The sequence below is a fragment of the Aliiroseovarius sp. ABM4_368 genome (assembly GCF_056161205.1).
Map to the genome: position 1 here is coordinate 509,870 of NZ_JBSWYR010000002.1, position 57,671 is coordinate 567,540.

Here is a 57,671-nt window from a genome sequence, read left to right on the forward strand (position 1 = left end):
CTTCACCATCGGTGAACATGCCATAGCTTTCCGACCAGCCTTTGGTTACTGTCAGGATTTTAGGGTTCAGCTTGGCCCATGCCTCGTCCGCTTTGTCGCCATAGATTGATTTGACCCACAGAAGCAGCGCCAGCCCCGAGATCGAGCTGCGCGGGTCTTGGATGACGATCTTGGTGTCGTCGGGCATCGCCAGCAACGCATCAAAGCTGGTCGGCGCGTCCGTGATCTTGGTATTGTCATAGATGAAGGCGGTATAGCTGTAGTCGAACGGCACGAACACGTCGTCGGTCCACTCGACGGGCAGAGTCAGGCCGCTTACATCCAGACCGTGTGGGGCGAACAGACCCGTGGCGCGGGCTTTTGCAGTAACGTCGGTGTTCAGGCCGATCACAATGTCGGCTTCCGTGCGCTCGCCTTCCAGCATCAGGCGGGGCATCACGTCGCCGGTGACGAACTCCAAATCGCAGTCGCACTGGGCTTCAAAGCCTGCCTCGATTGACGGGCCAGGGCCCCATTCGGAAGCGAAGTAATCAGGAGCATAAACTTGCAGTACGGGTTTGTCTGCAGCGGCGGCTGCGGTTGTGGTCAAAGCAAGTCCTGCGACAAATGAAAGGGCTGTCTTCATAGGGTCCTCCATATGCGCCGAACGAAAGGGGGCATTTGGGACATCCAAATCACCTTCCCTCCGCCGGTGTTAGCCGGTTCAGGTTCTACGGGTCCGCGCAGTAGCGCATCTCAGCTGTGGGAACACAGCACCCCGAGGTGCCTTGTCTGTGCCGAATGTTGGACAGAATGGCAAGGAGTTTTGCTGGGACAACAAAAGTGGCTGCGGGGTGCGTTCATGCAAGGTTATGAAAAGAATAGCTATTTATCCTAAGGCCTGTTTCCCAAACTCGTAGAGCCAGCCCCATCGTGATTTAGTTCAAGACCCAATGCATAGCGGCATTGATCTTGACCCTGCCCGAACAATCGGCAATGTGAACGCTAACAAATACCCCCATACCGGAGCTGTCCATGTCGGGCGCAACACAATCTCCCCTTCGTGGGCTTGGCTTTGCCTTCGCGGCCTTCGCAGTTTTTGCAACGCACGATGCCATCATCAAGGCATTGGGCGCGAACTTCGCCGTATTCCAGATCATCTTTTTTGCGATGTTATTTGCCTTTGTGCCCATGTCGATCATGATGTTGGCTGACCGGCAGGTTGACAACTTTCGCCCACATCACCCGTGGCTGATTTTGATCCGTTCGCTGACGTCGGTGATTGCCATGTCCGCGGCGTTTCATGCGTTCACTGTGCTGCCTCTGGCCGAGGTCTATGCGCTTTTGTTTGCCACTCCGCTTCTTATCACCGCCATGTCGGCTTGGCTGTTGGGCGAGCCCGTGCGTGGACAGCGTTGGGCGGCGGTGATCGTCGGTTTGATCGGTGTTTTGATCGTTCTGCGTCCGGGTGTAACTGTCATCACTTTAGGCCACGTTAGTGCCTTGATTGCCGCCTTCTGTTCGGCTTTGGGATCTATCATCATGCGCAAGATTGGAGGCGAGGAACGGACCGCTGTCATGATCCTGTATCCCATGTTGTCATCGATCTTGGCGATGGGGCTGATCTTACCCTTCGTTTACGTCCCGATGGAGTTGACGGATTTTGGCCTTGCCGCAAGCGTTGGCGTCATGTCGGTCTTTGCCCAGATGATGATTATCGGAGCCTATCGTGCGGCCCCCGCTGCCGTTGTGGCGCCGACGCAATACAGCCAGATCTTGTGGGCAACCGCCTTTGGCGCGCTGTTCTTTGACGAACTTCCGGACATTTGGGTTGGTGTTGGTGCTGGCGTGATCATCGCTTCGGGCGTGTTCATCGTTTGGCGGGAAAGCCGTCCATCCGTATCGATCCGCAACCCGATCCTACGCAACCCGAACCCGCGTTATGACGCCGGGCCATCGCCGAAGCCAAAGCATCGCAGGCCCGAACAAAGCTAGACGTCGTCTACTCGGGCGCTTCCCTTTCGTTTCTCCCTTCGCTATCACGCTTGGGAATGAAGGAGCGCACCTATGTCGATGAACAGCTTTGGTCATATTTTCCGTGTCACCACTTGGGGTGAAAGCCACGGACCTGCCCTAGGTGCGACCGTGGACGGGTGCCCCCCCGGCGTGCCGCTTGAGGCCGAGATGTTGCAGGTCTGGCTGGACAAACGACGCCCCGGTCAGAACAAGAACACCACCGCCCGGAACGAGCCCGATCAGGTGCGCATCCTGTCGGGTGTATACGAGGGTCAAACCACTGGCACCCCGATCCAGTTGATGATCGAGAACACCGACCAACGGTCTAAGGACTATGGCGAGATCGAAAAGACCTTCCGCCCGGGTCACGCTGACATCACCTATTGGCAGAAATACGGGATCCGCGATCCGCGCGGCGGGGGCCGGTCTTCGGCCCGTGAAACGGCTGCGCGCGTGGCTGCTGGTGGCGTAGCGCGCGAGGCGCTGAAGGCGTTGGTGCCGGGGCTGGAAATCAAGGGCTATATGACCCAGATGGGCGAAAAGCATCTGGATCGGTCGAAGTTCGATTGGGATGCCATTGATGACAATCCATTCTGGTTGCCGGATGCCAGCGCAGTGCAGGAATGGGAAGACTATCTGCAGTTCCTGCGTGTAAAGGAAAATGACAGCGTCGGTGCTGCGATCGAGGTCGTCGTGCGCGGTGCGCCCGTTGGCCTTGGAGCGCCGGTTTATGCCAAGTTAGACACTGATTTGGCGGCTGCGATGATGTCTATCAACGCCGTAAAAGGCGTCGAGATTGGCGAAGGCATGGCCGCCGCTGGACTGCGCGGCACTGAAAATGCTGACGAGATTTTCCTTGGAAACGACGGCAAGCCCGTCTTTTCGTCTAACCACGCCGGTGGGATTCTGGGTGGAATCTCGTCGGGTCAGGACATTGTTGTGCGTTTCGCAGTGAAGCCGACCAGTTCGATCCTGACACCGCGCCAGTCGATCACTAAAACCGGTGAAGCGATCGAGGTGATCACCAAGGGGCGCCACGATCCTTGCGTGGGCATCCGCGCCGTTCCCGTGGGCGAGGCGATGGCCGCCTGCGTGATCCTTGATCACCTAATGCTGCACCGCGCGCAAATCGGGGAAGGCCCGCGCGGACAGATCGGCTAGGAAATGCCGGGCAAGGCTGCCCGGCAGATTTTGTGCCCCCGGCGGCGATATTTTTGCCAGAAGAGGCTTAGGATGTCGCAGCAGTTAGTGCCGTGTCCATAAGCGCTTGGATGTCAGATTTGGACGTGCCAGCCACGATGCGGCCCAACTCTTTGTCGCCCTTAAGGACAACCAAGGTCGAGCGGCGTGGGATACGCAGGGATTTGGTCAATTCAGATTTGCTGTGTTCATCCCAGTCGACGTCGATAAAGGTGATCGCGTCGTCATAAGCAGGGTTTTCGGCCTTCAGCGCGTTGATCACACGTTCCTGCGCCGCGCAGGTGCCACACCAGCTGGCTTTGAAGTCCAGAAACACCGTTTCCCCGTTTTCCAATGCCTTGCTGACAAGGCCGGGGGCATAGTCCATTGCTCCGGCGCGTGCCAAGGCGGGCACAAGGGATACGGCGGCGGTGAGGGACAGGAAGTCTCGGCGGTTCATAGTGGTCTCCTTTTTCAAAGGGATACAGAGAGGTCATTCAGCCAAGCAGGCAGGTTTTGCACAGCCCAGGCTTCTAAGACGTGGTGAAAGCGAAACAGGATCATCAGGCCGACTGCGACAAAGATCACGCCCATAATGGGCCGCGATTTTTGGGCAATCCGCCGCATTAGAGCCTGTCTGCGCATGATCGCAGCTCGTGCGCCATAGCCCAGCGCGATGATGATTGTGGAAACACCAAGGGCGAAAGCAATCATGATGGCGGCTGCCCATGGGATCGACTTGCCCTGCGACGCCAGAGAGATTGCGCCGCCCAACGTGGGGCCGATGCAGGGGCTCCAAACTGCGCCAAGCAGCATGCCACCAAGGAACTGGCCGGACAGCCCATTTCGATTCACGTCATCTAGCGTCGTGTCGGCTTGTGTAGATACGCCTGCAGTTGCGGTGGCGAAGCGTTCGGACAGCACCGGCGTCATCAAGACCAAGCCAAAGCCCACCATCAGAATGGCGCCTGCTTGCGCGACCATATCTTCGGTCAGGCCAATGGTGTAGCCAAGTACGGTGACCAGAAGGCCCAACGAGACGAAAGATACGCTCATCCCGGCCGCCACAGCCATGGGGCCGAACCGGCTGGCCTGCAACGCAGTCGCCAATACGATGGGCAAGACCGGCAAGACACAGGGGTTGATCAGCGTCAGCAGCCCGGCAAGGTATCCAAAGACAAGTTCCATGTTTGAAATGTTCCGGATATCGCGCGGAAAGTCATCTCACGAAGCGGGCGCGCGGCTTCACGTCTCTGTGGGTTTTTGTTTCGAAAGCTGCACGGCAAGGATGCCGACCGTGATGATGGCGACGCCGATGAAGTCCATCAGGCTAAGCGCTTCGCCCAGCAAAAGCCACGCAATGGCGACGCCGAAAAACGGGTTTAGAAAGTGGAACGTGGCGGCTTTGACAGCTCCGATCCGACCCACCAGCGCGAACCAGATCCATGTGGCCAGCAGACCAGGAACAATGACTGTATAGCTGAACGCCGCCCCAAGGCGCAGGCTGGGTGTGAAAGTCGGATCCTCTAGGAAAAGGGCTGTGATGAACAATGCGGCTGCGCCTACGAACATTTGTAGCCCAACGATCATTATCAGATTTCCACCAGAAGATGCGGTGCGCACCGACAAGGTGGCCACGGTCAAAGCAGCAGCAGCCACGAAGCAAAAGATAACGCCTGTGATGTCCACGCCACCCGACAGCCGGGACCCCATGATCAGAGCTACGCCGACGACGCCGGCAAACAAACCCGCTACAGCCAACGGGCGCAGGCGGTCGCCCAAAAGGATCCACCCGGCGAAGGCCACCATTAGCGGCATGGTGGACGCGATGATCGAGGCAAGCCCCGCCTCGACCCACTGCATTGCCACGAAATTCAGGCCCAAATACAGCGCGTTTTGGCAAAGACCGAAGATGATGACTGCACGCCACTGGTTCCGCGAAAGCTGCCAATTTTGCCCCAATGCACGCGCGATGATGACACCCAGCAAGCCCGAGATTAGGAACCTAAGCGCTAAGGAATAAAGCGGAGGCGCGTCGGACACGATAATCCGCGCCGACGTAAAGGCCGAGCTCCACATAAGGGCAAATGCCAGCCCCATAAAGATAGCGCGTAGATCCATGTCATCTCCAAAAGAAAAGGGCCGCCAATTTGGCGACCCTTTCCGAATTCTGGAAGCGGGGCAAGACCCCTTGTGACCAGATCAGCCGTTTACGCTGTCTTTCAGCGCTTTGGCGATGGTCATTTTCACAACCTTGTCGGCTTCTTTCTGGATCTGCTCGCCGGTGGCAGGGTTGCGCACCATGCGTGCCGGACGCTCGCGGCAATAGATTTTGCCAACGCCGGGCAGGGTCACAGCGCCACCACCCGACACTTCTTTGGTGATGATGTTGATGATACCTTCCAGGGCACCAGCAGCGGACTTCTTGTCCGAATCCATTTCTTCAGCCAGAGCGGCAACAAGTTGGGTCTTGGTCATCGGTTTCGACATGTATAACACTCCTCACAATAGCCCATTTGTTGGGCTTCATTGCGGGCATTTAACTGTATGTAGAGGGGCGACACAATCGTTTGTTGCCCCTATTTTCCTAGGAAATTGCGCTTTTTCGCCAAAAAATGGCATGACTTCCCCTGCGTCAGGTTGGAAATTGCCGACAAAGGTCGATTTGGCTCGGCTTTACAGGAATGCGGTTTCGTCGAAACTGCGCAACTTCCGGCTGTGAATCCGTTCGATCGGCATGTCGCGCAGGGTCTCCATCGCGTGGATCCCGATCTGCAAATGTCGTGCCACCTGCGTTTTGTAAAAGTCCGACGCCATGCCGGGCAGTTTTAGCTCTCCGTGCAGGGGTTTGTCAGACACACAAAGAAGCGTGCCATAGGGAACGCGGAAGCGGAAACCGTTTGCCGCGATGGTGGCGCTTTCCATGTCCAGTGCGATTGCGCGGGATTGCGACAGCCGCTGAACCGGTCCGCGCTGATCGCGCAGTTCCCAGTTGCGGTTATCCAAGGTCGCAACGGTGCCGGTCCGCATGATCCGTTTCAGCTCATAGCCTTCGTACTCGGTCACTTTTGCCACGGCCTGTTCCAACGCGATCTGGATTTCTGCCAATGGCGGGATCGGCACCCAAATCGGCAAGTCGTCATCCAACACCTTGTCTTCGCGCAGATAGGCATGGGCCAGCACAAAATCTCCAAGCCGCTGGCTGTTGCGCAGTCCTGCGCAGTGCCCGACCATCAGCCATGCATGAGGGCGCAAAACGGCGATGTGATCGGTGGCGGTTTTGGCATTTGACGGGCCAACTCCGATGTTAACCAACGTGATGCCAGATCCGTCCGCACGGGTCAGATGATAGCTGGGCATTTGCGGTAGTTTGGCCGGAACAGTTAGTTCTTCATCAGATTTCGTGATCCGATGGTATCCCGGGCCGACGAAGGCCTCGTACCCGCTGTCGGGATCGGCCAACATCTGGCGGGCATAGGCTTCGAACTCCTCGACATAGAACTGATAGTTGGTGAACAGAACGTGGTTCTGAAAATCCTCGGGCATGGTCGCGGTGTAATGCGACAAGCGGGCGAGCGAATAATCCACGCGCTGGGCGGTGAACGGCGCAAGGGGGGCGACATCTTCGTCATCCAGTTCGACCACACCGTTTACGATGTCATCATTCGTGGTCGACAGGTCCGGCACGTCAAAGACATCACGCAGCGGATAGGTCATCGCCCCTTCCTGAGGGACGGTGATGTCTGGGTTGCGCGACACGGCGAAATGCACGGGAATCGGCGTGTTCGAAAAGCCTACTTGCACCGGAACGCCGTGGTTCCGCATCAACAGCGTGATCTGCTGGACCAGATAGTTTTCAAACAGGTCGGGGCGCGTGATCGTGCTGGCATAAGTGCCGGGGGCCGAGACGTGGCCGAAACTTAACCGGCTATCGCCTTGCGCGTGGCTGGTCGTGGTCAGGCGGATCTCGGGGTAAAACGCACGGAACCGGCTGGGTGGCTGCGCACCGCTGGCGTTTTGCTCAAACGTCTCACACAGAAAAGTGCAGGCCTTTTCATAAAGCGATTTCAGCTCGTCCACCGCGGCTTTGGGGTCGGTAAAGACCTGATAGGCACCCCCTTCGGGGCTGACCACGGGAATAGAGGGTGCGCTAGGGGTCATTAATTTTCCTTCAACAAATCGGTCAGTTCGAATTTCGTCACATCCACCAATCCCAGATCAGAGATCCGTAACTCGGGTATGACGACTAAGGCCAAGAAACTGTGTTGGATCGAGGCATTATTCAAGGTGCAACCACAGGCCTCCATCGCGTCAATGATGCTTTTGGCCTTTATGGCGACCTCGGTTGCGGGGGCGTCAGACATCAGACCCGCGACGGGAAGTTCGACCAAAGCCAGCTCTTTTCCGTCTTGATAGACACACATACCGCCGCCTACCTCGGCCAGTCGGTTGGCGGCCAGCGCCATATCGTCATGCGAGGTTCCGACGACGATCATATGGTGACTGTCATGCGCAACGGTCGATGCCATCGCCATCTGGCCTGTGTAACCAAACCCGTTTACGAACCCATTGACCACGCCGCCGGTGCCTTTGTGGCGTTCGACCAAGGCAACCTGTGCCACGTCCTGTGTTTCGTCCGTCTGAACGATGCCGTCCGAAACCGAAAGGTCCCGTTTAAGAGCTTTCGTGGGGGCTTGGTTCTCAACAATGCCGATCACTTTCGCGGTAACCGAATTTGCCCCCTCGGGCGCTTCCACGATGAAGTCATCCGGCACGATGGTCTTGCCCATATGCATGGTTTTTTTCGCGTGTGCGGGCCATTCCAGATGGGGGCAATCGATAGTGATCTTCCCGCCCTCGGCGACGCTGATGCCACGGGCAAACACGTGGTTGATCGGCAGGGCGGTCAGATCATCGGTAAAGATCACATCGGCGCGTCTTCCGGGTGTAATAGAACCTAGTTCACGCTCTAATCCGAAATGCGTTGCCGTATTGATCGTCGCCATTTGCAACGCGACCAAGGGGTCACAGCCATAGCTAATCGCATAGCGCAGAGCGCGATTTACGTGGCCTTCCTCGACCAACGTACCCGAGTGGCAATCATCGGTGCAGATAATGAAATTGCGCGGATCCAGACCCTTTTCGGTCACAGCGGTGATCTGCTTTTCGACATCAAACCATGCGGATCCCAACCGCATCATCGACCGCATCCCCTGACGGACACGGGCAATGGCGTCGGCTTCGCATGTGCCTTCATGGTCATCCGCAGGTCCGCCAGCCGCATAGGCGTGGAAATTCGGGCCAAGATCGGGGCTGGCATAGTGCCCACCGATGGTTTTCCCAGCGTTCTGGGTCGCCGCCATTTCTGCCAGCATCTTGGGATCGCCATGGATCACGCCGGGGAAGTTCATCATTTCGCCCAACCCGATGATGCCGGGCCACGTCATCGCCTCGGCCACGTCTTCAGGGGTGATCTCGAAACCGGTCGTTTCCAACCCCGGTGCAGAAGGCGCGCAGGATGGCATCTGCGTATAGATGTTTATGGGCTGGATCAGAGCCTCATCATGCATCAACCGAACACCCTCCAACCCCAGCACATTCGCAATCTCATGCGGATCGGTGAACATGGTCGTGGTGCCGTGCGGAATGACCGCGCGGGCGAATTCGGCAGGTGTCAGCATCCCGCTTTCGATATGCATATGCCCGTCGCACAGGCCGGGGATCAGGTATTGCCCACCCGCGTCGATCACCTGTGTATCTGGGCCAATGCAATGGCCGACATCCGGGCCGACATAAGCAAATCGCCCATCGGCGATGGCGACCTGCCAGCCCAGAACCTCGCGCGTGTGCACATTCACCACACGTCCGCCTTGAATTACAGTGTCTGCTGCATCGCGCCCTGCGGCGACGGCAATCAACCGCGTCGCACTCTCGGGCCAAGATTTAAGAATTGGTCTTTCCATGGATCAATTGTTCCGAATTCCGCTGTTAGCGCAACCCCTTATCAGGCTCTGGCAACTTTGCGCTTTTAAATCGTGCGTGCGCAGCGATACTGCGCGCATGGAAAAGACACTGTTTGTATTCGGATACGGCTATTCGGCGCGCGCATTGGCAGCCGAATTGGCTGGAGATTTCACTGTAATTGGCACCTCGCGCGAGGCGGGGCCGGATGTGATCCAATGGCCGGGTGCGGATATTTCCGAGCCGCTATCTCAGGCGACGCATCTTCTGATCTCGGCCGGTCCGGACGGAGACGGTGACCCCGTACTGCGCCAGGTTAGAGACGAAATTGCAGCCCTTGCCCCGCAGCTTCAGTGGGTGGGCTATTTGTCGACAACTGGTGTTTACGGCGACCATCAGGGTGGTTGGGTCGATGAAGACACACCCCTTGCTCCGTCCACGCGACGTGGCAAGTTGCGTGTGCAGGCCGAAGCGGAATGGCAAGTATTGGCCGATGAGGTCGGATTGCCGCTGCACATCTTTCGACTGGCCGGAATCTATGGCCCCGGACGCGGTCCGTTCTCGAAGGTGCGCAAGGGGACCGCGCGGCGGATCATCAAGAAAGATCAGGTGTTTTCCCGCATCCATGTCGCGGATATCGCGCAGGTGTTGGCGGCCTCGATCGCACAGCCTAATCCGGGGCGCATCTATAACCTTTGCGACGACAACGCGGCCCCGCCTGAAGATGTTCTTGCCTATGCGGCCGAGCTTCTGGGTCTGCCGATCCCACCCGCCGAGGATTTCGAGACTGCCGAGATGACCCCAATGGCACGCAGCTTTTATGCGGAATCGAAACGGGTGCGGAACGACCGGATCAAGGACGAGCTGGGCGTGCAACTCCGCTTCCCGACCTATCAGGATGGGTTAAAGGCTTTGCTGAATGCCTAGGGTTAGACCCGTTTTTGTAGAACTATGTAACGCCAAGAACGTCTAAAACCTTGGCCTCGATGTCCTTGGCCGACAGCTTGGCTTCCTCGTACATTTTTGCAGGCGACGCGTGGTCGATGAACGTGTCGGGCAATACCATGGAACGGAACTTGAGGCCGGTGTCGAATACCCCTTCTTCGGCCAGAAGTTGCGCCACATGACTTCCGAACCCGCCAATTGCACCCTCTTCGATCGTGATCAGGGCTTCGTGGTTCTTTGCTAGTGAAAGGATCAGCTCGCGATCCAGCGGTTTGGCGAAACGGGCGTCGGCAACCGTGGGCGTGATACCGTGGGCGGCAAGCGCCTCGGCGGCGACCTCGACCTCGGACAAGCGGGTGCCGAAGGACAGGATTGCTACGCGCGCGCCTTCGCGGATCACGCGGCCCTTGCCGATCTCTAGCACCTCGCCCTTCGCTGGCAGCTCAACACCCACACCTTCACCGCGTGGATAGCGGAAAGCGGATGGCCGGTCGTTGATCGAATGGGCTGTCGCGATCATGTGCATCAGCTCGGCCTCGTTTGCAGCGGCCATCACCACGATATCGGGCAAGTTGGCCAGATAGGCGATGTCGAACGACCCCGCATGGGTCGCGCCATCGGCACCTACCAGACCGGCACGGTCGATGGCAAAGCGCACGGGCAGGCGTTGGACGACCACGTCATGTACGACCTGATCGTATCCGCGTTGCAAGAATGTCGAGTAGATTGCGCAGAAAGGCTTCATCCCACCAGCCGCCAGCGCCGCCGAAAAGGTCACGCCGTGCTGTTCCGCAATCCCTACGTCAAAGCAGCGCGAGGGATAGCGTTCCGCCATCAGGTTCAACCCTGTCCCATCTTGCATTGCCGCCGTGATCGCACAAACCTTGTCGTCTTCGGCAGCAAGGCGCACCAGCTCGTCTCCGAAAACAGTGGAATAGCTAGGCGCGTTGGGGTGCGACTTATGTTGCTTGCCGCTGGCCACATCGAATTTTGCGGTGGCGTGACCCCGGTCGCGGGCGGCTTCGGCGGGCGCATAGCCCTTACCCTTCTGGGTGAGCGCATGGATCAGCACCGGGCCCGTCGCATGATCATGAACCGAGCGCAGGACGGATAGCAGGCTGCCCATGTCATGACCATCAATAGGACCGATATAGGAGAAACCCAGTTCCTCAAACAAATTGCCGCCGCTGGTCATGGACTTGACCATTTCCTTGGCCCGCTGTGCGCCCTTTTGGACGGGTTCGGGCATCAAGCTCAGCGCGTCTATGGCGGCGGCCCTAAGGTCTGCCAGCGGCTCGGATGCGTACCTGCGGCTGAGATAGCTGGACAGGGCCCCAACCGGACGGTCAATCGACATTTCATTGTCGTTCAGGATCACAATCAAGCGGCGGTTCAAGTGGCCTGCATTGTTCATGGCTTCGAACGCCATGCCTGCCGACATGGCCCCATCGCCAATCACGGCCACGGCGTCGCCGATTTCGGCCTCGGGCGTGCCGCCTAAATCGCGCGCGACCGTAAAGCCAAGCGCAGCCGAGATCGAGGTCGAGCTATGTCCCGCCCCGAACGGATCAAACGGGCTTTCCGAGCGCTTGGTGAAGCCTGATAATCCGCCTTTGCGACGCAAAGTACGGATGCGGTCGCGGCGACCGGTCAGGATTTTATGCGGATAGCATTGGTGGCCCACGTCCCAGACGATCCGGTCCTTCGGGGCGTCGAATACGGCGTGCAGCGCCACGGTCAGTTCCACAACACCCAGACCCGCGCCCAGATGCCCGCCGGTTTCCGACACGGCCGAGATCGTCTCGGCCCGGACCTCGTGCGCCAGCTGAACCAGCTCGCGGTCCGACAGAGATTTCATGTCAGCGGGAACGGTTACGCGATCCAGAAGGGGTGTGAGGGGTCTGTCGGCCATATAAACCTCGGTTGCGGTGCGGCTACCTATCGCGTTGGATAACGAAGCGTGCGGCCTCTCGCAATGTTTCGGCATCCTGACAATAGGGGGAAAGCGCGTCGCAGGCTTCATCTACAAGGTCTTTCGCGCGGGTCTTTGCCGCCTCCAGCCCCAGAAGCGAAACGAAGGTCGCCTTGCCCGCATCCGCGTCTTTGCCCACGGCCTTACCGACAGCGGCGGCATCGCCTTCGATGTCCAGAATGTCATCGGCGATCTGGAAAGCCAGCCCAATTGCAGTGGAATAGAGCCGCAATGGCGTGACATCAGCACCAGCCAAAACGGCCCCCGCTTCACCCGACCAACGGATCAGTGCGCCAGTTTTTCCGGCCTGAAGCTCGGTGATCTGGTCCAAGGTCAGCGGTATCTCGGCGGTTTCTGCAGCGATATCCAGAGCCTGTCCATGCACCATGCCCGATTGCCCGGCGGCAATCGCCATGGAGCGGACCAGAGGCACGCGTGCGTCGCCCACATCGTCATGCGTTAGCAGTTCAAACGCCAGCGTTTGCAGCGCGTCGCCGACCAGAACGGCGGTTGCCTCGTCCCATTTCTTGTGCACGGTGGGCAGCCCGCGGCGCAGGTCGTCATTATCCATACAGGGCATGTCATCATGGACCAGCGAATAGGCGTGGATCGCCTCGATCGCGGCGGCGGGCCACAGTGCGCGGGCCTCAGACACGCCGTGAATCCGAGCACCTTCCATAACCAAAAATGCGCGCAATCCTTTGCCGCCAGCAGTGGCATAGCGCATGGGTTCAGCCAAGGCACCCTTGTCGGAAATCGCTGCGTGCAGATGCGCCCGCGCGGCGCGCGCGGTGTCTTCCAGACGTGTCTTGAACATTTACAGCCCTTCGACCGGGGCCGTCCCCGCAGGCGTGCCGTTCTGATCCAGAGTGATGGCGGCGACCTTTTCTTCGGCCTCTTTCAGTTTGGTTTCGCAGCGTGCCTTAAGTTCGGCCCCGCGTTCATACAGCTTGATTGAATCCTCAAGCGCCACGTCGCCGCGCTCTAGTTGGCCAACGACGGTTTCAAGTTCTCGCATGGCCTCTTCAAAGGACATTTCGTTTACCGGTTTGTCGCTCATGCGCCGCGCTCCATCATCACGTTGATATAGGCCCCGACGCTGTCGCCAAGGGCCTCCAGATCATAGCCGCCCTCAAGCGACGATACCACCCGCCCGTCACAGCATTTATCCGCCAGATCGCAAATGCGATGGGCAAGCCATGCGAAATCCTCGGTCTCCCAATGCAGATTTGCCAGCGGGTCGCGTCTGTGGGCATCAAATCCGGCGGACACCAGCACAAGTTGGGGGATATAGGGCTCGATCTCTTCGGTCAGTACGCGCTCCCAAACTTCGCGCATTTCGGACCCATCGGTTTCGGCGCGCAGGGGAAGATTGATCACCTGCCCAAATGCGCCCTTTTGGTGGATGCCGCCCGTGCCGGGGTAAAGGGGCATCTGATGCGACGATACGAACCGCACCCGGCTTTCATGCCACAGCACGTCCTGCGTGCCGTTGCCGTGGTGAACATCGAAATCCAGAACTGCGACACGGTCCAGCCCGTGAGTGTTGGCCGCATGAATGGCAGCAATTGCGACGGTCGAGAACAGGCAAAACCCCATCGGCGTGGCTTTCTCGGCGTGGTGGCCGGGGGGACGGCAGGCGATGAAGGCGTTCTGCGCTTCGCCGGATATCACGCGGTCCACGGCGTCGATGTTGCCTCCGATCGCACGCCGGGCGGCCTCGAACGAACCGGGGGCCATGAAGGTATCACCATCCAACTGCGCCCATCCCTCGGTCGGTTGTGCGTTTTCGATCCGTTCAAAATACGCACGCGAATGGCCAAGGCGCACTTGATCCAGCGTCGCAATGGGCGGATCACGGCGGACGAGAGACTGAAACTGAGGCGCGGATAGGGCGGTTTCAATCGCCTCTAGCCGGGCCACTTGCTCGGGATGGCCGGGTGGTGTGATGTGGTCGAAGCTGACCGGATGGGTGTAAAGCAGCGTTGTCATGGCGCGACGCTAGGGCAATACTGACCCAACAACAAGGAGGTTCCGATGCGCTGGATTATACCGTTTATGATGGCCGCATCTTCGGCGATTGCCGAAGGGTTTTCGACGCAAGTCAGTGGCGATTTCAACGCGGATGGGATTGCCGATCACGCGGCGCTGGTTGAATTCGGTGATAGTGGCGAGGCTGACTTGCTGCTGAAACTTGGCGATGGTGACCAAACCATCTGGGTGCAAAACATCGTCTGGGTCGGAGGGATCGGCCAACAACCGTCCTTGACCGTCACCCCGCGTGGATCGTTGCAGGTAATGTCCCATAACAGCGCGATTGGGCGCAATCGGTGGGAGCAGGTCCACACCCTTGCTTGGCGCAACGGCGCGATGCGCGTCGCGGGCTATACCTATCGTTGGTATGACACGCTGAACCTAGACGATAGCGGCAGTTGTGACCTAAACCTTCTGTCAGGGAAGGGTGAGGTGTCCAAAGGGCGAGAAGATGAGACACGGATGATCTCGGTCTCGATTCCGGCTTATGCGGTACAGGATTGGATCTATGACGTGCCGCCGGAATGTGCGGCGCTTTTCGATTAACCGAATATTAATCGGGCGCCAGCATATACCCAGCACCGCGTACCGTTTGCAGGTATCGCGGTTGTTTAGGGTCACTTTCCAGCTTGCGACGCAGGCGCGTGATCTGAACATCCACGGCGCGTTCCTGCGCTTGCCCCTGATCGCGCCCCAGCTGTTCCACCAATGACGCCCGGCTGACCGGTTCGGCCGGAGTGGCCGAGAAGATCTTCATCAACTGGCTTTCCGTGGCGGTCAGACGCACCAAGGTGTCGCCCTGCCACAGCTCTCCCCGTTCGACATCATAGGTTTTGTCGCCCAGCGTCAGGGATTTCGGGCTTTGATCCTCGGTCGTGGCGGGCACTCGTCGCAGGATGGCGTTGATCCTGAGCAGCAGTTCTTTCGGCTCAAATGGTTTCGCCAGATAGTCATCTGCACCAGCCTCAAGCCCTTTGATGCGGTCCTCGGTCTCGCCCTTGGCAGTCAGAAGCAGGATCGGCGTGGTCAGGGTCTCGCGCAGGGATCGGGTCAGACTGATCCCGTCCTCGCCCGGCATCATTACATCCGTCACAATCAGATCGAAATCCAACCCGGCCAACAAGCGGCGGGCATGGGCAGCGTCACGGGCGGCGCTGACCCAAAATCCATTGCGCACCAGAAACTTCTGCAACAGGCCGCGAATGCGTTCGTCGTCGTCGATGATCAAAAGGTGGGCTTCAGGGGCATCAGTCACGGGCGCTCTCCTTCATACGGGTGAAATGGCGCTGCAAATCCGGGTCCATCATAGCTTCCAGCACGGTGCGAAAGCCCTGCACGGCTTCGGGTCCGGCTTCACGATAGGCCTGACGCATGCGTTCGCGCTGGGCATTGGACAGTTCCGTTTCCAGTGCCGTCCCCTTGTCGGTCAGAAACAAATTCCGTTCCCGCTTGTCGCGTGTACCAACACGGCTTTCCACCAGTTCGTCTTCGATCAATGTGCGCAACACCCGGTTCAGCGATTGTTTGGTCACGCCCAAAATCGACAGAAGGTTGTTCACCGTCGTCCCCGGAGCCCGGCTGATGAAATGCAGTGCACGGTGATGGGCGCGGCCATAGCCGTATTTGTTCAGAATGCGATCTGGATCCGCAGTAAACCCGCGATAGGCAAAGAACATTGCCTCGATACCCTTGCGCAGCTGCTCGTCTGTCAGAAACAGAAGGCTTTGCCCGCTGGGAGACTGCCGTTCACTCATGACGCCCTCATCACAAAAAATGTTACAGTCACCAGTTTTATGTCAGTGTTGTTGACTTTCCAAGAATCAATTGTTAGCGATCTGCGGATTTCGCGAAATATTATGTCCGAAGCGGACGGATATTACGCAACAATTGCAAAAATGCCGCGGAATGATCCCGTGGCTCAAACTGGAAAGGACGGTAACATGAGCGGATATGATGATCGCGACGGCAAGATCTGGATGGATGGCCAATTGGTCGAATGGCGCGATGCGAACGTCCACATTCTAAGCCATGCGTTGCACTATGCTTCGTCTGTGTTTGAAGGCGAGCGTCTGTATGACGGCAAGATCTTCCTCAGCCGTAAGCATTCAGAGCGCCTTCTGAAATCGGGCGAAATGATGGATATGCCCATCCCCTATTCGGTGGACGAGATCGAGGCTGCCAAACAAGCGGTTGTCGAGGCAAATGGCCTGACCAACGCCTATGTGCGCGTTGTTGCGTGGCGTGGGGCCGGGGAAGATATGGGTGTCAGTTCCGCCAAGAACCCGGTTCGTATGGCCGTGGCTGCGTGGGCTTGGGGCGATTACTATGGTGACGCCAAGATGAAAGGCGCCAAGCTGGACATCGCCAAGTGGAAACGCCCGTCGCCCGAAACCATCCCGACCGCTGCCAAAGCCGCTGGTCTTTACATGATCTGCACCATGTCCAAACACGCGGCCGAGGCCAAAGGTTGTTCCGATGCGCTGTTCATGGACTATCGCGGCTATGTGGCCGAGGCGACCGGCGCCAACGTCTTCTTCGTAAAAGATGGCGAGGTTCATACGCCCATTCCTGACGCGATCTTGAACGGCCTGACCCGTCAGACCGTCATCGGAATGCTTAAAGAAAAAGGCGTTACCGTTCATGAACGCCACATCATGCCCGAAGAGCTGGTCGATTTCGAACAGTGCTGGCTGACTGGATCAGCGGCTGAGGTCACGCCCGTTGGCCAGATTGGCGAATACACATTCGAGGTAGGCGCTCTGACCCGCGACATCGCGGAAAGCTACGAAAAGCTTGTCAGAAGCTAACACTTCTTAACGTCTTGTGAACGCCCGGCCCTTAGCATGTTGTTGCTGTAAGGGGATCGGGCGTTTTGCTGTCCAGAAATCTTAAAATTCTGATCGCGATTGTTCTGGTTGTGGTTCTGCCCAGTGCGGCGGCTTTGAGCTGGTATTGGGTCACCAAGGATCCGACGGTCCGGCCGTTGGGCATCACCAAGCAGGCTCTCGACGCGCGTGGCGCGGAAGTGGGTTCGGCGTTGACGATCGTGATCCGCTTTGACCCTGAAGAAGACAAGATTGCCAGCAAGGATCTGGGCGAGAGAATTGTAAACGCACTTGAAGCGAAAGGAGTCACGGGCGAGTTCAAGCTGTACCCTGCTTTGGGGCAAAAGATGAACGTGACCTATCTGATTGGGGCGTCATCCATCGGGCCATATCCTGCGTCAAGCGCATCGTCTGGCGTTAATGCCGCAGCGGCGGCCTATCACATGATTGTACCTACAAACGCGTCTAACAACTAAAGCGTCTGAAGCTGCGCTTTGGCCCAACGCGCAGCATCTGCGACCACCGGGTCTGGATCATGTAAATGAGGCTCTAAACCAGCCAAAAACATCCCATTACCTGAATTTCCAACCGCATATAGCACGTTCCGCAGGAACCGATTCCGCCCGATGCGTTTGATCGGACTACCCGAGAACTTTTCGCGGAAACGGGCATCGTCCAGCACCATCAGCTCGGCCAATTTAGGGGCAAGAAGATCTTCGCGCGCCGCATAGCGTATTTCCTGTGCCTCGGCGGCGAACTTGTTCCACGGGCAGGCTGCAAGGCAATCATCGCAACCATAGATGCGATTGCCCAGCTTTGATCGCAGCTTTTCGTCCACCGGGCCTTTGTGCTCGATCGTCAGATAGGAAATGCAACGCCGCGCATCCAGTTGGAACGGGGCGGGAAAGGCGTCGGTCGGACAGGCGTCCAGACAGGCGGTGCAAGTCCCACAATTCTCGCGCCCCGGCTCATCCACGGGCAGCTCAAGCGTGGTGAAGATCGCGCCCAGAAAGAACCAGTTTCCAAGCTCGCGCGAGAGCAGATTGGTGTGCTTGCCCTGCCAGCCCAAGCCGGCGGCAGCCCCAAGGGGTTTTTCCATCACCGGGGCGGTATCGACAAAGACCTTAATCTCTCCCCCAAAACGGTCGATCATCCAGCGCCCTACACGCTTCAACCGCTTCTTCACGATGTCATGATAGTCTCTATTTTGTGCATAAACGCTGATTGCGGCCCGATCTGGGCGCCCAACAATCTCCATCGGATCGTGATCTGGCGTATAGGGTTCGGCCAGCATGATCACTGACCGTGCCTCTGACCACAAAGCCGCGGGATTTCCGCGCCAATGCATCCGATCTTGCATCCAGCCCATATCGCCGTGCCGACCCTCGGCCACGAACTGCTCAAGCCGCGCGGCGATCTCGGGTACGGCGTCGGGCCGACACACCCGTGCCATCGCAAAGCCCTCGGCCTGCGCCTGCGCTGCGATCTCGGCCTTGCGTGATGCGCTGTCTTCAGGAGGGGGGGCGCGGCGCGGTTTGCCGCCGCGTTGGTTCAAAAGTCCAGATCCGCGTAATGCGCAGGCTGGGGGAAACCGGGGATCTGGTCGGCAAGGATTGATCGGAACGCGGGCCGTGATTTAATCTTGGCGTACCAGTCCCGCACATTCGCGTTCCGGTTCCAATCCACGTCACTGATATAGTCCAGCGATGACAGATGTGCAGCAGCCGCGAAATCGGCCAAGGACATTGCGTTCCCGGCCAGCCAGCGTCGCTGATCCAACAGCCAGCCCATGTAATCCAGATGGTACTTTATTGCTTTCGCGCCCGCTTTCACGTTCTTACTTTCTGGATACCCGGTGCCCATGACCTTCTTGTTTACCCGCTCATAGAGCAGGTTCGAGGTCACTTCGTTATGGAACTTGTCGTCAAACCAACTGACCAAGCGGCGCACCTCGTACCGACCTTCAGGGTCACGAGGTAGCAGCGCCGGCTCGGGGTACTTCTCTTCCAGGTATTCGCAGATCGGCGCACTTTCAGTCAGAAGCTGCCCTTCGATCTTCAGGATCGGCACCTTACCCGCCGGATTGCGGCGCAGGAACTCGGGGCTACGTTCCCAATATCGTTCTTCGACAAGTTCGACCTCGACCTTCTTTTCGGCGAGGGACAGCCGCACCTTGCGGCAGAACGGAGAGAGAGGAACGTGAAAAAGGCGATTCATGTGCAACTTTTGATCTTTGGCTATGCCCCGTATTGCCCCGAACCGGGCTTGGGATCAATCCTCGAAGCAGCTTGAGCGCCCATCCGCGCGGATCGTGGCCGCTCCATCCACGATGGATTGCGCCCGTTTGCGTACAAAAGGTGATGGGCGAGACGCAGATCGTTCCTTGGGATTGGGCAACAGGGCCGCCAACCTTGCGGCCTGCGTGGCGGTTAACTTTTCAGGTTCGACGCCGAAATAGTGATGCGCGGCGGCTTCAACCCCGAAGACGCCTTCATCAAACTCGGCAATGTTCAGATAGACCTCGACAATGCGGCGCTTGCTCCAAAACAACTCGACCGCAGGCGTCAGCCCCGCTTCCAGCGCTTTTCGCAGATAGGACCGCCCGTGCCACAGGAAGGTGTTCTTCACCACCTGCTGCGTCAGAGTAGACGCCCCCCGGTTCCCACCATCCTCAATTGCCGCACGGATCGCGCCCATGTCGAACCCCCAATGCCGACAGAAATTCGCGTCTTCGGCGGCAACGACCGAGCGGGCCATGACCGGTGCAACCTCGTCCAGATCGACCCATTGCCGATCGACGAAGCCAAGCCGCATCTTTTCGGAAATGATGTAAGGCGTTGTTGGCGGGTTCAGGAACGAATAGGCGGCCACGCCAAGTGCGAAGAACAACAGCACGGCAAAAGCGGCCCGACGTAGCCAGCGGATTGGTTTGAACCAATTGCCGGTCTTGGCCTTGCCTGCCTTGCCCTTGCGCGTCTTCTTTTTCGCGCTGGGCTTTTTCTTTGTTGTCTTGCTCTTTGCCACGCCGGATGTTCCCACAGGGGGGAGGAGTGGTCAATGTCTGGAAATGAGGCTCCAGAATGAAAAAGACGCCCGCGTTGCAGGCGTCTTTCAGATGTTTTCAAGCGGGGCTTACTCCGCCGGGATGGCGTCTGCTTTTAGCGACAAGGGCGCGGGCAGCTTGTCCAGCATCTCTTTCGGGCAGATCTGCAGGAAGTTGCCTTTCTCGCTGTCCCAGTGACGCAGGATTTCCGTGGCCTTTTGGCTCCGGGTTTCCGCGACATGGCGCTCGATCAGCCCTTTCAGCTCGGCTTCCCAGTGATCAATGGTGACCGGGCAGGTGACAAGGCTTTCCATGTTCATGTGGTCCAAAGCTTCTCCGTCTGGGTCGTAGAGATAGGCCATACCGCCCGTCATACCCGCACCGAAGTTCGACCCGATCGAGCCAAGGATGACGGCGATACCACCGGTCATGTATTCACACCCGTTCGAGCCGCAGCCCTCGATCACAACTTTTGCGCCCGAGTTCCGCACCGCGAAACGCTCGCCCGCGCGGCCTGCTGCGAACAGATAGCCGTCCGTCGCGCCGTACAGCACCGTGTTGCCGATGATCGTGTTTTCGGATGCTACCAGCGGGCTTACCAGCGGCGGACGCACAACCACGGTGCCGCCGGAAATCCCCTTGGCCACATAGTCGTTGGCGTCACCCGACACCTCGATCTTCAGACCCGGGGCCGCGAAGGCACCCAACGACTGACCGGCCGAGCCTTGCAGCTTCACTGTCAGGTGATCGGGCTGAAGCGAGTTGCGCATGCCGAAGCGTTTCACGATATGCGACGAAATCCGCGTGCCGACCGTGCGGTGCGTGTTCTGCACCGTATAGGACAGTTGCATTTTCTCGCCATCTTCCAAGAAGCGCTGCGCATCGCGTACGATCTCGGCGTCCAGCGTGTCGGGTACGGCGTTGCGGTCGCGGTCGCGGTTGTACTCGATCTTATCGGCCCCATCGACCACCAGCAAAAGCGGGTTCAGGTCGAGGTCGTCCAAGTGGGCCGATCCGCGCGACACCTGCGACAGCAGATCAGCGCGACCGATGACTTCGTCCAGCGAACGTGCGCCCAGCTCGGCCAGGATTTCGCGTACTTCTTGGGCGTAGAACGTGATCAGGTTTACAACCTTGTCGGCATTGCCGGTGAACTTGCCACGCAGCTCTTCGTCTTGGGTGCAGACGCCAACGGGGCAGGTGTTCGACTGACACTGACGGACCATGATACAGCCCATCGCGATCAATGCGGCGGTGCCGATACCGTATTCCTCGGCCCCCATCATCGCGGCCATGACGATGTCACGACCGGTGCGCAGGCCACCATCGGTCCGCAGCGTAATACGGTCGCGCAGGTTGTTCATGGCCAGCACTTGGTGTGCCTCGGTCAGGCCCATTTCCCACGGCAGACCCGCGAACTTGATCGAGGTCGCGGGCGATGCGCCCGTGCCGCCATTGTGGCCCGAGATCAAGATCACATCGGCCTTTGCCTTCGCAACACCGGCTGCAATCGTCCCAACACCGGACGACGCCACCAGCTTCACCGTCACCTTACAGCGCGGATTGATCTGCTTCAGGTCATAGATCAGCTGTGCCAGATCCTCGATCGAATAGATGTCGTGGTGCGGCGGTGGAGAGATCAGCGTCACACCCTTGGTCGAGTGGCGCAGGCGTGCAATCAGGTCGGTGACCTTCATGCCGGGCAGCTGGCCGCCTTCACCGGGTTTCGCACCCTGAGCAACTTTGATCTCAAGCTCTTCACACTGGTTCAGGTATTCGGCGGTTACACCGAAACGGCCCGACGCCACCTGCTTGATCTTGGCTGATGGGTTGTCGCCATTGGGTTCCGGGTGGAAATGCGCGGGATCTTCACCGCCTTCACCCGAATCCGACTTTGCGCCAATACGGTTCATCGCAACGTTCAGCGTCTTGTGCGCTTCGGGCGACAGCGCCCCCAGCGACATGCCCGGCGTCACGAAACGCTTGCGGATGGCGTTGATGCTTTCCACTTCCTCGATCGGAACCGGCTTGCCCATTGGTTTGATGTCCAACAGATCGCGCAAGTGGATCGGCGGATTTGCCTGCATGCGGGCCGAATATTGCTTCCACATCTCGAACGAGGCACGGTCACAAGCCGATTGCATCAGGTGCATGGTTTGGGCTTCCCAGGCGTGCGTCTCGCCCGAGCGACGCGCCTTGTAGAAACCACCCACCGGCAGCACCTTGTCACCACCGCCGAAGCCAGCGGCGTGGATGTCTTCCAGTTTCTTCTGGATACCGCTGACACCGATGCCCGAAATGCGCGAGGTCATGCCGGGGAAGTATTCCGCCACCATGGCACGCGACAGGCCGACGGCCTCGAAATTCAGGCCACCGCGATAAGACGAAATGACCGAGATCCCCATCTTCGCCATGATCTTCAGAAGACCTTGGTCGATGGCTTCACGGTAACGGCTGACGGCCTCGGTCAGCGAGCAATCCAGAAGCCCGCGCTCGATCCGATCTGCCAAGCTGTCTTCGGCCAGATAGGCGTTGACCGTGGTTGCACCACAGCCCACCAGAACCGTGAAGTAATGCGGGTCGATGCATTCGGCCGAGCGGACGTTCAGCGATGTGAACGTCCGCAGGCCCTTTTTGACCAGCCAGCTGTGCACCGCCGAGGTCGCAAGGATCATCGGCATGGCCACACGGTCTTCGCCTTGTGCCTGATCAGTCAGAACAAGGTGACCCGCACCCGAACGCACGGCGTCTTCGGCTTTGGCGCGAATGTCTTCCAGCGCGATACGCAGCGCGGCTTCGTCACTGCCAGCAGGGAAGGTACAGTCGATCTCGGTCACGGAACTTTCGAAAGATGCGATCAGTTTCACGAACTGCTCGTTGCCAACAAAGGGGCTTTCCAGCACAACGATTTCCGTCTGCGCACCGCTTTCATCTAGCACGTTCTTCAGGTTGCCGAAACGCGTCTTCAGCGACATCACGCGGTATTCGCGCAGACTGTCGATCGGCGGGTTTGTCACCTGGCTAAAGTTCTGACGGAAGAAGTGGCTGAGCGGGCGGTACTTGTTCGACAGAACCGCCGACGGGGTGTCATCGCCCATTGAGGCCAGCGTTTCCTTGCCGTCTTCAGCCATTGGGGCCAGGATCTGCTCCAGCTCTTCCAGCGTATAACCAGCGGCCACCTGACGGCGGCGCAGTTCGTCGCCTTGGAACAGGGGCTTTTCTTCGATCTGGGACAGGCTTTCTTCCATGTCGTTGATCTTGCCCACCCATTCGCCGAAGGGCAGGCTGGCGGCCAGTTTGTCTTTGATTTCAACGTCGTGATAAAGCTTGCCGTCCTTGGTATCCACGGCCAGCAATTGACCCGGACCCAAAGCGCCCTTTTCCACAACGCTTGCTTCGTCCGTCGGGACCATTCCCGCTTCGGACCCAGCGATCACCAGACCATCACCCGTCACGACATAGCGCATCGGGCGCAGGCCATTCCGGTCCAGACCGGCACACACCCAGCGGCCATCGGTCATGGCAAGGGCGGCGGGGCCGTCCCACGGTTCCATCACCGAGTTGCAATAGGAATACATGTCCTTCCACGCCTGCGGCAGGTCGATGGCCTGCTTGGACCAGCTCTCCGGCACCAGCATGGTTTTCGCCATCGGTGCCGAGCGACCCGCGCGCACCATCACCTCGAACACCGCGTCCAGCGCAGCCGAGTCCGACGACCCGCCCGGAACGATGGGTTTGATGTCGTCTGCGAGATCGCCAAAGAAGGCCGAGGCCATGCGGATCTCGTGCGACTTCATCCAGTTCAGGTTGCCTTTCAGCGTGTTGATCTCGCCGTTATGAGCCAGCATGCGGAAGGGCTGCGCCAGCCACCACTGCGGGAACGTGTTGGTTGAGTACCGCTGGTGATAGATCGCGAAGGTCGATTTGAACCGTTCGTCCATCAGGTCGGGATAGAAAACCGCAACCTGTTCGGCCAGCATCATGCCTTTATAGATGATCGAACGACACGACAGCGACGCGATATACAGGTCGTTGATCTGCGAGGCGGCAGCGGCTTTTTCAATCCGGCGACGGATCACGTAAAGCTCGCGTTCGAACTGCTCTTCATCGACGCCTTTCGAATTCGAGATCAGGATCTGCTCGATTTCAGGACGCGTTGCGTTGGCCTTGTCGCCCAAACAGTCGATGTCCACAGGAACGTGGCGCCAGCCATAGATGTGATAGCCCATACGAAGGACTTCGGTTTCCACGATGGTACGACACGTTTCCTGCGCACTGAAATCAGTGCGGGGCAGGAAGACCTGACCAACCGCGATCAACTGATCTTCGTTCGGCTCGTGGCCAGTGCGGCGGATCTGGTCATAGAAGAACGGAACCGGGATCTGCACATGGATACCCGCGCCATCTCCGGTCTTGCCGTCAGCATCCACAGCACCGCGGTGCCAAATGGCTTTCAGCGCGTCGATACCGGCCTCGACCACTTTGCGCGATGGGTTTCCGTCTACGGACACCACAAGACCCACCCCGCACGAGCTGTGTTCTTCTTCTTCGCGGTACAGGCTGTGTTCGTTCATGAAGGCGCGCTTGGCTTCTTCCCGGCGGACCCAGTTTTCATCATATTTCGTCATATCGGTTCTCCTTGCGGATGGGCGCGGGCGACCCGAAACTGGGGGTGGCCCGGCATGCCCAGAGGTGTGATTATTCAGCGGCGACTGCGGTGCGTGCGTTCAGGTTGTCCAGAATGCTGGCACCTGCTTCGCGGCCGTCACGGATGGCCCAAACGACCAGCGATGCACCGCGCACGATGTCACCAACAGCCCAAACGCCTTCCAGATCGGTCTTGTGGGTGCCAAAGGCAGCTTTGACGGTGCCCCAGCGGGTCACGGGCAGATCCTTTTCACCCCAGAGGGTCGGCAAATCTTCGGGTTCAAACCCAAGTGCCTTGATGACCAGATCAGCGTCTTCGGTATAGTCCGAGCCTTCGATCACTTCTGGGCTGCGGCGACCCGAGGCATCCGGCGCGCCAAGGCGCATCTTTTGCACGATCACGCCGTTGACCGGATCGCCAGCAAAGCCTTTCGGGGCCGACAACCAGACGAATTCCACGCCTTCTTCTTCCGCATTCTGCGTTTCACGCTGTGAACCGGGCATGTTGGCGCGGTCGCGGCGGTACAGGCATTTGACCGACTTGGCACCCTGACGGATTGCGGTGCGTACACAGTCCATTGCGGTGTCACCGCCGCCGATCACGACGACGTTCTTGCCTTCAGCATTCAGCTCGCCGCTCTCAAATTCTGGCACGCTGTCACCAAAGCTCAGCTTGTTCGAGCATGTCAGATAGTCCAGCGCGGGCACGATGCCTTGAGCGCCAGCACCCGGACCCGACAGGTCGCGACCTTTATAGACGCCGGTGGCCAGCAGAACCGCGTCATTCTGGGCGCGGATGTCTTGGAAGGTGATGTCCTCGCCGACATTGCAGCTTAGCACGAAGGTAACGCCGGCATCTTCCAGTAGCTTCACGCGTCGCATGACCACGTCTTTTTCCAGCTTGAAGCCGGGGATGCCATAGGTCAGTAGCCCACCCGCACGGTCGTGACGATCATAAACGGTGACTTTCACGCCTGCGCGTACCAGCACGTCAGCGGCAGCCAAACCACCGGGGCCTGCGCCAATGATGGCGACTTTTTCGGAACGATCTGCAACCGGAGTAATGTCTTCGACCCAGCCGTTCTCCCAAGCTGTGTCGGTGATGTATTTTTCGACCGCGCCGATGGTGACGGTGCCGTGGCCCGATTGTTCAATCACGCAGTTGCCTTCACACAGACGATCCTGCGGGCAGATGCGGCCACAGATCTCGGGGAAAGTGTTGGTGGATTGGCTGAGGGCATAAGCCTCTTTCAGTCGGCCGGTTGCAGTCATGCGCAGCCAATCAGGGATGTTGTTGTGCAGCGGGCAGTGCGACTGACAATACGGCACGCCACATTGGCTGCACCGGCTGGCCTGTTCTTCGGCCTTCTTGGCGGCAAATTCGGCGTAGATCTCGTTGAAATCTTCTTTACGGGTTTCAGCGGTGCGCTTTTCGGGCATATCCCGGTCGACCGACACGAATTTCAACATAGGCTGCTTTGCCATCCTGGCTCTCCCTCGGCTGGCCCGTTTCGGGCAGACTCTTGGCTTGGAGTTCGGCTTGTAAGCGGAGTTGGGAGAAAAGAAAAGTCAGCAATGCTGACATAAATGCGAAAAAATGTTGCGGATTGGGGAAATTTTGGCCTTGCAGTGTAAAATATATGGCAGCAATGCTTACCTATAAAGCCTCTTCCCTTTCCAGATAGCTGCTTTAGCTTGCGCCACAGCTATCTTTCAAGGATCCGCGCATGTCGCTTGCCCATATTCTTCTTGTCGCCATCATACAGGGAATCACCGAGTTTTTGCCGGTTTCCTCGTCTGGCCACCTGGTTTTGGTGCCGCATCTAACCGGCTTGCCGGATCAAGGGCTGGCAATCGACGTGGCGGTACATCTTGGCACACTGGGGGCCGTGGTGCTGTACTTCTGGCGCGATGTTTGGATCGGACTTGCCGGTATCCCGCGTATGCTGACCGGGCGGATCGATACGCCGGGCGCAAAGCTGGCCTTTCTGTTGATTGTGGCGACCATACCGGCGGTGATCCTTGGGCTTATCTTTAAGGTAACAGGGCTGAGCGATCAAATGCGGTCAATCAAAGTGATTGCTTGGACGATGATCCTGTTTGGGCTTGTGCTGTATTGGGTCGATCAAAAGGGAAGTGTCGCAAAAACCACTTCTGATTGGAGCCTGAAGGACGCGGTAATTATGGGTCTTTGGCAGGCACTGGCGCTGATTCCCGGCACGTCGCGGTCCGGGGCAACGATCTCGGGCGCGCGGGCGCTGGGGTATGAACGGTCGGACGGGGCGAAGCTTGCCATGCTGATGTCGATCCCGACGATCATCGCTTCGGGCGTGTTGCTGGGGGTCGAGGTCGCTGCGACTGCGGATGCACAGGTGGCCCGTGACGGAGCCATTGCTGCGGTGTTTTCTTTCGTTGCCGCCCTTTTGGCGCTCAGCCTGATGATGCGTCTGCTGCACTCGGTCAGTTTTACGCCTTACGTGATCTACCGCGTGGCGCTGGGCGTCGTATTGCTGGGCATTGCCTACCTCTAACGAAGAAAGGCGCGGAAGACCGCGCCCTTTTCTAACAGATGGTCCGACGGCTTATCCGTCGGTGCGCAGGTTTTTTGCGGATTTCTGGATCGCAGCGTACTGTCCACCTGCGCGGAAGCGCCACAAATAGTCTGGCAGGATTGCTGACATGGCACGCGGCTTGATGCCCAGATCGGCAAAGCCTTTCGCGTCATCTGCAACCACATTGTCATAGCAAAGGTTGGTCACCTGATCACGGGTTAGCGGCGAGGCGATCAGCCCGCCTGAAATCCATTGGATCATGTCAAAGATACCCGCCTGAATGCGTGCGATGCCAAAGGGCAGGTTCAGAACCAAACGACGGCGTTGTGTGACTTTCAGCATACGGTCAATCGACTCGCGCAGGGTTTCCACGTCGGGACCACCCAGTTCATAGATGCCGGCCTTGACCTGACCCAAAACGGCCATTTCGGCTGCCTTGGCAACATCATCCACATGCACCGGCTGGAACTTGGTATAGCCGCCGGTGATCGGCAGGATCGGCCCAAAGCGGGTCATATTGGCAAAGCGGTTGAAGAACTGGTCGTCGGCTCCGAAAATAACCGAGGGGCGAAGGATCACGGCGCCGGGGAAGGCTGCTTGTACATCTTCTTCGCCCTGCGCTTTGGTGCGAGCGTATTCGCTGTCGCTTTCAGCATCTGCACCGATGGCCGACAGTTGCACCAGCTGGCCAACGCCTTCTTCAGCTGCAATCCGCGCCACGCGGCCTGCACCATCGTGGTGCACCGCGTCAAAACTGTTCTTCCCGATCGAGTTCAGGACGCCCACGCAATTCACAACCGCATTCGCCCCATGCATTGCGGCACGAACCGATGCGTCGTCTCGGATGTTGCACAAGATCGGTTCGACCTGACCGACGGCACCATAAGGTTTTACGAACAGCGCTTCGTTTGGCCGACGTACGGCAACGCGTACGCGCCACCCCTGCTTGGCCATGCGGCGAGCTATATAGCGTCCGACAAAGCCTGAACCGCCATAAATCGTGACCAGCTGGGACATGGATGCTCTCCTTAAATTCCTTAGTATTTGAATAGCTTTCCAAGCGCGTTTGAGCAAGGCGCAAACGGATTCCCCAAAAAGCCAAGAAATGCTGTTGACACTCTTTGCCCGTCACACTAAATCCCCCTTCACCAACCCGTGCCCAGATGGCGGAATTGGTAGACGCGCTAGCTTCAGGTGCTAGTGTCCGTATGGACGTGGAGGTTCGAGTCCTCTTCTGGGCACCATTTATCCCCCGACATAGTGCTTCAAGATCTACCGCATCGGCGTTTTTGCTTGCGTGCCTTCTATCTTGATGTGTTTGCGCGCCTTCGCCACGTCTGCTCGGTTCTTCTGCGGCGAACCTCCTAGTTGCCTATTTTCCGAATACAAAACCGGTTTCATAAACTTCTTGCCGAAACCGGTTTCGGGATCAACCGTTAATAACTATGATTCGGGAGGACACAAAAGAATCGCGGTTGAATGCGGGTGGAAATGCGCCCCGTCGTCCGACGATCAATGACCTTGCCAAGGCGGTTGGCCTTGCAAAGGGGACCGTGTCTCGTGCGTTGAACGACTATCCGGATATTTCTGAAAGTACGCGTCAGCGCGTGAAGAAAGCTGCGCAGCGGATGGGGTATCAGCCGCTAAGTCATGCGCAAGCCATCCGTACGGGGCGCGTGCGGGCCTTGGCGTTGGTGCTACAGATTGACGAATATGACGGGCAGGCTCCGTTTTTGACCAATTTCCTTGCTGGGCTGACGCAATATGCCAGCGGACGCGGCTGGACCGTGACCATTTCCTCGGCGCAATCCGAGGCTGATATGCTGGAGGTTCTGGGCCGTCTTGTGGACGAACGTAAGGCTGATGGGTTCATCCTACCGCGAACTGCCGTCAACGATCCGCGCATTGCGTTTTTGCAATCCCGTCAGGTGCCCTATGTGCTGTACGGGCGCACCCAATATGGGGACCCGGACGGGCTGAAGGCGCATTCTTGGTATGACATCTCGGGCGAGCAAGCCATGTGCCGCGCGGTGCAGCGTCTGGCAGATATGGGTCACCAGCGCATCGGCTATATCGGGGGTGGCAACCTGTATAATTACAGCCATTTGCGTCGTGACGGATATCTGAAGGGGATGAAGGAATGCGGATTGTCGGTTGATCCCGACCTGATCCATTCGCGCGCGCGTTTGATGGCGGATGGCCGCTCTGCTACGATCGAGATGCTCGCCCTTGAACGTCCCCCGACGGCAATCGTTGCCGCGACAGATACGGCCGCGCTTGGAGCCTGCGACGCGGTGCGTGATGCAGGGCTTCGCATTAGTCAGGACGTATCGGTTATTGGCTATGATGGTTTGCCCGAAGGGGCATCAGCCCGGCCCGGCTTGACCAGCTTCAAGGTCGATCTTTTTGCGGCGGGCAAGCAGCTTGCCCACCTTCTGATCCGGCAGATCCGCGGCGAAGACCCGGGCACGCTTCAGGAACTTGCACAGGCAGAATTGGTTGCGCGCGATTCTGACGGACCGCCTGCACAATCGTCACCAGAGCTTAGAACGAGGCTTAATAGTCTCTCCAAAGATCCAATGGGAGGAAATCATGGGATATCAACTGAAGAAAAGCGTCGGTAAGCTGGTTCTCAGCGCGTCGACAGCGCTGGTTATGTCGGCATTTGCCGTACAGGCGGGTACGATCCGCTTCTGGACCACCGAAGAACAGCCCGAGCGTCTGGCCCGTCAGCAGGAAATGGCGGATCAGTTCAAAGCGGCCACCGGCACCTCGGTCGAGGTTATTCCGGTCACAGAAAGCGATCTGGGCACCCGCGCCACCGCAGCCTTTGCGGCAGGTGATTTGCCTGACGTGATCTATCACCCGCTGCAATACGCCCTGCCGTGGGCCGAGGCGGGCATTCTGGATGCGGATGCCGCTGATGAAGTGATCGAGACCCTTGGCGCGGGCACTTTTGCGCCGGGTGCGTTGGCGATGGCGGCCTATGAAGACGGTACCGCATCTGTTCCGGTGGATGGCTGGACGCAGATGATCGTTTATCGCAAGGACCTCTTCGACGATATGGGTCTTGCTGCGCCAACAACTTATGCCAACGTGTTGGCCGCTATCGAAAAGCTGCACAACCCTCCGTCGCTTTATGGCTTTGTTGCCGCGACCAAGGTGGACGAGAACTTTATGTCTCAGGTGCTTGAGCATGTGTTCCTTGCCAATGGTGTAACGCCGGTGAACGGCGAAGGTTTTGCTCCCTTGGACGAAGCCAGCACCATCGAAATCTTGGACTTCTACAAAGCCATTGCAGAAGCATCGCCCCCCGGCGAGTTGTTCTGGAAGCAATCGCGCGAACTGTATTTCGCCGGTCAGGCTGCGATGATCATCTGGTCGCCTTTTATTCTGGACGAGCTGGCCGGTCTGCGCGATTCGGCTCCGCCCACGATCAACGACGATCCGACCTCGCCGGAACTGGCGTCGAAAACCGGCGTTGTGACAAACTTTGCCGGCCCATCGAACCCGGATGGCGCGGCATGGGGTGACATTCGTTACTTCGGCATCACCAATGATGCGGACACGGATGCCGCGATTGAGTTCGTACAGTTCGCCATGGATGAAGGATACACCCAGACACTGGCCATCGCGCCGGAAGGTAAGTTCCCCGTTCGTCGCGGCACTGCCGAGGATCCAGCAGCCTTTACCAAGGCATGGTCGATGCTGCCGGTTGGCGTAGATCGCAAGGCGCCGTTGGGAGATCTTTACGAGCAATCTATGATCGACGAGATCGTCGGCGGTCTGGACGTGGCCCAGCGTTGGGGCGTGGCGGAAGGACAGCTTGCGTTGGCGTCGAAGATCATCAACAGCCAAGCCATCAACCGCATCGTTCGTCAGTATATAGACGGCGAAGTTGACGGCCCCGCAGCCGTCGCGGCGATGAATGCCGAACTGGCGAACGTCAACTAAGTGACGTTCTGAATCCGGCTCTGCGGCGGGACAGGCCCGCCGCAGCACCAAGACGAGGTTACTTCCATGTCTTCTGTTTCCCCCCCCCAAAGGGGCACGGGCGCGCTGGCGAAACGCGAGGCCCGTCTGGCTTGGTCCCTTCTGGCTCCGACAATTGCCACTGTGTCGCTTGTCGTCATTCTGCCGCTGCTCGCGATCTTCTGGATCAGTTTCAAGCCGGTGGGGCTGTCCGACCTTCGGGCTCCGACGCCTGCCGTGCGTGAAAGCCTGCGTGGGTCGGGTGATGATCTGCGCATCGAATACCGCGTGCGCAACACCAGTCAGGATCGCGCCATTACCGGTGTGACCCTGCGCGACACTCTGCCGTCGATGTTCACCGTGACGGGCGATGTATCGTCCGTGTGTTCGCTGACCGGGCAGGATCTGTTGTGCGAATTTGGGGATCTAGAGGGTGGATTTCGGGATCGCCTACGTATTCCGGTCACTATTGATGGGGATCAGGATACAGCCGAGGCGGCCGCAGAAGGAACCGAGCCTGTTGTCACGGGGTCCGGGAACTCGGTCCTGACTTCGGGCGAGTTTACGTTTCAGAACTTCGCCCGTGTCTTTGACGGGGACGAGTTCTGGGGCGTTCTTGGTGTAACCTTGTTTTATACGGTCGTGGGCACCATCGGCGCGCTGGCTTTTGGCCTGTTCGCGGCCCTTTTGCTGAACAAAAGTTTCCGGGGCCAAGGTGTCCTGCGTGGGCTTTACCTGTTTCCATATGTGGCCCCGGTGATTGCGGTGGCGTTTACGTGGGTCACGCTGTTTGATCCGTTCTCGGGCTCGGCCAATGCGCTGTTGATCCAGATGGGCGTCAGTGAAAGCGCCATCAACTTCTTTGGCGACCGCCCGCTGGCGCTGATCATGGTCACCGTGTTCGAGATTTGGCGCTATTTCCCACTGTCTTTCCTGTTCATCCTTGCGCGGATGCAGTCCATCGACACCGATATGTACGAGGCCGCAGACATGGACGGAGCCTCGCCCTTCCAAAAATTCTGGTATCTCAGCGTGCCCCAGCTTTTGGGCATTCTGTCGGTCCTGTTCCTGCTGCGCTTCATATGGACCTTCAACAAGTTCGACGACATCTTCTTGCTGACCGGCGGCAACGCGGGCACGCGGACCTTGACCGTGAACGTGTATGAACAGGCATTCGCCATTTCGAACATCGGGGCAGGGGCCGCCGTGGCCGTAGTGATCTTGATGTGTCTGATCTGTTTCAGCTTCTTCTTTTTCCGCTTCATCAGTCGCGAGGAAGGCCTATGAATACGTTTCGTTTCGGATATGTCACTGGCCCGATCTTGGGCGCGCTGTGGCTGTATGTTCTGGCAATCACCTGGGCAGTGGCCATGTCCTTTGCGACGGGCGACGGCTTCCGCCCTGTCCTGTGGGCCAGCCTGTTTTGGGGTGCTGCCGCCGGGCTGATCATCGTACGCCTGCCGGGTATCACCGGTATCTTGGCGGCGGCGGCTTTGACCGGTCTGCCGATCCTTCTGGGTGTCGGCCCCATTGTGACAGGCGAGAATGTGGGGCTGTTTTCTACAGTCTTCGCGATCGTCACACTTGCGGCCATACTGGCCTATTCGTTGTCGAAGATCCTTCAGGACATGCCCTTTGGCAGCCTGACACGGCACGAATTTGAAGAGGCTCTGATCCGGTTCCTAACCGGCAGCGGCTATATCTTCTTCACGGCCATTGTGGTCATACCCTTCTATGTGATGGTGATGACCAGCCTGAAATCGCAACAGGCTTTGCTGCAAAACCCGCTCGATTTCTCGATTGATCTGGGGCAGGGCTGGGGACTTCTACGCAGCTATGCTGAGCTTTTCGCGGATTTCGGTTTTGGCCGCTACCTGTGGACGTCGTTCTATGTGTCGGTCCTGACCGTGTTCATCACGCTTCTGTTCAGCGTGCCCGGCGCCTATGCGGTGGCGCGGTTCCGGTTTAAGGGGCAAAAGGCGTTCTCGCGCTCGATCCTGTTGATTTACATGGTGCCGATGATCGTTCTGGCGCTGCCGATCTATATCGCGTTCTCGATGACTGGTCTGCGCAACTCGATCTTCGGGATCGTGATGATCTATCCGGTCACCACCATTCCGGTCGCGCTGTACATGCTGCAAGGGTACTTCCGTGGCCTGCCAACCGAAGTGGAAGAGGCGGGCCTGATGGATGGGCTGTCGCGCATCGCGGTGATCATCAAGATCACCCTGCCGCTCAGCCTGCCTGCGTTGGCATCCGTGTCGCTTTACGTCTTTATGATCGCTTGGAACGAGTTCCTTCTGGCCTTCATGCTCCTGGACGACCCATCGAAGTTTACGCTGACGCGTGGTGTATCGATGCTGAACTCTTCTGAAATTCCCCGGCAACACCTGATGGCTGGCGCGGTGATCGCCACCGTACCCATCATGACGCTGTTCCTGGGGCTTGAACGCTTCATGACCAAAGGCCTGACGGCCGGTTCTGTCAAAGGATAAAAGATGAACGATATGACCCAATGCAACCTTGATCGCGACGCGCGCGCGACCATGGAAGCCAATGACCGTGGCGGATACACCGTCCCCACAAGCGGCCTGTATCCTTATCAGTGGAACTGGGACAGTGCCGTTGCCGCCGCCGGGTTCGCCGAGTTTGACATCGACCGCGCTTGGGTCGAGCTCGAAACGCTCTATTCCGGCCAATGGGACAACGGCATGGTGCCACATATCCTGTTTCACAAGGCCGATCCGGGGTATTTCCCCGGGCCGGATGTCTGGGGCTGCAAGGGTGGGCCGATTGCCTCGTCCGGGATCAGCCAGCCGCCCATCGCGCCGACTTTTGCGCGCATGGTCTGGGAAAAGGACCGTGCAGCGGGGGATGCGCGGGTGCGCGCGCTGTTTCCCAAGATGCTTGCGTGGCACCAGTGGTTCATGGATTGGCGCTTGGACCGGGGTGCGGTTTGCGTCACCCATCCGTGGGAGTCTGGCCGTGACAACGCCCCGGATTGGGACGGCGCCATGGCTGCGATTGATCCTGTCGGCGTGGGTGAATACCAGCGTCGCGACACCAGTCATGTCGACAGCGATGCACGCCCGACGAAGTATGACTATGACCGCTATATCTGGCTGGTGCAGCTGGGCCGTCGCCTGAACTGGGACGAGGCCGCGCTGCTGAAAGAAAACCCGTTCCGGGTGGCCGATCCGACGATGACCTTCTCGCTTCTGCGGTCGGCCCGTGATTTGCTGGCCGTTGGGCAGGCGCTGGATTTGGATGTTGGCGGGCTTGAAGGTGACATCAAGACGCTGGAAGCCGGTGCCGAGACACTTTGGAACCCCGATCTGGGAGCTTATGACTCGCGCGATGTCCGTAGCGGTGAATGGGCAGGCAGCCTGTCGAACGCATCGTTCATGTGCTGGTACGCGGGCATCGACAACCCCGCCATGCAAGCGCCGCTGGAAAAGATGATGCGGGACAGCCCTTATCCGGTGCCCAGCCATCCGGTTGATGGCGAAAAGTTTGACAGCAAACGGTATTGGCGCGGCCCCTCATGGGCGGTGATGAACATGCTGATCGGCGTCGGACTTGAGGATTGCGGCAAGCCACAAGGCCCCGAACTGCGCCAGAAAACCGGCGATCTGATCCGCGATTTCGGGTTTGCCGAATACTATAACCCCCTTGATGGCACTCCTGCCGGGGGTAAATCGTTTACATGGCCAGCCGCAGTTTGGCTGGCTTGGGCCGGGAGGGCGTGATGGGCTCGATTACACTGGATAAAGTCGAAAAATGGTTCGGCGAAGTACAAGTTATCAAAGGCATCGATCTAAAGATCGAAGATGGCGAGTTTGTCGTTTTCGTTGGTCCGTCTGGCTGTGGGAAGTCCACACTTCTAAGGATGATTGGCGGGCTTGAAGACACCTCGCGCGGGGCAATGTTGATTGACGGAAACGATGTGACCGACCAGCCGCCTTCGCGCCGGGGTTTAACCATGGTGTTTCAGTCCTATGCGCTGTACCCGCACCTGTCGGTCGCCGAGAATATGGGCTTTTCGCTGAAAGTGGCGGGTGCTCCCAAATCCGAGATCGAAGAGCGTGTGAACTATGCCGCCGAGGTTCTGAAGCTGGATAGCTATCTGGATCGACGCCCCAAGGACCTGTCCGGCGGGCAGCGACAGCGCGTGGCCATCGGTCGTTCGATTGTGCGCGATCCCACGGCGTTTCTGTTCGACGAACCCTTGTCAAACCTCGATGCCGCCCTGCGGGTCGAGATGCGCTATGAAATTGCGCGTCTGCATAAGAACCTGAACCGGACCATGATCTATGTGACCCACGATCAGGTCGAGGCGATGACGCTTGCCGACCGGATCGTAGTGCTGGAATTCGGTCACATCGCACAGGTCGGCACCCCGCGCGAGCTGTATGAGCGTCCGCAAAACCTGTTCGTGGCGCAGTTCATCGGCAGCCCCAAGATGAATGTCCTGTCCTGCACAACAGATGGCGGTAAGTTTGCCCTAAGCTGCGGCGGAGGCGGGGACTATTCTCTGGCCAATCCTGCGGCGCATCTGGGCATCCGGCCCGAGCATATCACCGTGACCGAGACCGGGCAGGGCAACTGCGATGGCCGCGTTGATGTGGTCGAATACCTTGGGGCCGACACGTTCCTTGTGCTGGATTGCGGTGCAAGCGGATTGATGACAGTGCGCATCAATGGCGACACGGATTTGCAGGTGGGCGACGTGGTTGGGTTGGGTTTTGACCCTGAAAAGCTGCACTTCTTCGGCACTGACGAACAGCGCGTGGCGGACTGAAGATTCGGTCAGCCAGTGCACCCTTAAGGCTAGTCAATCCTCGGTCAGATAATTTCCGACACTCGGTCCTCGATAGGCGGATGTCAGGTCGTCGTGCACCTCGGATCCGTCTTTTAGAAAGGGCAGGATGCCGCGCCGCAGAGACCGGCCACGCCCTTCGCGAATTTGTTCGTCTGATTTGGTAACCCGCTGGCTCATCCGGCGACCCCATTGGCCGAGCATCTCGTACAGGCGGGCGATCTGGTCCTGATGCGCGTTGCCCCGCGCCAGATCGTCCAGCTCGTCCGGGTCGGTTTCCAAGTCAAACAGCATTGGGCGCAATCCGCCCTCGGCATGCATCAGTTTGTAGCGTCCGTCGAAGACCATAAACAGCCGCGCATCACGAGGGCTGACGCCCAGTTTGTCGCAGATCGGCGTGGACGAATAGTCGTATTCGCTGATCGCAAACTCGCGCCAATCCGGCGTCTCGCCACGTAGCCAGGGCATCAGGCTGTGGCCCTCCAGAATGTGATCGGCGACCTTGCCGCCCGCCACCTCGACAAAGGTAGGGGCAAGGTCGATGGCTTCGACCAACGCGTCACAGGTGGTACCGCGGGTGGCGTCCGCCGAGGGGCGCGGATCGGCGATGATCAGCGGCACCTTCACGGACGGTTCGTGGAACAAATCCTTCTCGCCCAACCAGTGATCTCCCAGATAATCCCCGTGATCCGAGGTCAGAACAATCATTGTATCCTCCACCTGCCCTGTGGCGTCCAGATGATCCAGAATGCGTCCCAAGTGGTCGTCGCATTGCTTGATAAGACCCATATAGGCGGGGATGACCTTCTTGCGCACTTCGTCATGCTGGAAGGCGGCGGAGATCTTGTTTTGCATGAAAGCGTCAAAAACGGGCTGCGCGTTCTGGCGTTCGTCGTCCGAGCGCACTGCGGGCGGCACATCATCTGGCCCGAACATGTCGTGATAGGGCGCGGGCACGATATAGGGCCAGTGCGGTTTGATATAGCTGACATGCGCGCACCACGGACCTTTGGCCTGATCCATGAAGCGCAGGGTTTCCGACGTCAGCCACGCGGTTTCGCTGTCTTCCTCGCGGATGTTGGCGGGTTTGTCGGCGTTGTCGAACATCCAGCCGCTGGCAATCTCGCCATCTTCCACACCTGCGTTGGCGTTGACGGACCACGGATTTTCGGCCTCGTAACCTTTTGACTTCAAATACGCATTATAGGGCGAGTGCTTTTCGTCATAAAACCCGTCCGGCCCCTCGGCCCACAACCCGTCGTCACGCACCCAGACATCAAATCCGCACTCGGCCTGACGCGCGCCAATGACGCTGTCGGGCGCGATGCCAAGGCGTTTCATCCCCTCGGCGTCGACCTTCATATGGGTCTTGCCCAGCAGCCAGCAGTCCATTCCTGCCTCGCGCAGGTGATCGCCCATCGTGTGTTCGCCGACGCGCAGCGGGAAGCCGTTCCACTGCGCCCCATGGGACGAGGCATAACGGCCGGTATAGGTGCTCATCCGGCTGGCGCCACAGATCGGCGACTGCACATAGCAATTGGTGAAGCGCACGCCGCGCGCCGCGACGCGGTCGAAATTGGGGGTCTTCAGCGTGGGATGACCAGCACAGCTGAGGTAATCAAACCGCAGCTGGTCATACATGATGAAAAGAATGTTCATGGCTGCCCCTCCACCGGCGTTTTCCGCACGGTAGGGCAGGGGGCGCCGATCAGCAATGGGTGATCAGATCTGGCGGCCTTGGAGCAGGCGCGGCAGATCTCCGGTCAGGCCAGCGGCCTCGCGGATGAAGTTGCGGCGTAGGCCGGGCATGGCATTTACTGCGCCCAACCCAATGTCGCGAGCCATGCGCAGGATGGGATTGTCGTTCGAGAACAGACGGTTGGTGGCTTCCGTCATCATGACCATTTGCGACACGTCCCAGCGACGCCACTGTTGATACCGCTCCAGCACGTCAAGACGACCAATGTCTTCGCCACGACGGCGGGCCAACGTCAGAACCTCGGCCAGCGCGGCCACGTCTTTCAATCCAGCGTTCAACCCTTGCCCCGCAATTGGGTGCATCCCGTGGGCAGCGTCCCCCACCAGCGCCAAACGATCCGCGACGAAACTGTTCGCAACTGTCAGGTTCAGCGGATAGGTGAAGCGCTTGCCCGCAAGGCTGATATCTCCAAGGAAAGACCCGAAACGCGGGCGCAGCTCTTCCAGATACCCTTCGTCATCCAGCGCATGGATGCGTGCAGCCTCGTCATGGGTTTCGGTCCAGACGATCGAGCATTGATTGCCCGGAAGCGGCAGGATCGCCAAGGGGCCGGCGGGCATGAAGAATTGATGTGCGGCACCATTATGGGGCAATTCGTGATCAATTGCGCAGACCAAAGATGTCTGCCCATAATCATGCCCATGCCGCTTGATGCCCGCGCGTTTGCCGGTGCCGGATTTGCGCCCATCGCAGCCCACAACCATGCGCCCCGTCAGACGCTTGCCCGAGGCAAGTTCCAACGTGACCGAGGCAGGGTCGATCACCTGATCCACCACCGTATCCTGATCAATCAGCGTGACATTCGGATGCGCCTCGACCGCGTCCAGAAAGGCGCGGGACAGGAAGCGATCCTCGACCATGTATCCCATCGGGCCTTCATCGATCTCGGCGTGGTCGAATTCCAAAACGAACGGGCCGGGGCCTTCGCCCGGGCGACCGTCGGAGATGCGGATATCTAGAAGCGGCTGCGCGTGTTCGGCCACTTTCGGCCAAACACCAAGGGCTGCCAGCAGGCGCTGCGATGCCAGTGCCAGCGCATAGCCGCGCCCATCGAAATCATCGCCCCCGCGCGCCCCTTTTGGCAGCGCATCGACCACCGTGACTTTGAACCCAGTGTCCCCAAGGGCCAGCGCCAAGGCGGGTCCGTTCAGGCCTCCGCCCACGATCAGGATATCGGCATCATATGTCATACCCTCTTTCTGCCCGTGCTAATTGGGATTGTCCATGCGTCGTCCTCTCGTTACCGTCCTTTGAGCAGTTATAAACGGAGGCAAGGATGAGCAACGCTTGGCTGACCATGAGCATGGGGGATCTGGGCCGGGGCATCGCCAAAGGCGAGATTGACCCGCTGGACCTTACGCGCACCTATCTGGATGCGATCAAAGCCCATCCCTTTGCCGACCGCATTTATGCCCGTTTGACCGAAGACCGTGCCTTGTCCGAGGCCCGCGCTGCGTCCCAACGTGCACGAGTTGGGCAGCGTTTGGGTCTTCTTGACGGGGTTCCAATCAGCTGGAAAGACCTGTTTGATACGGCTGGTACGGCGACGGAATCTGGGTCTGCCCTTTTGAAAGATCGTGTGCCCGATCAGGACGCCGAAGTTCTGCGCAACGTTACTGCTGCAGGGATGATCTGCCTTGGCAAAACGCATATGAGCGAACTTGCGTTTTCAGGCTTGGGTCTTAACCCCATCACCGCGACCAGCCCTTGCGTAAACGACCATGATGCCGTGTCGGGTGGCAGCTCGTCTGGTGCCGCCACATCTGTTGCATTTGGCCTTGCCGCATGCGGGATTGGCTCGGACACAGGAGGGTCAGTAAGGATCCCGTCCGCTTGGAACGATCTTGTTGGGTTGAAAACGACCTCGGGGCGGGTGTCGTCGAAAGGCGTGGTGCCCTTGGTGGCCAGCTTTGACACAGTCGGCCCCCTGTGCCGAACAGTCGAGGACGCGGCCCTGATGTTGGCCGCGCTTGAAGGCGGCGCGCCTGCCGATCTGCGCGGCGCATCCTTGAAAGGGACCCGTCTTCTGGTGCTTGAAAACGGGTTTGACGGTTGCCGGGACGAACCTCTGGCCGGATTCGACAGTGCGCTGGGCCGCATTATGGACGGTGGCGCGACGGTCGACCGTCTGCACCTTCCCATCGTAGACGAAGCGCTGGCGATGTCCGGTGTTCTGTTTACTACCGAAGCCTACGCCACATGGCGCGAAGAGATTGAAGCCCAGCCTGATCTTATGTTTGCCGAAATCCGCGAGCGTTTCATGGCGGGTGCGTCCTTTTCAGGCGCGGATTTTGTGGCAGCGTGGCAGCGACTTGAAGCCATCCGCGCCGAGTTTTTGGCCGAAGTGGCCGGGTACGACGCCGTGGTCCTTCCGACCTCGGTCATCATGCCGCCTAATGTGGAACGCCTGATGTCGGACCATGACTATTACGTCGAAGAAAACCTTTGGGCGTTGCGCAACACGCGGATTGGCAACCTTTTGGGCTTGTGCGGGCTTAGCCTGCCGACCGGGTTGCCCTCGACTGGGTTCATGCTTTTGGGTGCGCCAATGGGCGAAGAACGATTGCTGCGCGTCGGCGCCGCTTGCGAGTCCGTGTTGTCCTAAAAGCCACAACTACCTGTTCCAACTGCTGAGTTTTGCTGTGAATTTCTGGACCAGCCGGGATTTGCAAGCTATCGTCGATCCTAACGGGGCGACATGATCCCGAAAACTGAGGCAGTATAAAGACGTTCCAATGACGTTTCCCGAGCGGTATTCCGGCTTGCCCGAATATGCATTCCCGCGTTTGCGGACCCTTCTCGACGCACATGCGCCGGGTGGAGAAGTCATGCATATGACGATTGGCGAACCCAAGCACCCGTTTCCGAACTGGGTGCCTGAAGTGTTGGCCCAAGCCGTTGATGGATTTGGGAAATATCCGCCTAACGATGGTGCGCCCGAGCTGCTGAATGCGATCTCGGGATGGCTGGATCGGCGCTATGGCGTGGATGTACCGACCGATCAAATCATGGCCTTGAACGGCACTCGCGAAGGTCTATTCAACGCGCTTATCGCCCTTTGCCCAGAACAGACGTCGCGTGGCGAAAAGCCCGTCGTTCTGATCCCTAACCCGTTTTATCAGGTCTATGCGGTTGCCGCGGTGACGGTCGGTGCGGAACCCGTGTTCTTGCCCGCGACGCCTGACAATAACTTCCTACCGGATTATTCTCAGCTTTCGCCCGAGATCCTGAACCGGACTGAAGTGGCATTTATTTGTTCGCCAACCAATCCTCAGGGTGCGGTGGTAGATCGCGATTACTGGGCCAACCTGATTGCATTGGCCGAGAAGTATGATTTCAAGATCTTTGCGGATGAATGCTATTCCGAGATCTATCGTGACACCCCGCCCCCGGGCGCGCTTGAGGTCGCTCGCCAAGGTGGAGCAGATCCGGAGCGTGTGACAATCTTCCATTCGCTGTCTAAACGCTCGAATTTACCCGGGCTGCGCTCGGGCTTCGTGGCCGGCGGGCCGGAAAGCATCAAGCGGGTGCGTCAGCTGCGCGCCTATTCCGGAGCGCCTTTACCCTTGCCGCTGCAACGCGTCGCAGAACGTGCGTGGACGGACGAGACGCATGTGGCTGAGAACCGCGCTCAGTACCAAGAAAAGTACCAGATCGCGGACGAAATTTTTGCCGGAGTCGAGGGTTACAGGCCCCCTGAAGCCGGCTTTTTCCTGTGGCTGCCCGTCGAAGATGGCGAAGCCGCAGCGATGAAACTGTGGACCGAGACTGGCGTACGGGTGCTGCCCGGCGCGTATCTGTCGCGGGACGTGAACGAAGAAAACCCCGGCAAGGGGTTCATCCGGGTCGCCATGGTGGCCCCAAAAGAAGACATGACGCGCGGACTGATCCAGATCCGCGACGGTCTGTACAAGTAAGGACGAGGTGGCATGGCGTATCAGGCGAAACAACGAGATCCGATCTTTGACAGCACCACGCAAGCGGTGTTGGAACGACGCGGGAAAGAGCTTTTGGGCATCGGATTGATTGCCCTTGGCATCATTATCGCGCTGATCCTTGGCAGCTATTCGCCCGAAGATCCCGGTTGGATGTCGGCCACCGAAACGCCTGCACAGAACGCTTTGGGCCGGGTTGGTGCCTTTATCGCCTCACCCTTGTCGGTCATCGCGGGTCTTGGCGCGTGGGCTCTGCCGCTGATTCTTGTGGTCTGGGGTTTGCGCATGACCTTCCATTTCGGCGAAGAGCGCGCCATGGGCCGCCTGATCTTTGCCCCGATCGCCGTCGCCTTGTGCTCGGTCTATGCATCCACCTTGGTGCCGGGCGCGGGCTGGACCCATTCCTTCGGCCTGGGCGGCCTTTTCGGGGACACCGTTCTAGGCGCAATTCTGGCAGCCCTTCCGGTCAGTGCGGGCGCTGGGTTGAAAGTCATGTCGGTCCTTGCCGCTGTTGCTGCTTTGATCGCGACCCTATTTGTGCTTGGTCTGGACAAACCCGAACTGAAGCGCATCGGTCATTTCTTGGTCGTTGGCGTCGTCGTAACTTATGCTGGCATCGTGTCCCTTCTGGGCAAAGGCGCAAAAGGCGCCGCCACGGGCGCTGCTGCCACGGCCCGTACAATGCAAGCCCGTCATGCTGCCCGCAAAGAACAGCAGGCGCAGGAAGAATATGATGACGTGTACGAGGAAGAATTCTCGTCCCCGCCGCCCCTGCGCACTGCGCGCGTTATGCGCCCGGAACCCCCGATGCATGCCGAGCCCGAGGCCTTTGTGCATGAAGAACCTGCCCCGGCCCCGCAGAAACAGGGTTTGTTGGCGTCCTTGATGCGTCGCAATGTGGAACCCGAGCCCGAGCTGGTAGAACCTGCTGTTTTCGAAGGGGAAATCCCAGACGAATTGGGCGGCGAGGATCGCATTCGCGCCAAGATCTCGATGGCATTGAAGAACCGCTCGCGTCAGATGCCTATTGCCAATCCGATGCGTGCCGAACCTCCGTTAGAGCGTGCTGTGTCACGTCACCGTCGAAGCCCGGATCCGATGATCTTGAACACCTCGATGCCCGCCGAGCCGGACATGGACGTGCCGATGGAAGATCCCTATGCGGAACCGTACGCCGCGCCGATGGTCGAAGCACCGATGGTTGAAGCGCCGATGGTAGAGGCACCCGCGCCTGCACCAATGACCGCAGAGCTGACTGAAGACGATGACATGATCGTCGAAGACCTGATGGCACCCGCCGCAGAACCCGAGGCACGTGTGTATACGCCGCAGCATTCGGGCTTTACTCAGCCTGCCAAAAAGGTTGTGCAACACCCGCCGAAAAAGCCTGTCCAACCCTCGACCCGTGCAAAGGCCGAGGCGCAGCCAGCGTTGAAATTCGAGGACGCCCATCCGGGCTATGAACTGCCGCCGCTGAACCTGCTGGCCAACCCCGCTTCGATCGAACGCCACGTTCTGTCGGACGAGGCGCTGGAAGAAAACGCGCGGATGCTGGAAACCGTTCTGGATGACTATGGCGTGAAGGGCGAGATCGTGTCGGTTCGCCCCGGCCCCGTCGTCACCATGTACGAGCTTGAACCCGCCCCTGGTTTGAAAGCCAGCCGCGTGATCGGCCTAGCTGACGACATTGCACGCTCGATGTCGGCCCTGTCGGCACGTGTCTCGACCGTGCCCGGCCGATCGGTCATCGGGATCGAACTGCCCAACGAAAAACGCGAGATGGTGTCCTTCCGCGAGATCCTGTCGACCCGCGATTTCGGCGACGGCAATCAGCGACTGCCGTTGGCGCTGGGCAAGGATATCGGTGGCGAGCCCGTCGTGGCAAACCTTGCCAAGATGCCTCACCTGTTGATCGCAGGGACGACCGGCTCGGGTAAATCCGTAGCCATTAACACGATGATCATGTCGCTGCTTTACAAGCTGACGCCGGAAGAATGCCGGATGATCATGATCGACCCGAAGATGCTGGAACTGTCCGTGTATGACGGCATCCCGCATCTGCTGTCGCCCGTTGTGACCGACCCGAAAAAGGCGGTCGTTGCCCTGAAATGGGTCGTGGGCGAGATGGAAGAACGTTATCGCAAGATGTCCAAAATGGGCGTGCGTAACATTGAAGGCTATAACAGCCGTGTCGCCGATACGCTGGCCAAAGGCGAGATGTTCGAGCGTACCGTTCAGACTGGCTTTGACGATGATACCGGCGAACCGATCTTCGAGACCGAGGAATTCGCCCCCGAGAAACTGCCCTTCATCGTCGTTGTGGTCGACGAGATGGCCGACCTGATGATGGTTGCAGGCAAGGAAATCGAAGCTTGCATCCAGCGTTTGGCGCAGATGGCGCGTGCCTCGGGTATCCACATCATTATGGCCACGCAGCGTCCGTCGGTTGACGTGATCACCGGCACAATCAAAGCGAACTTCCCCACCCGGATCTCGTTCCAAGTGACGTCGAAAGTCGACAGCCGCACCATTCTGGGTGAACAAGGCGCCGAGCAGCTTTTGGGCATGGGTGACATGCTTTACATGGCAGGCGGTTCCAAGATCACCCGCGTGCACGGCCCGTTCGTGTCGGACGAGGAAGTCGAAGAAATCGTATCGTATCTGAAAAGCTTCGGCCCGCCCGAATATGTGGGCGGCGTGTCCGATGGTCCGGCTGAAGACAAAGCCGACAACATCGACGCAGTTCTTGGTCTGTCGACAGGCGGCAACACCAATGGCGAAGATGCGCTTTACGATCAGGCGGTTACGATCGTCATCAAAGACCGCAAATGCTCGACATCTTACATCCAGCGCAAACTGGGCATCGGCTATAATAAAGCCGCGCGTCTGGTTGAGCAAATGGAGGACGAGGGGCTGGTCTCGGCGTCCAACCATGTGGGCAAACGCGAGATTCTGATCCCCGAACAGCAGTAAATCTTCCGGACAACGATCCGGATTGCGTCGTCCCTTTGGGGGCGGCGTGTTTCCTAACGATAACAATACTGAGGCAAACCAATGATCCAACGTCGTCACTCAACCGACCGCATGAGCCAGAGCGTCACCCACAAAAGTGTCGTCTATCTGGCCGGTCAAGTCGGCACCCCCGGCAACAGCGTGGCCGAGCAGACCCGCGAATGTCTGGAGCAGATCGAAACGCTGCTTGAGGAAGCCGGATCCTCGACCAAGCACATGCTGCAAGCCATCATCTGGATGGCAGACATGAAAGACTTCGCCGAAATGAATCAGGTCTGGGACGCTTGGGTTCCCAAGGGTCATGCCCCCGCCCGTGCCACCGGTTCGGCTGATCTGGCGACGCCGGAACACAAGGTCGAAGTGATCGTTACTGCCGCTGTCGCGGAATAACCACGCCCCTTGAAAGGCGCGTTATCGCCTATCACCTACTGTTCGGGCTTAAATTCCCCATATCAAACGGGATAAAGTACGCCCGAGCAGTAAAGGTAGAATAGATGACCCCCTTGCGTATGACTTTCGCCGCCCTTGTTTTGGTGGCCACGGCGCTTCCGGCTCAGGCCGAGAAGATCAGCCTGAACGCGATCTCCAATTATTTGAATGGTCTAACGACCGCGAAATCTCAGTTCACTCAAATCAATGATGACGGGACGATTTCGACCGGGACGATTTATTTGAAACGTCCGGGCCGCGCCCGGTTCGAATATAACCCCCCGACCGAGGCCCTTGTGGTCGTCGGTGGGTCTCAGGTCGCAATTTTTGACGGGAAATCCAATGCGGGTCCGCAGCAGTATCCGCTGAGACGTACACCGCTGAACCTTGTGCTGGCGCGGAATGTGAATCTGAACAAGGCTAAAATGGTTGTGGGTCACACCTTTGACGGTACCGCAACGACGGTTGTAGCGCAGGACCCAGATAACCCCGAAGTCGGCACAATCGAGCTGAAGTTCACCTCCAACCCGGTCGAGCTGCGTCAGTGGATTATTACTGACAATGCCGGGACAAAGACCACCGTTCTATTGGGCGAGCTGGAGAAGGGTGGTTCGATGCGCGCGTCGTTGTTTTCGATTACCTACGCAATCCAGCAGCGCGAGCGCCGCTAAGCACTTTAAAATCAGCCTGACCCGAGTTTTCTCGGGTCAGGCTAAATCTTAACGGCAGCGTGCCAGTTGTTGCTGATACATGGCCGAACGAGATCCAACGTTGTCAGCCACACGCAGCAACCAAGATTTCGATTTATAGCTGCCGCGCAGGTACCCGGTGCGCCCTTCGTGATAGGCAAGGTATTGGTTGCGTGCATCATGCAGCGGAATGCCCGTTACATCGCGCGTCTTGTTCATATACCACCCCATGAAATCGGTGGCGTCGTGGATGTTGGTACGGCGCGCGCTGCGACCGCCCTCTTCCTGCTCGTATTCTTTCCAAGTTCCGTCCAGCGCTTGCGCATAACCATAGGCCGAGCTTTGGCGGCCCATCGGCAGTACGCCTAGGACGAATTTCATTGGGGTGCGGGCATCATGCACAAACTTTGATTCTTGATGAATGATTGCCATCTGAACGTGGACGGGGACGCCCCATTTCCGCTCTGTGCGTTCCATCGCGCGTAGAATCTTGGGTTGCTGACGGACAATGCTACAGGCGTTGTCCAAATTGCGCGGCGCTTTCTTGCCGCCACAGGACGCCACAAATGCCACGACCATGGTCGCGAGTATGAGTTTTTTCATCTGCCTACTGCTCTTTGTTTTTTTGTCAGCTTAGCGGATTTTTTGGCAAGTGGGAATCACAAGATCGGGATATTTCGCACCTGCAGCGCAGCTTTGCCTGTTGGGCATGAACCGGATGAATTCGGTGCGGGGTGTTCAAACTGTTTCCAAAATTTTCGGGCATGTCGCATGGACATTGCACGGTGATCAGCGGTAGTCATGGAACAAGAGTAGGACCAATGTTGAAGACACATGCGAAATATCATCTGGGTCAAGTTGTCCGCCACCGGAAGCATCCGTTCCGGGGCGTGGTGTTCGACGTGGATGCGATCTTTTCCAACACCGAAGAATGGTATGACGCCATTCCCGAAGACAGCCGGCCGTCCAAGGATCAGCCGTTCTATCACCTGCTGGCCGAGAATGATCAAAGCTATTACGTGGCCTATGTGTCCGAACAGAATCTGGTCGAGGATCATTCTGGTGAGCCGGTCGAACACCCTGATCTGCATGATCTTTTCGGGGATTTTGAAGACGGGCAGTATCCGCTTCAGGTTCAGTTGAACTAAGCTTTCATCCTTATCAGAACCGCCAAGTTCTTGCAGATCAAGCACACTGTTCTTTGCGCTTACTAACCGGATTCTAAATCAGTGATCAGCCCCGTGTAGCGTCGGTTCTCGCGATGCGGAATGATAGTATGTTTCGCCCATCCCGCCGTTTATAGTGCAGATCCCGCGTCAACTTGCGCACCAAATGCCACCCGAATCCCCCTTCGGGCAGATCCTCGGGTGCGTAGCCCAGATCGGGCGACACTTTCTTATCTGGTAAGCCATCGGGCAGAGGCAGGCCGCTGTCCTGCACCGTGACATCCAGCCCATCGCCAAGAAACCTAACGGCAAGTTCTATGCGGCCTGTGGGCTGTTCTTGATAGGCGTGTTCGACGATGTTGTTCAGGACTTCGGCCAAGACGATCTCGACCACCGACTTGTCGTCCGGCGACAGGGTCAGATCCAGCACCTGCTTCAACGCCTGCCGCACAGAGAAATTGTCGCTTGGAAACTCTAGTTGAAGTTTCTGGTCCGAGTGTGGCTTCGCCGCGTTATGCAAATTCTGTGCACTCCTGTAAGGTCTGCCCGGTCAGCTTGCGTTGGCGAGACCGCCATCAAGGGCCGTGGCCACGCTATCGTGAATGGTGAACACGGTATCCATACGGGTCAGTGAAAACACCTTTCGAACAGTATTAGACAGGGCCGCCAGTTCAAAACTGCGCCCATCCGGCACTTGTTTCATCACAGCGACAATTGCGCCAAGGCCGCTGGAGTCAATAAAATCGACTTGCGTCATGTCCACGACAATACGTTGCGGACCGTCCGACGTTACGTCGCGCATTTGATCTTTAAAATTGATGGCAATCGCGGCGTCGATTCGGCTGTTTTCTACGGTGATCACTCGGGCCTCGTGCCCGTCTTGATAGGTAAGTTGCACGGCTACGCTCCTTCCACGCGGTTAGTAGAACTACAGTCTAGACGCCGATCCTTACCATTCGGTAAGCGAGTACAGGAAAAGCACAGGTTGGGAGGCTACGATGAAAAATGTGGTTATTGCAGGGGCGGCGCGCACCCCCATGGGCGGGTTTCAGGGCGCATTTTCGGGTGTGACTGCCTCGGAACTGGGCGGTGCGGCGATCAAGGCGGCGTTGGAAGATGCCGGAGCTGACGCAGGCCAGATTGAAGAATTGCTGATGGGTTGTGTATTGCCCGCCGGTCAAGGTCAGGCGCCCGCACGTCAGGCAGGTTTCGCTGCCGGTTTGGGCAAAGAGGTTCCCGCCACCACGCTGAACAAGATGTGTGGCTCGGGCATGAAGACCGCGATGATCGCTTATGATCAGGTTGCGTTGGGCAGCACTGATATCATGGTGGCTGGCGGCATGGAGAGCATGACTGAAGCGCCTTATATTCTGCCAAAGATGCGCGGCGGCGCGCGGATTGGGCATGGCGCGGTCGTCGACCACATGTTCCTGGACGGGCTCGAGGACGCCTATGACAAGGGCCGCTTGATGGGCACCTTCGCCGAGGATTGCGCCGAGAGCTTCCAGTTCACCCGCGACGCGCAGGACGAATACGCGCTGAAGTCGCTGGCGAACTCGCTCGAAGCTCAGAAATCCGGCGCGTTTGAAGGCGAGATCGCAGCCGTAACGATCAAGACCCGCAAGGGCGATGTGGTCGTGGGTGAAGATGAACAGCCCGGCAATGCGCGCCCGGACAAAATCCCGACCCTGAAGCCAGCCTTCCGCAAAGATGGCACGGTGACGCCGGCCAACAGTTCGTCGATTTCGGATGGCGCCGCGGCTCTGGTCGTGGCTTCCGAGGATGCGGCCAATGCTGCGGGTCTGAAAATTCGTGCACGTATAATGGGCCACGCCAGCCACGCGCAGGAACCAAACCTGTTCACCACCGCGCCCGTTCCTGCCGCACAAAAACTGCTGGAGCGTCTGGGTTGGACCAAAGACGACGTGGACCTGTGGGAAGTAAACGAGGCCTTCGCCGTCGTTCCCATGGCCTTCATGCATGAGATGGGTTTGTCGCGAGACGTAGTGAACGTAAACGGTGGTGCTTGTGCATTGGGCCACCCGATTGGCGCTTCGGGCACGCGGATCATGGTGACGCTCTTGAACGCGCTGGAAAAGCGTGGTCTGAAACGCGGTGTGGCTGCGATCTGCATCGGCGGTGGCGAAGGGACTGCCATCGCGATCGAACGCGTGTAAGGTCACAGTGACTCGCTACAGTGAGGGCGCGGGTTTCCGCGCCCATTTCATTTGGAAGACATGATGAAGATCAACTACGCCGATACAGCCCAGATCATTGCCTCGCTGACTGAAGGAGAAACCGATGAGGTCGCCCTGATGGCTACGGTCACATGTGAACTGCACCACGCGGATGATCGGTTTGACTGGACGGGGTTCTATCGCGTGACCGCGCCCGAGATGCTGAAGATCGGACCTTATCAAGGCGGACATGGTTGCCTTCAGATCCCATTCTCGCGGGGGGTGTGTGGCGCGGCGGCCCGTACAGGCGAGGTACAGTTGGTCGATGACGTGGACGCCTTTCCGGGCCACATTGCATGCGCATCCTCAACCCGGTCCGAAGTCGTGTTGCCGGTCTGGGATGCTGAAGGAACATTGATTGCTGTGCTGGATATAGATAGCGACCAGCCTTCCGCATTCACGCAAGAAGACGCGGATGCGCTTGAGAAAATCTTGGCGGATACTTTCGCGCGCTAGCCTTGCAGCCTTGAACAAACCAATCCAACCGGACTGCTTTGCAGCCTAAACACGACATCTTCCGGTCGTATTCAGACTTGCCACGAATCATCTTTGTGTCTCAATATGAAAAAAAACGTGAAAATTTCACGATAACGTTCATGCGGAGGCCACATGCTACACAGCGATCCACAGCACTTGCATCGGACCAGTCTGGGCGCTGACCTGCGAGCCTTGCGCAAATCCCGTGGTATGACGATCTCGGACCTGGCGGAGGCTTTGGGGCGGTCTATTGGCTGGCTTAGCCAAGTCGAGCGTGACAAATCTGAACCTTCGATTTCGGACCTGCGCGTTATCTCAGAAGCGCTGGGCGTGCCAATGTCGCTTCTGTTTGCACATAAGTCTTCGCCCGCTGGGGAACAGGGACGGATTGTGCGGGCTGGCAATCGCCGTCCGATGGGCGCAAGCCATGAAGGGCTGAGGGAAGAGCTTTTATCCCCCGATCTGACCGATGACTTCGAGATGGTGCACTCTACTTTCGAGCCGCATTCCAAGATGCAGACCCCCGCCAGCCGCCCCACGCAAGAGGTCGGATATATGGTGTCCGGTAAGCTGGATCTGACCATTGGCGGGCGCAGTTTCACGGTCCAGACCGGTGACAGTTTCCGCATCAAACACGAGACCTATGACTGGGCGAACCCCTATGACGAACCGGCCGTTGCGATCTGGGTGATTGCACCGCCGGTCTATTAAGGAGCGCGCCATGTTGTCGGGAAGCTGCCTGTGCGGAGCCATCACTTTTTCCACCGACGCGACACCGGAAGGTGTCTCGATGTGTCACTGCAGCCAGTGCCGCAAGCAATCGGGTGGCATCTGGTCATCGGCCTTCGTGCCGGAAGCGGATCTGACCATCACCGGCGACGTGTCATGGTTTGCTGCCAGCGATTTCGCCAAGCGCGGGTCGTGCCCGACTTGCGGATCCTTCCTGTTTTGGAAAGCTCATGCGGAAGACACGATCAGCTTTGCGTTGGGCGCGATCGATGGTCCCACGGGGCTGACCTTAGAAAAACACATCTTTGTCGCTAACAAAGGTGACTACTACGAAATTGCCGACGGCCTGCCGCAAAGCGAGCAGTAACACCAAGAAAGACGGAGACCTTAATGTCTGATTTTCCCACCAAAGCACGCGTCGTTATCATCGGCGGCGGTGTCATTGGCGCCTCGACGCTCTATCACCTTGGCCTGAAGGGTTGGACCGACTGCGTTCTTCTGGAAAAGAACGAGCTGACGGCAGGGTCGACCTGGCACGCGGCGGGTAACGTTCCGACGTTCTCGAACAGCTGGGCGATCATGAACATGCAGCGCTATTCGACCGAGCTGTACTCGCGCCTTGGCGAAGAGGTCGATTACCCGATGAACTATCACCAGTCGGGCTCGATCCGCTTAGCGCATACCAAAGAACGCATGCAGGAGTTTGAACGCGCTTGTTCGATGGGACGCTATCAGGGCATCGAAATGGAGATGTGGACGCCCGAACAAGCGAAGGAGCGTTATCCGTTCCTTGAGATCCACGACCTGATGGGCGTGCTGTGGGATCCGTCGGATGGTGACATTGACCCGGCTCAGGTCACGCAGGCGCTTGCGAAGGGCGCGCGCGATATGGGGCAAAAGATCCTACGCTTTACCCCGGCGACGGGTGTGACCCAGAAGGAAGACAAGACATGGGTTGTTCACACTGAAAAAGGTGACATCGAATGTGACTATGTGGTCAACGCAGCGGGTTACTATGCTCAGCGTGTGGGCGAGATGTTCAAGCCCTATGGCGGCCGTACCGTTCCGATGATGGTGATGGAGCACCAATATCTGCTGACTGAACAAATCCCCGAAGTGGAAGCATGGTCCAAGGAACATGGTGGCAAACTGCCCCTGATCCGCGACGTGGACGTGTCGTACTATTTGCGTCAAGAAAAGCACGGTTACAATCTTGGCCCGTACGAGCCGAACTGTAAGGCCCACTGGCTGGGCGACGACAAGATGCCCGAGGATTTCAGCTTCCAGCTTTGGCAGGAAGATCTGGACCGGATCGAGGATATCGTCGTCGACGCTATGGCCCGCGTGCCGCTGATGGAAACTTCGGGCGTGTCCAGCGTAATCAACGGACCGATCCCCTATGCCCCTGACGGTCTGCCGCTGATCGGTCCCATGCCCGGCGTCGCGAACGCGTTCGAGGCTTGCGTCTTCACCTTCGGCATCGCCCAAGGTGGCGGCGCGGGTAAGGTCATGGCCGAATGGATCGTCGATGGCGGGACCGAGTGGGACATGTGGGCGGTCGATCCGCGCCGCTATACCGATTACACCGATCAGGACTATTGTGATCAGAAGGGCATGGAAGTCTACGGCAACGAATACGCGATGCACTTCCCCCATCACGAATGGCCCGCCGCCCGCGACAAGAAACTGTCGCCGGTGCATGACCGCGTGATCGCCGCCGGCGGCGTCATGGGTGCCTATAACGGTTGGGAACGCGCCAACTGGTTTGCGCAAGACGGCGACGATACTTCGTTGGAAGCGACCCACACTTGGGGCCGTCAAGGACCTTGGACCCAGCGCGTGAAAGAAGAATGCGAAGCCGTGCGTGACGGCGTTGGCGTTCTGGATCTGCCGGGCTTCTCGCGGTTTGAACTGTCGGGAGAAGGTGCAGCGGAATGGCTGCGCGGCATGGTGACAGGCGCGCTGACCAAGGTGGGCCGGATGAACCTGATTTATTTCTCGGACGATCGTGGCCGCATCCTGACCGAGATGTCGTGCCAGCGCCACGCCGAGGATCACTTCACCCTGATCACCGCAGCCACCGCACAGTGGCATGATTTTGAGGTGCTGAAGCGCAAACTGCCGGAAGGTCTATCCCTGACCGATCACACGACCGAGAAAGACACCCTGATCGTGACCGGCCCCAAATCGCGCGATCTGATGACCGAGATCGGAACTGACGCAGACCTGTCACTGGGTTGGTTGACTCATCAGGAAGCCACGGTTGCAGGCAAATCTGCGCGTGTCGTGCGCGTGTCGTTTGCCGGTGAATTGGGCTGGGAAATCCATGCGGCAAACGCCGACATTCCCACCATCTATGACGCGGTCATCGCGGCTGGGGCCAAGCCGTTCGGCATGTATGCTTTGGACAGCCTGCGTCTGGAAAAGGGTTACCGCACCTGGAAGGGTGACCTGACCAGCGACTATTCGATGTTCGAAGGTGGACTGGAACGTTTCGTGCGTCTGGATAAGCCACAGGACTTCCCGGGCAAAGCAGCGCTTCAATCGGAAAAACAGCAAGGATCGAAGAAAGCCTTCGTCACACTTACTGTTGAAGCCGGTGACTGTGACGCGCCCTATATGTCCTGCATCTGGTCGGGTGATCAGATCGTCGGCGAAACCACCTCGGGCGGGTGGGGCTATCGCATTAACGGCTCGATTGCGCTGGGGATGGTCCGCACCGATCTGGCCGAGCCGGGCACCGAGCTTGAGGTTGAAATCTACGGCGAGAAGTTCAAAGCCGTGGTGCAGCCGGACCAGCCGCTATGGGATCCCGAAAACGAAAGGCTGCGTGCCTAATACCAAAACCCAGCCCCGCGCAATCCATTTGCGCGGGGCAACCAACCAGCGAGGTACAGAAGATGAAGGATATGATCGAACATCCGATTCAGGTCGACATCCTGATGTCAGACGGGTTCGTCCTGACGGAATTGTCCGCGATCCTCGAAGTTCTGCGCATCGCCAATCGCGTCTCTGCGCGCGAGGTGTTTCGCTGGCAAAACCTGTCCCGTCACGGTGGGCCGATCTCGTGTCGCGCCGGGATAGATGTGGCGACCCAGCCTTTCCACCCCAAGCCGACCGCAGATTACGTCTTTGCGCTGGGCAACTCGGACCCAGACGCGAAAGAGCTGTCTCTGCAAAAAGAGATCAAGTCTTACCAGTGGGCTGGCTCTCGCGTGATCCTGCTGTCCGAAGCCGCCAGTCGCCACATCGCGGAAACAGGCGAACAAACAATGAGCCATACGACCCATTGGGAAAACCGCGCTGTGTTGAATGAACGTGGTACGCCGGGAATTGGATCTTACGCGCTGGTCGCAGATGATGGGCGTATCATCACGTCTGCAGGCATGGGATCGACCCATGACCTTGTGTTGGCGCTGTTGGGCAGCCACCTGTCTGCGGCCTCGGTTGCGACGGTCACCGACATCATGCTGCATGAAAACATCCGCACTTTCGCAACCCTGCAACCGTTTGGCGGCAAAGAGCTTTCCTTGACCGGTAACCGCGCGCTGGATCAATGTGTCGAGCTGATGCAGGCCAATCTGGAAGAGCCCTTGCGGATTTCGGAACTGGTCTCGCTTCTTGGGATTTCCGAACGATCCTTGGAGCGCCATTTCCGCGCGCATTTCCACACCACGCCTAACGCTTACTATCGCGAGCTACGTTTGAACCACGCCAACACGCTGCTTTTGAAAACCGCGATGAGCGTACGTGACGTCGGGCTTGCTTGCGGCTTTCCCAACGGATTCTCATCGCTTTTTCGCCGCCATTTCGGCGTGACTCCTATGTCGCTGCGCAAGAATGGAAACTTGGCAAGCTACAGCAATTGATTTCCGACAAAGCTGGCGAAAAGACGATGTTTTCGCGCCGCATGTCGTGCAACTCTCGGCCCGAATCCATCAAGGAGTGATGCCATGTCTCTGCCCACACAAGCCCGCGTTGTCATCATCGGTGGCGGCGTTATCGGCTGCTCTGTCGCCTATCACTTGACCAAACTTGGCTGGAAGGATGTTGTCCTTCTGGAACGTAAACAGCTGACCTCGGGCACCACATGGCACGCCGCCGGTCTGATCGCGCAGCTGCGTGCGACCAAGAACATGACGAAGCTAGCAAAGTATTCGCAGGAGCTTTACGGCGAGTTAGAGACTGAAACTGGTGTCGCCACAGGCTTTAAACGCAATGGCTCGATCAGTGTTGCGCTGACAGACGAACGCATGGAAGAGCTTGCCCGTCAGGCCGCTATGGCCCGCGCATTCGGCGTCGACGTAGAAGAAATCACCGCAGAAGAGGCCTTGTCGCGTTACGAGCATCTGAACATCGACGGCGTGGTCGGCGGCGTGTGGTTGCCGAAAGACGGGCAGGGCGATCCGGCCAACATCGCGCTTGCTTTGGCCAAGGGTGCGCGTCAACGCGGTGCGCTGGTGAAAGAGCGAACCAAGGTTACGGGCATTCAGCGCGACGGCCGCAAGGTTACGGGTGTCGATTGGGCCTCGGACGATGGCAAGGAACAGGGTCACATCGCGTGCGATATGATCGTGAACTGCGCAGGCATGTGGGGCCACGAGGTTGGCAAGATGGCTGGCGTGAACGTTCCGCTGCACGCGTGCGAACACTTCTATATCGTGACCGAGAACATCGAAGGCATGACCCAGCTTCCGGTGCTGCGGGTGCCCGATGAATGCGCGTACTACAAGGAAGACGCGGGCAAAATCCTGCTGGGCGCGTTTGAACCCAATGCCAAGCCGTGGGGCATGAATGGCATCGCGGACACGTTCGAGTTCGACCAACTGCCTGAGGATTTCGACCACTTCGAACCCATCCTTGAAGCTGCTTGTAACCGTATGCCTATGCTGGCCGAAGCGGGCATTCACACCTTCTTTAACGGCCCAGAATCGTTCACACCCGACGATGCCTATCACCTTGGCCTTGCTCCCGAGATGGACAATGTGTGGGTCGCCGCGGGCTTTAACTCGATCGGCATTCAGTCGGCGGGCGGCGCAGGTATGGCGTTGGCGCAGTGGATGGAAGATGGCGATAAGCCTTTCGACCTGGGCGACGTGGACATCAGCCGGATGCAGCCGTTCCAGGGCAACAAGCACTACCTGTTTGAACGCTCGAAAGAGACGCTGGGCTTGCTTTATGCTGACCACTTCCCGTTCCGTCAGAAAGCCACCGCGCGCGGCATCCGTCGCACGCCCTTCCATCACCACCTGAAAGAACAGGGCGCCGTATTTGGCGAGCTGGCCGGTTGGGAACGCGCCAACTGGTTCGCGAATGAAGGCCAGAAAGCCGAATACGAATACACTTGGGGTCGCCAGAATTGGTTCGAAAACTCGGCTGCCGAGCACAAGGCCGTGCGCGAAAATGTGGGCATGTATGATATGACCTCTTTCGGCAAGATTAGGGTCGAAGGGCCGGACGCCGAAGCCTTCATGAACTATGTGGGTGGCGGCGATTATTCCGTGCCCAATGGCAAAATCGTCTATACCCAATTCCTGAACCGTCGCGGCGGGATCGAGGCGGATGTGACCGTCACCCGTCTGACCGAGACCTCGTATCTTGTGGTCACCCCCGCCGCCACCCGTCTGGCCGATCAGACATGGATGGAACGCCATGTCGGCGACTTCCGCGTCGTGATCACCGATGTGACCGCCGGTGAAGGTGTTTTGGCTGTGATGGGTCCGAACTCGCGCAAGCTCTTGGAAAAGGTCAGCCCGAACGACTTCACCAACGCCACCAACCCGTTTGGCACCGCGCAGGAAATCGAGATCGGGATGGGCTTGGCCCGGGCGCACCGCGTGACCTATGTGGGTGAGCTTGGGTGGGAGATCTATGTCTCGGCCGATATGGCAGGTCATGTGTTCGAAACCCTGCATGAAGCCGGGCAGGACTTGGACCTGAAGCTCTGCGGGATGCACATGATGGACAGCTGCCGAATCGAGAAGAGCTTCCGCCACTTCGGGCACGACATCACTTGCGAGGACCACGTGTTGGAAGCGGGTCTTGGCTTTGCTGTGAAGACCGACAAACCGGATTTCATCGGCCGCGATGCTGTGCTGGCGAAAAAGGAAAGCGGGCTGGAAAACCGGATGCTTCAGTTCAAGCTGACCGATCCCGAGCCGCTGCTCTATCACAACGAACCCGTCATCCGCGATGGCGAGATCGTGGGCTATCTGAGCTCGGGCTCTTACGGGCATCATCTGGGTGCAGCCATGGGTATGGGTTATGTGCCATGCAAAGGCGAAAGCGCTGCAGATGTTCTTGCCTCGACTTACGAGATCGACGTGGCGGGCACCCGCGTGAAGGCCGAAGTATCGCTGAAGCCCATGTACGATCCGAAATCGGAGCGGGTCAAAGTTTAAGCGGGCATAACAATCCGTGATGTGAAGCCTAACGCTTTTCACGCTACCCAATCCCTCATCCGGGCGGCATAAAGACCGGGTGAGGGCGCGATGACACAGACAGCAAAGCCGGAAAACGTAGATACGCCGCAAGGGCTTGCCTTTGCGATCACGGCTTATGTGCTGTGGGGCTTTCTGCCGCTTTATCTAAAGTTGCTGACCCATATGCCCGCGACCGAAGTGCTGGCGCATCGCGTCATCTGGTCCGTTCCAGTCGCAGGGGTGGTGCTGATTGCCTTGGGTCGTACGCGGGATCTGAAAGCAGTTCTGACCGACCGCCGCAGTCTGTTGCTGGCTTTGGTGACGGCCACGCTGATCTCGGTCAATTGGGGCATTTATATCTGGGCAATTGGGGCTGAGCAGACGGTCGAGGCCGCGCTGGGATATTATATCAATCCGCTATTTTCGATCCTGATGGGTGCGGCACTTCTGGGCGAGCGTCTGTCTACTGCGCAATGGGTGGCTGTGCTTCTGGCCGCGTTGGCGGTGATCGTACTGACAGTGGATGCGGGGCGACTTCCGATGGTTGCGCTGGGTCTGATGCTGACATGGGGTTTTTACGCGTACTTCAAGAAATCCCTACCCATTGGGCCCAATCAGGGCTTTCTGCTTGAGGTGTTGATCCTGACGCCACCCGCTTTGGCCTATGTCGTTTGGCTCGGTGCGACCGGGCAGGGGCATCTGTTTGTTTCAGGCTGGGATACCGCGCTTCTGATGGGTTGCGGGCTGGTCACGGCGGTGCCCTTGATGGTCTATGCCAACGGCGCGAAATTGCTGCGTCTGTCGACCATCGGCATCCTACAGTATATCGCGCCGACGATGATCTTCCTTGTTGCGGTCTTCATCTTTCGTGA

The 57,671-nt window shown here is 58.4% G+C and carries 51 protein-coding genes, 1 tRNA gene and 1 riboswitch (2 of these 53 running past the window's edge); of the genes, 28 read left to right on the forward strand and 24 right to left on the reverse strand.

The annotated features are described in order from the left end of the window. Positions 1–625, reverse strand: the 5' portion of a protein-coding gene (locus ACXAH3_RS08435; RefSeq protein ID WP_474861631.1) for a thiamine ABC transporter substrate-binding protein. The gene continues 365 nt to the left of window position 1, outside the view; 625 of the gene's 990 nt are visible here — the first part of the coding sequence; the start codon lies at positions 623–625; its stop codon lies beyond the left edge, outside the window. Between the two features lie 38 nt (positions 626–663). Continuing rightward, positions 664–770, reverse strand: a riboswitch (TPP riboswitch). Positions 771–1,014: 244 nt separating this feature from the next. Between ACXAH3_RS08435 and ACXAH3_RS08440 the strand changes: the two genes are divergently transcribed. Next, the gene (locus tag ACXAH3_RS08440; protein ID WP_474861632.1) at positions 1,015–1,974 is read left to right on the forward strand and encodes a DMT family transporter; all 960 of its coding nucleotides are present in this window, start codon (positions 1,015–1,017) and stop codon (positions 1,972–1,974) included. Between the two features lie 72 nt (positions 1,975–2,046). Continuing rightward, positions 2,047–3,156, forward strand: a complete 1,110-nt coding sequence (gene aroC, locus ACXAH3_RS08445; protein ID WP_474861633.1) for a chorismate synthase — start codon at positions 2,047–2,049, stop codon at positions 3,154–3,156. Positions 3,157–3,223: 67 nt separating this feature from the next. Here aroC and ACXAH3_RS08450 read toward each other — a convergent pair whose 3' ends face one another. From ACXAH3_RS08450 to ade, 6 genes are all read right to left on the reverse strand, one after another. After that, entirely contained in the window at positions 3,224–3,634 is a 411-nt protein-coding gene (locus ACXAH3_RS08450; RefSeq protein ID WP_474861634.1) for a thioredoxin family protein, read from the reverse strand. 14 nt (positions 3,635–3,648) lie between these two features. Continuing rightward, positions 3,649–4,362, reverse strand: a complete 714-nt coding sequence (locus tag ACXAH3_RS08455; protein WP_474861635.1) for a cytochrome c biogenesis CcdA family protein — start codon at positions 4,360–4,362, stop codon at positions 3,649–3,651. A gap of 57 nt (positions 4,363–4,419) precedes the next feature. Further along, positions 4,420–5,295 (reverse strand): DMT family transporter, encoded by an 876-nt coding sequence (locus tag ACXAH3_RS08460; RefSeq protein WP_474861636.1) that lies wholly within the window; start codon positions 5,293–5,295, stop codon positions 4,420–4,422. 81 nt (positions 5,296–5,376) lie between these two features. Then, the gene (locus tag ACXAH3_RS08465) at positions 5,377–5,664 is read right to left on the reverse strand and encodes an HU family DNA-binding protein (protein ID WP_474861637.1); all 288 of its coding nucleotides are present in this window, start codon (positions 5,662–5,664) and stop codon (positions 5,377–5,379) included. A 186-nt stretch (positions 5,665–5,850) separates the two neighbouring features. Then, entirely contained in the window at positions 5,851–7,335 is a 1,485-nt protein-coding gene (locus tag ACXAH3_RS08470; RefSeq protein ID WP_474861638.1) for an AMP nucleosidase, read from the reverse strand. Then, the gene (ade, locus tag ACXAH3_RS08475; protein ID WP_474861639.1) at positions 7,335–9,137 is read right to left on the reverse strand and encodes an adenine deaminase; all 1,803 of its coding nucleotides are present in this window, start codon (positions 9,135–9,137) and stop codon (positions 7,335–7,337) included. The genes ACXAH3_RS08470 and ade overlap by 1 nt, the downstream gene beginning before the upstream one ends. Positions 9,138–9,234: 97 nt before the next feature. Here ade and ACXAH3_RS08480 point away from each other — a divergent pair, with 97 nt between their 5' ends. Beyond that, positions 9,235–10,062 carry an SDR family oxidoreductase gene (locus ACXAH3_RS08480; protein WP_474861640.1) on the forward strand — a complete coding sequence of 276 codons (828 nt, stop codon included), beginning with the start codon at positions 9,235–9,237 and terminating at the stop codon, positions 10,060–10,062. A gap of 22 nt (positions 10,063–10,084) precedes the next feature. Here ACXAH3_RS08480 and dxs read toward each other — a convergent pair whose 3' ends face one another. The 4 genes from dxs to ACXAH3_RS08500 are packed head-to-tail and all read right to left on the reverse strand — an operon-like array spanning position 10,085 to position 14,044. Next, on the reverse strand, positions 10,085–11,992 hold the full coding sequence (gene dxs, locus ACXAH3_RS08485; protein WP_474861641.1) for a 1-deoxy-D-xylulose-5-phosphate synthase: 1,908 nt from the start codon (positions 11,990–11,992) through the stop codon (positions 10,085–10,087). A 22-nt stretch (positions 11,993–12,014) separates the two neighbouring features. Then, positions 12,015–12,869 (reverse strand): polyprenyl synthetase family protein, encoded by an 855-nt coding sequence (locus ACXAH3_RS08490; protein WP_474861642.1) that lies wholly within the window; start codon positions 12,867–12,869, stop codon positions 12,015–12,017. Further along, the gene (locus ACXAH3_RS08495) at positions 12,870–13,112 is read right to left on the reverse strand and encodes an exodeoxyribonuclease VII small subunit (protein ID WP_474861643.1); all 243 of its coding nucleotides are present in this window, start codon (positions 13,110–13,112) and stop codon (positions 12,870–12,872) included. After that, a complete protein-coding gene (locus tag ACXAH3_RS08500) occupies positions 13,109–14,044 on the reverse strand; it encodes a histone deacetylase family protein (RefSeq protein WP_474861644.1) in 936 nt (311 codons plus the stop codon). Before ACXAH3_RS08500 ends, ACXAH3_RS08495 begins: the two co-directional genes overlap by 4 nt. A gap of 45 nt (positions 14,045–14,089) precedes the next feature. On the opposite strand from ACXAH3_RS08500, the gene ACXAH3_RS08505 reads away from it, so the two are divergent. After that, positions 14,090–14,632, forward strand: coding sequence for a hypothetical protein (locus ACXAH3_RS08505; RefSeq protein WP_474861645.1), 543 nt, complete (start codon positions 14,090–14,092; stop codon positions 14,630–14,632). A gap of 7 nt (positions 14,633–14,639) precedes the next feature. Here the strand turns inward: ACXAH3_RS08505 and ACXAH3_RS08510 are convergent, their stop codons facing one another. Further along, on the reverse strand, positions 14,640–15,341 hold the full coding sequence (locus ACXAH3_RS08510) for a response regulator (protein ID WP_474861646.1): 702 nt from the start codon (positions 15,339–15,341) through the stop codon (positions 14,640–14,642). Then, positions 15,334–15,840, reverse strand: a complete 507-nt coding sequence (locus ACXAH3_RS08515; protein ID WP_474861647.1) for a MarR family winged helix-turn-helix transcriptional regulator — start codon at positions 15,838–15,840, stop codon at positions 15,334–15,336. Before ACXAH3_RS08515 ends, ACXAH3_RS08510 begins: the two co-directional genes overlap by 8 nt. A gap of 186 nt (positions 15,841–16,026) precedes the next feature. On the opposite strand from ACXAH3_RS08515, the gene ACXAH3_RS08520 reads away from it, so the two are divergent. Together ACXAH3_RS08520 and ACXAH3_RS08525 are read left to right on the forward strand one after the other, a co-directional pair. Further along, positions 16,027–16,893, forward strand: coding sequence for a branched-chain amino acid aminotransferase (locus ACXAH3_RS08520; protein WP_474861648.1), 867 nt, complete (start codon positions 16,027–16,029; stop codon positions 16,891–16,893). Between the two features lie 65 nt (positions 16,894–16,958). Continuing rightward, entirely contained in the window at positions 16,959–17,387 is a 429-nt protein-coding gene (locus ACXAH3_RS08525) for a hypothetical protein (protein WP_474861649.1), read from the forward strand. Here the strand turns inward: ACXAH3_RS08525 and queG are convergent. The 5 genes from queG to ACXAH3_RS08550 form a co-directional block, all read right to left on the reverse strand. Beyond that, complete coding sequence (gene queG, locus ACXAH3_RS08530; protein WP_474861814.1) at positions 17,384–18,397, reverse strand: tRNA epoxyqueuosine(34) reductase QueG; 1,014 nt, start codon at positions 18,395–18,397, stop codon at positions 17,384–17,386. The two genes, ACXAH3_RS08525 and queG, sit on opposite strands and share 4 nt — an antisense overlap. A 65-nt stretch (positions 18,398–18,462) precedes the next feature. Further along, on the reverse strand, positions 18,463–19,128 hold the full coding sequence (fzlA, locus tag ACXAH3_RS08535; RefSeq protein WP_474861650.1) for an FtsZ-binding protein FzlA: 666 nt from the start codon (positions 19,126–19,128) through the stop codon (positions 18,463–18,465). Between the two features lie 54 nt (positions 19,129–19,182). Further along, on the reverse strand, positions 19,183–19,935 hold the full coding sequence (gene mtgA / locus ACXAH3_RS08540; protein ID WP_474861651.1) for a monofunctional biosynthetic peptidoglycan transglycosylase: 753 nt from the start codon (positions 19,933–19,935) through the stop codon (positions 19,183–19,185). Positions 19,936–20,043: 108 nt separating this feature from the next. Next, complete coding sequence (gltB, locus tag ACXAH3_RS08545; RefSeq protein WP_474861652.1) at positions 20,044–24,582, reverse strand: glutamate synthase large subunit; 4,539 nt, start codon at positions 24,580–24,582, stop codon at positions 20,044–20,046. Positions 24,583–24,652: 70 nt separating this feature from the next. Next, on the reverse strand, positions 24,653–26,086 hold the full coding sequence (locus tag ACXAH3_RS08550; protein WP_474861653.1) for an NAD(P)-dependent oxidoreductase: 1,434 nt from the start codon (positions 26,084–26,086) through the stop codon (positions 24,653–24,655). 242 nt (positions 26,087–26,328) lie between these two features. Here ACXAH3_RS08550 and ACXAH3_RS08555 point away from each other — a divergent pair, with 242 nt between their 5' ends. Then, on the forward strand, positions 26,329–27,132 hold the full coding sequence (locus tag ACXAH3_RS08555; RefSeq protein WP_474861654.1) for an undecaprenyl-diphosphate phosphatase: 804 nt from the start codon (positions 26,329–26,331) through the stop codon (positions 27,130–27,132). A gap of 51 nt (positions 27,133–27,183) precedes the next feature. On the opposite strand, the gene ACXAH3_RS08560 is transcribed toward ACXAH3_RS08555, so the two are convergent. Further along, complete coding sequence (locus ACXAH3_RS08560) at positions 27,184–28,170, reverse strand: complex I NDUFA9 subunit family protein (protein WP_474861655.1); 987 nt, start codon at positions 28,168–28,170, stop codon at positions 27,184–27,186. A 140-nt stretch (positions 28,171–28,310) separates the two neighbouring features. On the opposite strand from ACXAH3_RS08560, the gene ACXAH3_RS08565 reads away from it, so the two are divergent. The 7 genes from ACXAH3_RS08565 to ACXAH3_RS08595 all read left to right on the forward strand — a co-directional run bounded on the left by ACXAH3_RS08565 (position 28,311) and on the right by ACXAH3_RS08595 (position 35,926). Beyond that, positions 28,311–28,397 (forward strand) — tRNA-Leu (locus ACXAH3_RS08565). Between the two features lie 201 nt (positions 28,398–28,598). Next, positions 28,599–29,777: a LacI family DNA-binding transcriptional regulator gene (locus ACXAH3_RS08570; RefSeq protein ID WP_474861656.1), complete on the forward strand. Its 1,179-nt coding sequence runs from the start codon at positions 28,599–28,601 to the stop codon at positions 29,775–29,777. Continuing rightward, complete coding sequence (locus ACXAH3_RS08575) at positions 29,746–31,107, forward strand: ABC transporter substrate-binding protein (protein ID WP_474861657.1); 1,362 nt, start codon at positions 29,746–29,748, stop codon at positions 31,105–31,107. Before ACXAH3_RS08570 ends, ACXAH3_RS08575 begins: the two co-directional genes overlap by 32 nt. 66 nt (positions 31,108–31,173) lie before the next feature. Next, on the forward strand, positions 31,174–32,412 hold the full coding sequence (locus ACXAH3_RS08580; protein ID WP_474861658.1) for an ABC transporter permease subunit: 1,239 nt from the start codon (positions 31,174–31,176) through the stop codon (positions 32,410–32,412). Next, positions 32,409–33,620, forward strand: coding sequence for a carbohydrate ABC transporter permease (locus tag ACXAH3_RS08585; RefSeq protein WP_474861659.1), 1,212 nt, complete (start codon positions 32,409–32,411; stop codon positions 33,618–33,620). The genes ACXAH3_RS08580 and ACXAH3_RS08585 overlap by 4 nt, the downstream gene beginning before the upstream one ends. Positions 33,621–33,623: 3 nt before the next feature. Further along, positions 33,624–34,874 (forward strand): MGH1-like glycoside hydrolase domain-containing protein, encoded by a 1,251-nt coding sequence (locus tag ACXAH3_RS08590; protein WP_474861660.1) that lies wholly within the window; start codon positions 33,624–33,626, stop codon positions 34,872–34,874. After that, on the forward strand, positions 34,874–35,926 hold the full coding sequence (locus ACXAH3_RS08595; protein ID WP_474861661.1) for an ABC transporter ATP-binding protein: 1,053 nt from the start codon (positions 34,874–34,876) through the stop codon (positions 35,924–35,926). Before ACXAH3_RS08590 ends, ACXAH3_RS08595 begins: the two co-directional genes overlap by 1 nt. Positions 35,927–35,959: 33 nt before the next feature. On the opposite strand, the gene ACXAH3_RS08600 is transcribed toward ACXAH3_RS08595, so the two are convergent. Continuing rightward, a complete protein-coding gene (locus ACXAH3_RS08600) occupies positions 35,960–37,603 on the reverse strand; it encodes a sulfatase-like hydrolase/transferase (RefSeq protein WP_474861662.1) in 1,644 nt (547 codons plus the stop codon). 63 nt (positions 37,604–37,666) lie between these two features. Then, the gene (locus tag ACXAH3_RS08605) at positions 37,667–38,893 is read right to left on the reverse strand and encodes an FAD-dependent monooxygenase (protein WP_474861663.1); all 1,227 of its coding nucleotides are present in this window, start codon (positions 38,891–38,893) and stop codon (positions 37,667–37,669) included. 86 nt (positions 38,894–38,979) lie between these two features. On the opposite strand from ACXAH3_RS08605, the gene ACXAH3_RS08610 reads away from it, so the two are divergent. From ACXAH3_RS08610 to ACXAH3_RS08630, 5 genes are all read left to right on the forward strand, one after another. Next, positions 38,980–40,308 (forward strand): amidase, encoded by a 1,329-nt coding sequence (locus ACXAH3_RS08610; protein ID WP_474861664.1) that lies wholly within the window; start codon positions 38,980–38,982, stop codon positions 40,306–40,308. A gap of 130 nt (positions 40,309–40,438) precedes the next feature. Beyond that, positions 40,439–41,620, forward strand: a complete 1,182-nt coding sequence (locus tag ACXAH3_RS08615) for an aminotransferase class I/II-fold pyridoxal phosphate-dependent enzyme (RefSeq protein ID WP_474861665.1) — start codon at positions 40,439–40,441, stop codon at positions 41,618–41,620. Between the two features lie 12 nt (positions 41,621–41,632). Continuing rightward, positions 41,633–44,611, forward strand: a complete 2,979-nt coding sequence (locus tag ACXAH3_RS08620; protein WP_474861666.1) for a DNA translocase FtsK — start codon at positions 41,633–41,635, stop codon at positions 44,609–44,611. 81 nt (positions 44,612–44,692) lie between these two features. Further along, positions 44,693–45,040 carry a RidA family protein gene (locus tag ACXAH3_RS08625; protein ID WP_474861667.1) on the forward strand — a complete coding sequence of 116 codons (348 nt, stop codon included), beginning with the start codon at positions 44,693–44,695 and terminating at the stop codon, positions 45,038–45,040. A 104-nt stretch (positions 45,041–45,144) separates the two neighbouring features. Next, complete coding sequence (locus ACXAH3_RS08630; protein WP_474861668.1) at positions 45,145–45,750, forward strand: LolA family protein; 606 nt, start codon at positions 45,145–45,147, stop codon at positions 45,748–45,750. 48 nt (positions 45,751–45,798) lie between these two features. Here ACXAH3_RS08630 and ACXAH3_RS08635 read toward each other — a convergent pair whose 3' ends face one another. Further along, the gene (locus ACXAH3_RS08635) at positions 45,799–46,371 is read right to left on the reverse strand and encodes a transglycosylase SLT domain-containing protein (protein WP_474861669.1); all 573 of its coding nucleotides are present in this window, start codon (positions 46,369–46,371) and stop codon (positions 45,799–45,801) included. 218 nt (positions 46,372–46,589) lie between these two features. On the opposite strand from ACXAH3_RS08635, the gene hspQ reads away from it, so the two are divergent. Next, positions 46,590–46,916, forward strand: a complete 327-nt coding sequence (gene hspQ, locus ACXAH3_RS08640) for a heat shock protein HspQ (RefSeq protein WP_133485093.1) — start codon at positions 46,590–46,592, stop codon at positions 46,914–46,916. An 85-nt stretch (positions 46,917–47,001) separates the two neighbouring features. Here hspQ and ACXAH3_RS08645 read toward each other — a convergent pair whose 3' ends face one another. Next, positions 47,002–47,454: an ATP-binding protein gene (locus ACXAH3_RS08645; RefSeq protein WP_474861670.1), complete on the reverse strand. Its 453-nt coding sequence runs from the start codon at positions 47,452–47,454 to the stop codon at positions 47,002–47,004. A 30-nt stretch (positions 47,455–47,484) separates the two neighbouring features. Further along, positions 47,485–47,832 (reverse strand): STAS domain-containing protein, encoded by a 348-nt coding sequence (locus tag ACXAH3_RS08650; protein WP_474861671.1) that lies wholly within the window; start codon positions 47,830–47,832, stop codon positions 47,485–47,487. Positions 47,833–47,932: 100 nt separating this feature from the next. On the opposite strand from ACXAH3_RS08650, the gene ACXAH3_RS08655 reads away from it, so the two are divergent. From ACXAH3_RS08655 to rarD, 8 genes are all read left to right on the forward strand, one after another. Further along, positions 47,933–49,111: a thiolase family protein gene (locus ACXAH3_RS08655; protein WP_474861672.1), complete on the forward strand. Its 1,179-nt coding sequence runs from the start codon at positions 47,933–47,935 to the stop codon at positions 49,109–49,111. A 63-nt stretch (positions 49,112–49,174) separates the two neighbouring features. Continuing rightward, positions 49,175–49,627, forward strand: a complete 453-nt coding sequence (locus tag ACXAH3_RS08660) for a GAF domain-containing protein (protein ID WP_474861673.1) — start codon at positions 49,175–49,177, stop codon at positions 49,625–49,627. 153 nt (positions 49,628–49,780) lie between these two features. Next, a complete protein-coding gene (locus tag ACXAH3_RS08665) occupies positions 49,781–50,359 on the forward strand; it encodes a helix-turn-helix domain-containing protein (protein ID WP_474861674.1) in 579 nt (192 codons plus the stop codon). 10 nt (positions 50,360–50,369) lie between these two features. Next, complete coding sequence (locus tag ACXAH3_RS08670) at positions 50,370–50,744, forward strand: GFA family protein (RefSeq protein ID WP_474861675.1); 375 nt, start codon at positions 50,370–50,372, stop codon at positions 50,742–50,744. A gap of 23 nt (positions 50,745–50,767) precedes the next feature. Then, the gene (locus ACXAH3_RS08675) at positions 50,768–53,215 is read left to right on the forward strand and encodes a GcvT family protein (RefSeq protein ID WP_474861676.1); all 2,448 of its coding nucleotides are present in this window, start codon (positions 50,768–50,770) and stop codon (positions 53,213–53,215) included. 62 nt (positions 53,216–53,277) lie between these two features. Then, positions 53,278–54,246, forward strand: coding sequence for a GlxA family transcriptional regulator (locus ACXAH3_RS08680; RefSeq protein WP_474861677.1), 969 nt, complete (start codon positions 53,278–53,280; stop codon positions 54,244–54,246). An 84-nt stretch (positions 54,247–54,330) separates the two neighbouring features. After that, positions 54,331–56,778, forward strand: a complete 2,448-nt coding sequence (locus ACXAH3_RS08685; RefSeq protein ID WP_474861678.1) for a GcvT family protein — start codon at positions 54,331–54,333, stop codon at positions 56,776–56,778. Between the two features lie 90 nt (positions 56,779–56,868). After that, positions 56,869–57,671, forward strand: the 5' portion of a protein-coding gene (rarD, locus tag ACXAH3_RS08690; protein WP_474861679.1) for an EamA family transporter RarD. The gene runs 100 nt beyond the window's last position; the window shows 803 of its 903 coding nt (coding positions 1–803); its start codon is at positions 56,869–56,871; its stop codon lies beyond the right edge, outside the window.

Coding starts and splice junctions, on each gene's coding strand:
- hspQ (WP_133485093.1), top strand. CDS start 46,590: ATGTTGAAGACACATGCGAAATATCATCTGGGTCAAGTTGTCCGCCAC.
- ACXAH3_RS08660 (WP_474861673.1), top strand. CDS start 49,175: ATGAAGATCAACTACGCCGATACAGCCCAGATCATTGCCTCGCTGACT.
- ACXAH3_RS08480 (WP_474861640.1), top strand. CDS start 9,235: ATGGAAAAGACACTGTTTGTATTCGGATACGGCTATTCGGCGCGCGCA.
- ACXAH3_RS08680 (WP_474861677.1), top strand. CDS start 53,278: ATGAAGGATATGATCGAACATCCGATTCAGGTCGACATCCTGATGTCA.
- aroC (WP_474861633.1), top strand. CDS start 2,047: ATGTCGATGAACAGCTTTGGTCATATTTTCCGTGTCACCACTTGGGGT.
- ACXAH3_RS08675 (WP_474861676.1), top strand. CDS start 50,768: ATGTCTGATTTTCCCACCAAAGCACGCGTCGTTATCATCGGCGGCGGT.
- ACXAH3_RS08615 (WP_474861665.1), top strand. CDS start 40,439: ATGACGTTTCCCGAGCGGTATTCCGGCTTGCCCGAATATGCATTCCCG.
- ACXAH3_RS08455 (WP_474861635.1), bottom strand. CDS start 4,362: ATGGAACTTGTCTTTGGATACCTTGCCGGGCTGCTGACGCTGATCAAC.
- ACXAH3_RS08505 (WP_474861645.1), top strand. CDS start 14,090: ATGCGCTGGATTATACCGTTTATGATGGCCGCATCTTCGGCGATTGCC.
- ACXAH3_RS08490 (WP_474861642.1), bottom strand. CDS start 12,869: ATGTTCAAGACACGTCTGGAAGACACCGCGCGCGCCGCGCGGGCGCAT.
- ACXAH3_RS08560 (WP_474861655.1), bottom strand. CDS start 28,170: ATGTCCCAGCTGGTCACGATTTATGGCGGTTCAGGCTTTGTCGGACGC.
- ACXAH3_RS08585 (WP_474861659.1), top strand. CDS start 32,409: ATGAATACGTTTCGTTTCGGATATGTCACTGGCCCGATCTTGGGCGCG.
- ACXAH3_RS08670 (WP_474861675.1), top strand. CDS start 50,370: ATGTTGTCGGGAAGCTGCCTGTGCGGAGCCATCACTTTTTCCACCGAC.
- ACXAH3_RS08465 (WP_474861637.1), bottom strand. CDS start 5,664: ATGTCGAAACCGATGACCAAGACCCAACTTGTTGCCGCTCTGGCTGAA.
- ACXAH3_RS08665 (WP_474861674.1), top strand. CDS start 49,781: ATGCTACACAGCGATCCACAGCACTTGCATCGGACCAGTCTGGGCGCT.
- ACXAH3_RS08600 (WP_474861662.1), bottom strand. CDS start 37,603: ATGAACATTCTTTTCATCATGTATGACCAGCTGCGGTTTGATTACCTC.
- ACXAH3_RS08460 (WP_474861636.1), bottom strand. CDS start 5,295: ATGGATCTACGCGCTATCTTTATGGGGCTGGCATTTGCCCTTATGTGG.
- ACXAH3_RS08595 (WP_474861661.1), top strand. CDS start 34,874: ATGGGCTCGATTACACTGGATAAAGTCGAAAAATGGTTCGGCGAAGTA.
- ACXAH3_RS08570 (WP_474861656.1), top strand. CDS start 28,599: ATGATTCGGGAGGACACAAAAGAATCGCGGTTGAATGCGGGTGGAAAT.
- ACXAH3_RS08440 (WP_474861632.1), top strand. CDS start 1,015: ATGTCGGGCGCAACACAATCTCCCCTTCGTGGGCTTGGCTTTGCCTTC.
- ACXAH3_RS08580 (WP_474861658.1), top strand. CDS start 31,174: ATGTCTTCTGTTTCCCCCCCCCAAAGGGGCACGGGCGCGCTGGCGAAA.
- ACXAH3_RS08590 (WP_474861660.1), top strand. CDS start 33,624: ATGAACGATATGACCCAATGCAACCTTGATCGCGACGCGCGCGCGACC.
- ACXAH3_RS08520 (WP_474861648.1), top strand. CDS start 16,027: ATGAGCGGATATGATGATCGCGACGGCAAGATCTGGATGGATGGCCAA.
- ACXAH3_RS08685 (WP_474861678.1), top strand. CDS start 54,331: ATGTCTCTGCCCACACAAGCCCGCGTTGTCATCATCGGTGGCGGCGTT.
- ACXAH3_RS08610 (WP_474861664.1), top strand. CDS start 38,980: ATGAGCAACGCTTGGCTGACCATGAGCATGGGGGATCTGGGCCGGGGC.
- gltB (WP_474861652.1), bottom strand. CDS start 24,582: ATGACGAAATATGATGAAAACTGGGTCCGCCGGGAAGAAGCCAAGCGC.
- ACXAH3_RS08620 (WP_474861666.1), top strand. CDS start 41,633: ATGGCGTATCAGGCGAAACAACGAGATCCGATCTTTGACAGCACCACG.
- ACXAH3_RS08550 (WP_474861653.1), bottom strand. CDS start 26,086: ATGGCAAAGCAGCCTATGTTGAAATTCGTGTCGGTCGACCGGGATATG.
- ACXAH3_RS08635 (WP_474861669.1), bottom strand. CDS start 46,371: ATGAAAAAACTCATACTCGCGACCATGGTCGTGGCATTTGTGGCGTCC.
- ACXAH3_RS08630 (WP_474861668.1), top strand. CDS start 45,145: ATGACCCCCTTGCGTATGACTTTCGCCGCCCTTGTTTTGGTGGCCACG.
- ACXAH3_RS08575 (WP_474861657.1), top strand. CDS start 29,746: ATGGGATATCAACTGAAGAAAAGCGTCGGTAAGCTGGTTCTCAGCGCG.
- ACXAH3_RS08450 (WP_474861634.1), bottom strand. CDS start 3,634: ATGAACCGCCGAGACTTCCTGTCCCTCACCGCCGCCGTATCCCTTGTG.
- ACXAH3_RS08605 (WP_474861663.1), bottom strand. CDS start 38,893: ATGACATATGATGCCGATATCCTGATCGTGGGCGGAGGCCTGAACGGA.
- ACXAH3_RS08495 (WP_474861643.1), bottom strand. CDS start 13,112: ATGAGCGACAAACCGGTAAACGAAATGTCCTTTGAAGAGGCCATGCGA.
- ACXAH3_RS08555 (WP_474861654.1), top strand. CDS start 26,329: ATGTCGCTTGCCCATATTCTTCTTGTCGCCATCATACAGGGAATCACC.
- ACXAH3_RS08500 (WP_474861644.1), bottom strand. CDS start 14,044: ATGACAACGCTGCTTTACACCCATCCGGTCAGCTTCGACCACATCACA.
- ACXAH3_RS08470 (WP_474861638.1), bottom strand. CDS start 7,335: ATGACCCCTAGCGCACCCTCTATTCCCGTGGTCAGCCCCGAAGGGGGT.
- ade (WP_474861639.1), bottom strand. CDS start 9,137: ATGGAAAGACCAATTCTTAAATCTTGGCCCGAGAGTGCGACGCGGTTG.
- dxs (WP_474861641.1), bottom strand. CDS start 11,992: ATGGCCGACAGACCCCTCACACCCCTTCTGGATCGCGTAACCGTTCCC.
- ACXAH3_RS08655 (WP_474861672.1), top strand. CDS start 47,933: ATGAAAAATGTGGTTATTGCAGGGGCGGCGCGCACCCCCATGGGCGGG.
- fzlA (WP_474861650.1), bottom strand. CDS start 19,128: ATGAATCGCCTTTTTCACGTTCCTCTCTCTCCGTTCTGCCGCAAGGTG.
- ACXAH3_RS08515 (WP_474861647.1), bottom strand. CDS start 15,840: ATGAGTGAACGGCAGTCTCCCAGCGGGCAAAGCCTTCTGTTTCTGACA.
- ACXAH3_RS08625 (WP_474861667.1), top strand. CDS start 44,693: ATGATCCAACGTCGTCACTCAACCGACCGCATGAGCCAGAGCGTCACC.